Origin of the sequence: Pseudomonas sp. Eqa60 (genome assembly GCF_018326405.1) — a bacterium.
GTDB lineage: Bacteria > Pseudomonadota > Gammaproteobacteria > Pseudomonadales > Pseudomonadaceae > Aquipseudomonas > Aquipseudomonas protegens.
This window is the reverse complement of record NZ_AP024342.1, coordinates 3813275-3870070: the sequence shown is the minus strand read 5'-3', so window position 1 is coordinate 3870070 and position 56796 is coordinate 3813275. Positions and strand designations below refer to the sequence as shown.

The window sequence follows — 56796 nt, the reverse complement described above, 5'->3', positions numbered from 1 at the left end:
GTGCCGTGCCGGTACTCGCCGGCGCCTTGCAGGAAATCACCTGATAAAACCTCAATCTTTGCCATGTTGAATCATCCTTATCCAAGCATAACCAGACAGGCCATTGAGCTCTCCGCCAGGGGGAGCGTCAACGGGGTTGCGATGAAGGGTGCTACCGCCAGTCAGCAGCCCTCGTTCATTCAGCCTCGGCCAGGTCACCCCGGGCCATGCTGATCCAGATCAGGGCTGTGAAGGGTTGTAGCAGCCCACGGGGCACCGGCCGTCGGCTTCCGACCAGTGGCTGGCCGGGGCCGGGCGCTCAAGGTGATGTTAAAAAATGTTAGATTGAAAAACTTCTTCACATAATCCGTTCATTGGTGGATGATCGTTCACAGCCAAAGCTCAACCTGATAACAACAGCAACAGGATGGCCATGATGATCGATTCGCTCCTGCCTCTCTCGGCACCTGCCCACGGTGCCATGCACCTTCCGGGCTTGCCGTCTGGCGCTGCGCCTGTTGCTGCCTGTGTTGCATTTGCCGGACCTGCAATCCGGATTTCCCTGTCCTGCCCGGTTCTTGCCCGGCGCCTGTCTGGCGCGGCACAGTCCTGGTCTATTTCTGGAGTCCCCCATGAATAACAACAATGTCGGTGTCATCGGTCTTGGCGCCATGGGCCTGGGCATCGCCCGGTCGTTGCTGCGCAGCGGTTTCAAGGTGCATGCCTGTGACGTCCGTGCTGCGGTCACCGAGCAGTTCGCCAGCGAAGGCGGCGTGGCTTGCGCCTCGGCGGCGCAACTGGCCGGCGAATGCGATGTGATTGTCACCGTGGTGGTCAATGCCGAGCAGACCGAAAGTGTGCTGTTCGGTGAGGGCGGGGCGGCAGCGGCACTGCGTCCCGGCAGCCTGGTGATCGGCTGCGCCACCGTGGCCCCGACCTACGCCGTGGACCTGGGCCAGCGCCTGGAGGCCCTGGGCCTGCTCTACCTGGATGCACCGATCTCCGGGGGCGCGGCCAAGGCTGCCGCCGGCGAGATGACCATGATGACCTCCGGCCCGGCCACCGCTTACGCCAGGGCCGAGGCGATTCTGGGGGGCATGGCCGGCAAGGTCTATCGCCTGGGGGATGCCCATGGCCTGGGCTCCAAGGTCAAGATCATCAACCAGTTGCTGGCCGGGGTGCACATTGCCGCCTCTGCCGAAGCCATGGCCCTGGGACTGCGCGAAGGGGTGGACGCCGATGCCCTGTATGAGGTGATCACCCACAGCGCGGGCAACTCCTGGATGTTCGAGAACCGCGTTCCGCATATCCTCAAGGCCGACTACACACCGCTGTCCGCGGTGGACATTTTCGTCAAGGACCTGGGGCTGGTGCTGGATACCGCCCGGGCCAGCAAATTCCCGCTGCCGCTGTCGGCCACCGCGCACCAGATGTTCATGCAGGCCTCCAGCGCCGGTTTTGGCCGCGAGGACGACTCGGCGGTGATCAAGATCTTCCCGGGCATCGACCTGCCCGTGGCCAAGCCCGATGCCGAGTGAGGAGCCCGTGATGACGATTTCCAATCCACGCCCGTTGCTGGGCTGCATCGCCGACGATTTCACCGGGGCCACGGACCTGGCCAACATGCTGGTTCGCGGTGGCATGCGCACTGTGCAGAGCATCGGCATTCCCAGCGCTGAAGTGGCTGCCGGGCTGGACGCCGACGCCGTGGTGATCGCGCTGAAGTCGCGCACCACTGCGGCCAGCGAAGCAGTGGCCGAATCCCTGGCCGCCCTGCAATGGCTGCGGGACCAGGGCTGCGAGCAGATCTTCTTCAAATACTGCTCGACCTTCGATTCCACCGCGGCGGGCAACATCGGTCAGGTCAGCGAGGCCTTGCTCGAGGCCCTGGGCAGCGATTTCACCCTGGCCTGCCCGGCGTTCCCGGAGAACGGCCGGACCATTTTCCGTGGCCACCTGTTCGTCCAGGACCAGTTGCTCAGCGAATCGGGCATGCAGCATCACCCGCTGACGCCGATGACCGATGCCAACCTGGTGCGGGTCCTGCAATCCCAGACCCGGCTGCCGGTGGGCCTGCTGCGCTACGACAGCATCGCCCAGGGCGTGGAGGCGGTGCGCAGCAGGATCGCCGAACTGCGCGGGCAGGGTGTTGCCCTGGCGATTGCCGACGCGCTGTCCGATGCCGACCTCTATACCCTCGGCGCCGCCTGCGCCGACCTGCCGCTGCTCACTGGCGGTTCCGGGCTGGCCCTGGGCCTGCCGGAAAACTTCCGTCGCGCCGGCAAGCTGCGCGACCTCGACGCTGCAAGCCTGCCCAAGGTAGCCGGTGGCGAAGTGGTGCTGGCCGGCAGTGCCTCCCTGGCCACCAATGCTCAGGTCGATGCCTGGCTGGAAGCCGAGCGCCCGGCCTGGCGCATCGACCCGCTGGCCCTGGCGGCCGGCGAGGCGGTGGTGGAACAGGCCCTGGCCTTTGCCCGGGAGCAGCAGGGCACGGTGCTGATCTACGCCACCAGCACGCCGGAAGAGGTCAAGGCGGTGCAGCGTCAGCTCGGTGCCGAACGTGCCGGAGCGCTGGTGGAGAATGCCCTGGGCGAGATCGCCCGGGGCCTGCGCGACAGCGGCGTGCGGCGCTTTGTGGTGGCTGGCGGGGAAACCTCCGGCGCCGTGGTCAAGGCCCTGGACGTGCGCCTGCTGCAGATCGGCGCGCAGATCGATCCCGGGGTCCCGGCCACCGTCAGCAGTGGCGGCGAGCCCCTGGCCCTGGCGCTGAAGTCCGGCAACTTCGGTGGTCGCGACTTTTTCAGCAAGGCCCTGGGTCAACTGGCGGGAGGTCAGGCATGAGCCGGGAAAACGCTCTGCGCGAAGAAATCTGTGATGTCGGCCGCAGCCTCTATCAGCGCGGCTACACCGTGGGCAGCGCCGGCAACATCAGTGCGCGGCTCGATGATGGCTGGCTGATCACCCCCACCGACATCTGCCTGGGCCGGCTCGACCCTGCAGCCATCGCCAAGGTCAACCTGGCGGGGGAGTGGGTCAGCGGCGACAAACCGTCCAAGACCCTGGCCCTGCATCGCCAGGTGTATGACCGCAATCCCGGGGTGGGCGGGGTGGTGCATACCCATTCCACCCACCTGGTGGCCTTGACCCTGGCCGGGGTCTGGCGCGAGGACGACATCCTGCCGCCGCTGACCCCGTACCAGGTGATGAAGGTCGGGCACATCCCGCTGATCGGCTACCAGCGCCCGGGTTCGCCCAAGGTCGCCGAGCAGGTGGCGCAACTGGCCAACCAGGTGCGTGGGGTGATGCTCGAACGCCTGGGCCCGGTGGTCTGGGAAAGCAGTGTGTCCAAGGCCAGCTACGCCCTGGAAGAGCTGGAGGAAACCGCGCGCCTGTGGCTGATGAGCCAGCCGCGCCCGGCACCTCTGGATCAGGCCGCCCTGGATGAGCTGCGGGACGCTTTCGGCGCCACCTGGTAAGCCCGCGACACTGCCAGCGTTTCATGCACGCCAGTCCACGGAAGCCTTCATGAGGCTTTCGCGGGGAGCGGCTTGCCGTTGAAAAACAATAACAACAGGATTTCCCGAGATGAATGACTGCATTTGCTTTACGGGTTCCCGCACCACCAGCACCCCTGCCAGCCACTGGGTGGAGGGCTTGTGCAATGAGCCCGCTGATTCTGATGATCACCGCCGGGGCCGGTATCGCCCTGTTGCTGTTCCTGGTGCTCAAGTACAAGTTCCAGCCCTTTGTCGCGCTGATGCTGGTAAGCATCCTGGTGGCGCTGGTGGCCGGAGTGAAACCGGCGGAGCTGGTGGCCACCATCGAGGGCGGCATGGGCAAGACCCTCGGCCACATCGCCATCATCATCGCCCTGGGCGCGATGATCGGCCGCATCATCGAGCTTTCCGGCGGCGCCGAGGCGCTGGCCAAGACCCTGATCGAGCGCTTCGGCAACCGGCGCACGCCCCTGGCGCTGACCATGGCCGGATTCATCATCGGCGTGCCGGTGTTCTTCGAGGTCGGGGTGATCATCCTCATGCCCCTGGCCTATGGCTTGGCCCGCAGTGCGCGCAAGCCGCTGCTGGTGTTCGCCTTGCCGATGTGCGCCGCGCTGCTCACCGTGCACGCCTTCCTGCCGCCGCACCCTGGAGCGGTGGCCGCGGCCAGCCAGCTGGGCGCGGACCTGGGCCGGGTGCTGATGTTCGGCCTGCCGCTGACCGCGCTGCTGTGCTACGTGGGCTACCGCGTGGCAGGGCGCATGACCCGGCGCAACTACCCGATGACCGATGACATCCGCGCCGAAGTCTACGGCCCGCACGTCACCAATGAAGACCTCGCCGCCTGGAACAACGGTTCCGAGCAGCCTGCCAGCCCCCAGGCGGTGGCCGCTGTGGCGCACATGGGCCTGGAAGAATCCACCGGCAGCCTGGCGGCGAAACTGCCGCCGGCGCCGCCACCGGGGTTCGGCCTGATCGTCAGCCTGATCCTGCTGCCCATCGTGCTGATCCTGCTGGGCACCCTGGCTACTTCCTTGCTGCCCCTGGAGTCCACCCTGCGCGGGGTGCTGACCGTACTTGGCGCGCCGCTGGTGGCGCTGCTGCTGGACACCTTGCTGTGTGCCTGGCTGCTGGGCTCGCGCCGCGGCTGGAGCCGCAGCCAGGTGTCCGACGTGATCGGCTCGGCGCTGCCCGGGGTGGCCATGGTGATCCTGATCGCCGGGGCCGGGGGGGTGTTCGGCAAGGTGCTGGTGGATACCGGGATCGGCGCGGTGGTCTCCGACCTGCTGCGCACCACCGGCCTGCCGGTGCTGGCCCTGGGTTTTCTGCTGACCATGCTGCTGCGTGCGGTGCAGGGCTCCACTACCGTGGCCCTGGTGACCACCGCCGGGATCATCGCGCCGCTGATCGCCACCCTCAACCTGAGCCCCAACCACATGGCCCTGCTGTGCCTGGCCATGGGCGGTGGCGGGCTGGCCATGTCCCATATCAATGACGCCGGGTACTGGATCTTCACCAAGCTGGCCGGCCTCAACGTCGCGGACGGCCTGCGTACCTGGACCGTGATCACCACCTTGCTCGGCACCTTGGGGTTCTGTATTACCCTGCTGATCTGGCCATTTGTCTGACCCTTTGTCCCAGGAGTTCCCATGCCTCGTTTTGCTGCCAACCTCAGCATGCTCTACCCGGAACATGACTTTCTCGAACGTTTCGCCGCCGCGGCGGCCGACGGCTTCACGGCCGTGGAATATCTGTTTCCCTACGACTACAGCCCCCAGGAGCTGAAACAGCGCCTGGACGACCACGGCCTGCAACAGGCCTTGTTCAACGCTCCGCCCGGCGACTGGGCGGCGGGGGAGCGGGGCATCGTTTCCCTGCCCGGGCGCGAGCAGGAATTCCGCCAGGGTTTCGACAAGGCCCTGGAATACGCCGCGGTGCTGGGCAACTCGCGGGTCCACGTGATGGCCGGCCTGCTGCCGTCCGAGAACGATCGCCCGCGGCACCACGGCGTCTACCTGGAGAACCTGGCCCACGCCACGGCCCAGGCGGCCAAGGTCGGGGTCACGGTGCTGCTGGAGCCGATCAACACCCGGGACATGCCGGGGTTCTTCCTCAACCGCCAGGACCAGGCCCAGGCCATCTGCAAGGAAGTCGGCGCGGCCAACCTCAAGGTGCAGTTCGACTGCTATCACTGCCAGATCGTCGAAGGCGACCTGGCGGTGAAACTGCGCCGCGACCTGGCCGGGATCGGCCACATCCAGATCGCCGGGGTGCCGGATCGTCACGAGCCGGACCTGGGGGAACTGAACTATCCCTACCTGTTCCAGCTGATGGACGACCTTGGCTACGACGGCTGGGTCGGTTGTGAATACCGCCCGCGCGGCAACACCTCCGCCGGCCTGCAGTGGCTGCGGGACTGGCAGGCGCGCTAAGGCTCGGCGGTGTAGCCGCCACTGCAGGTTGCGAAGCAAAAGGTATCTGGGGAGCGTCGCGCAGGCCCTGGGGGGGGCTTCGCGCATCGCTTTATGTAGCCGCTGCCGCAGGCTGCGAACGAGCCGCAGGCTCGCAGCGACTCCCCGGCCGTCGAGGCCCCTGCGGTGCCTTGCGCAGCCTGCGGCAGCGGCCACAGATGATGCGAAGGCCGCGAACGGCTCGCGATGATACGTAGCGATAAACACAGGAGTTTTCCCATGCAGCGTTTTGCCTGCCGGGCCGCGCTCGGCCTGATTTTGTCCCTGGGCGGTATGTCCCTGGCCGCGGCCGCGAGCTTGCCGCCGGCCACCGAGGGGGATTGGGTGGCCCCGCAATTCACCTTCCACAACGGTGAGCAGCTGGCCAACCTGAAGCTGCACTACATCACCCTGGGGGACCCCAAGCACCCGGCGATCCTCTATCTGCATGGCACCTATCGGCCGGCCAGCGACCTGTTGAGCAAGGATTTTGGCGGTGAACTGTTCGGCCCCGGGCAACCCCTGGATGCCAGCAAGTACTACATCATCGCCACCGACGGCATCGGCGTCGGCCAGTCGAGCAAGCCTTCGGACGGCCTGCGGGCGCGGTTCCCCCAGTACAACTACGAGGACATGGTCCAGGCCCAGTACCGGCTGCTGACCGAAGGGCTGGGGGTCAAGCACCTGCGGCTGATCATCGGCAATTCCATGGGCGGCATGCAGGCCTGGATCTGGGGCCAGAAGTGGCCGCAGATGATGGACGCCCTGGTGCCCATGGCCTCCCAGCCGGGGGAAATGTCTTCGCGCAACTGGATGATGCGCCGCCTGCTGGTGGAGTCGATCAAGCAGGACCCGGCCTGGGAGCAGGGCAACTACCGGCAACAGCCGCCGTCGCTGCGCCTGGCCAACGCGCTGTTCGCCACCGGCACCAGCGGCGGCACCCTGGCCTATCAGGCCCTGGCGCCGACCCGGGCCCAGGCTGACCAGCTGGTGCAGGAGCGCCTCAAGGCCAGCCAGGGCGCCGATGCCAATGATTTCATCTACCAGTGGCAGTCCTCGGCGGACTACAACGCCATGCCGGGGCTGGGCAGGATCCAGGCGCCGGTGCTGGTGATCAACGCCGCGGACGATGAGCGCAACCCGCCGGAAACCGGCACCCTGCAAGCGGCGCTCAAACAGGTGAAAAATGCCCGTCTGCTGCTGATTCCCGCCAGTGCCGAAACCCGTGGCCACGGCACCACCGGCATGGCCCGGTTCTACGCCCGCGAACTGGGGCAGTTCATGGCCGAGACTGAAAAAAACCGCTAGCGGCTACTGCGGTGTCTTCGTGGCCCGGGAGCAAGTCCTGCGCCACGGGCTGCTGTGGACGGGGGCTACCGCTGGCTCAGGATTGTGCCGGCAGCAGCAGTTCCACACCGTGCTTGCGGATCCCGTCCGCCGCCGCAGGGGCCAGTGCGGCGTCGCTGATGATGATGTCGAACTGTTCCAGCCCGGCGATCTTGTACATGCTGAAGGTGCCGTACTTGGAGCTGCTGGCCACCAGCACCACCTGGGTCGCCGACTGCATCGCCACCTGCTTGACCTCGACCTTCAGCGCCGATGGCGTGGTGATGCCCCGGCGCAGGTCCCAGGAACTGGTGGAGATAAAGGCCACGTCGGTCACCACCTGGCGCAGGGTGGCCACCGCCAGCCCGCCGACACAGGAGTGGTTGGAGTGGTCCAATTGCCCGCCGGTATGGATCACCGTGACCTGGGGCGCGTCCATCAGGGCCTGGGCCACGCCGAAATCGTTGGTCACCACGGTCATCCCCGACAGCGCCTTGATGTAGGGCACGATTTCCAGGGTGCTGGTGCCGGCGTCCAGGTACACGGTCATGTCCGCGTGCAGCAGGCTCGCCGCCAGCTTGGCCATGGCCTGCTTCTGCGGCAGCTCCACCACGGCCTTGGACTGATGGCTGGGCTCGCTGTGCAACTGGCTGGCGATGCGCACCCCGCCGGTTACCGAGTGGGCGCGGCCTTCCTGCTCCAGCAGGGCGATATCCCGGCGCACGGTCATGTGCGAGCAGTCGAACATCTCCATCAACTGATGCACGCTGAGCACCTGGTGCTTGCGCAACTGGCGCAGGATCTGCTCACGGCGCTGTTCGGGAATCATCGGTGCGCCGCTGTCACTGGCAAGGTCCTTGGGGGTGGGCATCGTGGCTCCGAAGGGGATGGTTAAAGGCCGGCGGCGCACATGATAATCAAAACTCAAGCTCATCGCTTCAGTGATAGCCTCTGTTCGAGTCATCTGCTGGTGACCGTCGAGCCTGTCAGGCGCCTTAGGCGCCAGAGTGGATCAGTTGGTTGTAGCACCCTTCAAGATCAACCTTGAAACTAGTCAGCACCTGTACCGCCTGCACTTGCTCTGTTGAGGAAATGTCTTCGGTTGCCTGGCTGCTCATAAAGGCTTTGCCATTGGGGGTCGGGGCGAATGAGAGTTTCTGTTGATCGTCCATTGCGGTCGCTTTGCGGCTGGCCCACCCGAGTATCTGTTCCTGGGTCAAAGGCACTGAGGCAATGCTGCCCAACGTTGCAATGAGGTGCTGCCGGCTGAGTTCTATGTAGTGAATGGCGTCGGTGGCTGCAGTTGCTGCACTGGCCTTCTGCTTGGCTGGCGCTTCGACGATGGCCCAGTTCTGCTGTTTATCCGACAAGCTGTTGAGGACGTTTTTGATGCAGGCAAAAGACTTCACGGCCTCGGCATAGGCGGCTTCCTGTCGGGAGAATTGATAGCGGGTCGATGAGCCCAGCCCGAGTACGGCTAGGCCCGCGCCATAATTGGTCATGGCCGTTTTGCCCGCCAGGCCGCCTGCTCCAGCCAGCAGGGCTCCGGCACTGGTCATGTCGCCGCTACTCCAGTCACGCTTGTCAGCATTTGTTCCTTCTTTTACCGCACTATCGATGAGCTTGGTCAGTTCCGAGTTCACGCTGGATATTTCGGCAAGCTTGGTCGGTACTGGTGTAAAGGGAAGGGCTAGCTTATTGGGCGGGGTTGGCCATTGAGCCTGCATAGGACCGTAGGCGCAGCCGCTAAGCAAAATGATCGGCAGACATAGATATTTCATACGCTCTCTCTAAGTCGCGTTTTGCCATTAGGGTTGAGGCGTGAGCGTAGTTCAGGTCTGCGTTAGTACAAGATGGCAAACGGCTGCTGATCAACTGTAAAAATGGCTTTGCCCGCCAATCAACCAATGAAAGATGTCTAGACTTGAGCGGGAAGCAGAATTGAACCTACGCAGTCTTTCCAATCTCGATCAGCAAGGAAGTTGCCATGTCTGTCACTCGCCAGGACATCGTCAATGCCGCCTATGAAGAATGGGCAACTTGGGGATATTCACGTTTCAATCGTATTACCGGTGAACGACAAATTGCCCATGTCGATGATGAAGACCTGTGGGCAGATTATGTGATTGAGCAGTACTGCGCCGAAATGGGAAAGGAGGCTCCCTCTCGCAGGAACATTGCCGAGGATAAGTGGGCCTGGTCCGCAGTGGGCATCACCGCGCTCATGCGCAAGGCCGGATTCAACCACCAGCAATGGCCTTTTATCGTGGCTCACCACACTTACCTGAGGCGTTTCATTCGGGCCGGGAAACAACAACAGCCGGACCTGTTCTGGGGCGTGCCGGTGGATGCCCCGGGGGGACAGCCGAAAGCGGGGGATTTGATCGCCTACGCGCGTTTTGATGAAGGGGATCTGTCTTCCGTCGAGCAAAAATGGAAAACGGCCAGAAGCCGTTTCGATCTGAATGATAGATATAACAGTCATGCCGACATAGTGGTGGCGGTCAGACCTGGCGAGGTTGATGTAATCGGAGCAAATGTGGAAGACAGCGTAACGCTCAAGACACTGGAGTTATCGCCGGATGGCTACCTGAGCGATCGGCATTACTACTGGTTCGTGACGTTGAAGTTCAGAGACTGAAGTCTGCCTGGCAAGCCTCAGTCTCTGTGAGCGAGCTGGGCGTTAGAGCAAGGTCAGAAACTCTGCAACAGCCTCTCGGCTTAAAAACCGATTGATCTTGTTATCGCGGACGGGGCCATGGTGTTCAGTGGTGAATCTCAATAGCCGTGCGCAATATTCAATGGCAAAGCTGTGGTTTGTCTTACTGGTGGTGATGAAGGTTCGGCAACTATCGTCACCTGCGACTGACAGCAGAAGGTCTCTTAGACTCGGATCGAAGTGCATCGAGTTTCCTGAACACTGAAGTATTCCTGCTTCTTCTGTACAAGGCGTAGCGGACTCTTCATTGGTCGTGTCGATCCCTTCATTCCAGTTCCAGGAACTCTCAAACCCAGCCAGTACCCTCAAGACTTCCAGCATTACCGCCTTGCGATGCAAGGGGCTTGTCCAGGGGCCTAGCGCCGCGTAACTCTTCGAGTAGATATCGTTTCGCTCGTTGGGCGCAAAAATGGCTGGGTCGGCATTTTTGCCCCATACAACCAATTGGTCCAAAAAGCTGTCCGGTGGCGCACCGCGGTCTTTGACTTCCTGTTTGGTCGCAACGTATTGGCTCATGTTGTTTCCCCGGATGAGGTGAGGCTTGGATTTGCCCGCTTGCCCTATCGAGGGATCAGGCAAAAGCCTGCTTCATGATAGCCGTCAATGAGATGGGCAAGATGGAGCGGGTAGGGGTAAGGCTCGGCAGGGGGCCTTGAGGTCGGCGAGGTAAAGCCTGAGGCGGCTCAGGCCGGCGGTTCATGCAGCTGGGCGTAGGCTTCGGCCTTCAGTTCGCCGCTGCCGGTGAGGGCCTGGCCGGCTTCGTTGTACAGGACGAAATCATGCTGCAGGCCGCCAACTCTGGCCGCGCCGTCCAGGCCCAGCAGCAAGGTGTAGAACTGGTCACTGAGGTCGCAGTCGAGCAGCGCAAGAACTTCGGCCTGTTGCTCGGCGGGTAGCGCCAGGTTGCGCAGGCGCCTGGTGGCGTTGGAACCCGGGGTGGTCTGCAGGCTGTCCAGGTCGTGCTGTTTTTCGGTGATCCAGCTGGCCTCCAGGGTCTTGGCATCCTTGGCGATTCAATCCTTTGTCGAGCGGTATCGGGCCTGGTCGATATGCCAGCGTTGCTTGAGCTGCTGCAGGCTGCCATCGCGCTTCATGCCGTCCAGGGCCTGCTGCCAGCGGGCCACCTGGGCCGCATCGACCTTGGGCGAAAAGGCGATGTAGGCGTCCTGGTGCATCAGTGCCATCTGGTAGCGCAACTGGTCGAGGGCCAGGCCCTCTTCGGCGGCGAAGGTGCCGACGCTCATGGTGTCGGCCACCACGTATTGCACGCGGCCGACCTGCAGCAGGCGCATCATGATTTCCGGGCTGTCGACGCCCCACAGGTTGTCCAGCCCCTGCTGCTTGAGGTAGCTGTAGACCAGCCATTTGCGCGGCACGGCAATCTGGCCCCGGGTCTGGTGCAGGTCGGTGACCGGCGTGCTGTCGCCATTGCGGGTATAGAGGGCGGTTTCGGTGCGCATCAGCGGGCCTACCCACTGGTAGCGCGACTCGCGCTCGGCGGTGCGCAGTATGGTGAACACCGCCGTGTCGTCATCGCTTCCGGCATCGCGCAGGGCCCGCAGCATCGGCCGCAGTTGCACGTTCACCGTGTCGCCGCTGCGCTGCGCCAGGGCCTGTACCACATCGACACCAAACCCCACCATCCGCTCGCCCTGCTGGAAGTGCAGCGGCGGGTGGTTGTCGGTCAGCATGCGCAACTCGCCAGCGTGGGCCGCAAGGCTCAATAGCGGCAACAGTGCCTGCAGCATCCATTTCATGCAGTGCCCTTGGAGTTTGAAAACGCAGAGCTTAGTACGACTGGTTGCCGCCTGTCGCGATAAAAGCTGCCGGCTCCGTGCCAGGCTTCAGAGGGGGTTGCCCGGGGGCTTTTTTCGTCGGGATGTCGCTGAAAACACTCCACTGCAGTTATTCTTGCGCCGCCTTTTCAGAATGGAATCGACCCATGTTCGCTCCCCTTGTTCGTCCCTTGCGAGCCACTGGCTTGCTGTTCGCGGTCCTGGCCTGTTCCCAGGGCGTGCAGGCCAGCAGTTTCGACTGCGCCAAGGCCGCCAGCAGCAGTGAAAAGGCCCTGTGTGCCGACCCCTATACCGCCTCGCTGGACAGCCAGCTGGGCAAGGCCTGGAAGGCGACCCTGGCCAAGGCCAAGGACCCCAAGGCGCTGCGCCTGGACCAGCGTGAATGGCTCAAGGAGCGGGATCAGTGCGCAGCCGACCTGGGTTGCCTGCGCAGCAAATACCTGAGCCGCCTGGTCGCGTTGCGTTATGTGAATGTGCCGTTCGAGTGGCAGGGAACCTGGCAGCGGGTCTCGGTCAGCCCGTTCTACACCGGTGATCTGGTGATCCGGCGCACTGGCGAGAATCGCCTGAGCTTCGATCTGTCGGCCATGGGCGGCGCCAACTCCGGTTCGCTCGCGGGCAAGGCGCAGATCAAGGGCGGTGAGGCCAGCTACAGCGTCGAGGGCTGCAACCTGCGCTTCACGCAGCGCAACGGCCTGTTGCAGGTGAGCCAGGAGGGCGACTCCTTTGCCTGCGGCGCCGGTTCAGGGGTGTATTACGACGGGCTCTATGTGGCTTCCAAGCAAGCCCTGGAGAGCCATTACGACCTGCTGTCCACGGCGCTGGTGCGCACCGAGGAAGAAGACCGGCGCGCCCGGAAACTGCTGAAGAAGGACTATCAGACCCTGCTCGACAGTGGCTCGTCGTTCTCCGCGGATACCTCGGCCGAACTCAAGGGCGCCGAGGTCACCGATATGTGGCTGCCGGGCCTGGCCACCACCAATGCGGCGATTTTCGTGCGCGGTACCCAGGGCCAGTTGTGGGTCGCGCTGTTGGTGGTGGCAGGGCCCAAGGATGAAGTGCGGGTGCGTTACTACACCACCGAGCCTGAGTGGAAGCACAGCCTGCCGGATGTGGTGCAGAGCTGGTATGAAGCGCGCAGCAAGGACAAGCAGCTGCCGCTGGACATGATGCCCTGAGCCGGCGCGGCGAGCGGCCAGGGGCAGGGCGCGCAAGAGATTTCGCCGGACGGACAGGCAACAGCGTCGGCGCACCTGCTAGAGTCTCGCCCCGGGCTGTGCGCAATCGCGCTTGGCGGGCGCGCAACACCACCGCCGTGCCCCCTGGAACCGGGGCCTGACGGGCAAATTCCTCAGGTTGGTGACGCGAAGCGAATATGAGCGTCTACGACTAGTGCAAGTGACACTGCCGCCGCCGTCATCGGCGCCTGGCACTTTGAAATTGGGAGAGTATGTATGGTCATCAAACCCCGCGTTCGCGGCTTTATCTGTGTGACGACCCACCCGGTCGGCTGTGAAGCCAACGTCAAGCAACAGATCGATTACGTCACCCAGCAGGGCGCCATCGACGCAGGGCCGAAGAACGTACTGGTACTCGGCGCTTCCACCGGCTACGGCCTGGCAGCGCGGATCACCGCAGCGTTCGGCTGTGGCGCCAACACCCTCGGGGTGTTCTTCGAGCGCGGCAGCGTTGACGGCAAGCTGGGCACCGCCGGCTGGTACAACACCGCGGCGTTCCACAAGTTCGCCGAAGAAAAGGGCCTGTACGCCAAGAGCATCAACGGCGATGCCTTCTCCGATGCGGTCAAGGCCGAGACCATCGAGACCATCAAGCGCGACCTGGGCAAGATCGACCTGGTGGTCTACAGCCTGGCCGCACCGCGCCGCACCCACCCCAAGACCGGTGAAGTGCTGAGCTCGACCCTCAAGCCACTGGGCAAGTCCGTGACCCTGCGCGGTGTCGACACCGACAAGGAAATCGTCAAGGAAACCACCCTGCAGCCGGCGACCCAGGAAGAGATCGACGGCACCGTGGCGGTGATGGGCGGCGAAGACTGGCAGATGTGGATCGACGCGCTGCACGAAGCCGGTGTCCTGGCCGAAGGCGCCAAGACCACCGCCTTCACCTACCTGGGCGAGAAGCTGACCCACGACATCTACTGGAACGGTTCCATTGGCGAAGCCAAGAAGGACCTGGACCAGAAAGTCATCGGCATGCGCCAGCAACTGGCCGGCCTGGGCGGCGACGCCCGGGTGTCGGTGCTCAAGGCCGTAGTGACCCAGGCCAGCTCGGCGATCCCGATCATGCCGCTGTACCTGTCGCTGCTGTTCAAGGTGATGAAGGAGCAGGGCAGCCACGAAGGTTGCATCGAACAGGTCTACGGCCTGTACAAGGACAGCCTGTACAACAGCGAGCCGGTGATCGACCAGGAAGGCCGCCTGCGTGCCGACTACAAGGAACTGCAACCGGCGGTCCAGGACCGGGTCAAGCAGCTGTGGGACCAGGTGACCAGCGAGAACCTCTACGAGATGACCGATTTCGTCGGTTACAAGCAAGAGTTCCTGCGCCTGTTCGGTTTCGAGATCGAAGGTGTCGACTACGAAGCCGACGTCGATCCGGACGTGAAGATCAGCAACCTGATCCAGCTGTAATCCGCTCGTAGCATCAGCCAGCGCCCCTCCCTCGTGAGGGGCGCTGTCGTTTGCATCCCCCTATTTCCCGTAGGAGCCAGCTTGCTGGCGAAGAGGCCCGCAGGTCTTGTGCTGGTCTTGGAGACGCCTTCGCTGGCAAGCCAGCTCCTACGAGGGCGGGGCAATTGCGCAAGATCGTTCAAGCCAGGGGCGCCGGCAGATGGCACAGTCAGCGTCCGTTACTTGTGTGCAGGGTTTTATGTCCAGCGTTCTCCTACCCCGTGCCGCGTTCATCCGTGGCGCCATCGCCATCATGCCGCTGTCCCTGGCCACCGCGCCCTGGGGGCTGCTGGCCGGTTCCATGGCCATCGAGGCCAATCTCACGCCGCTGCAGGGCCAGGGCCTGTCGAGCATCGTTTTCGCCGGTGCCGCGCAATTGGTGGCCATCGGCATGCTCAAGGGCGGGGCGGGGATCTTCTCGATCCTGCTCACCACCTTGCTCCTGACCTCCCAGCATTTGCTCTACGGCATGAGCATGCGCTCGGTGATTTCACCCTTGCCCGGCCGCTGGCGGGTGGGCCTGGGCTTTCTGCTCACCGACGAGCTGTTCGCCTTGACCAGCGCCCACGACAAGCAGCAGTTCGACCGCTGGTACGCCCTGGGCGTCGGGCTGACTTTCTATGTGGTCTGGAACCTCTTCACCCTGCTGGGCATCGTGCTGGGCAAGAGCATTCCTGGCCTTGAGCACCTGGGCCTGGACTTCTCCATCGCCGCCACCTTCATCGCCCTGATCACGCCACTGGTGCGCAATGTGCCGACGGTGGTCTGCGTTGCCGTATCGCTGTTCTGCTCAGTGCTGTTCAGCTACTGGCACTGGGGATCGGCGCTGGTGCTGTCGGGGCTGGCGGGCATGACCGCAGGTTTTGTCTGCAACAAACTCTATTGGGGGCAAGCATGATGGTCTGGGCAGTCATCTTCGGCATGGGCCTGTTGGTCTTTCTCAATCGCTACGTGTTTCTTGAACCGCGCCTGCCGTTGCGCTTGAGCAGCAATGCCCGGCAGTTCCTCGGCTTTGCGGTGCCGGGCATGCTCACGGCGATCTGCGGCCCCATCGTGTTCATGCCCGACCACGAGCTGAACCTGCACTGGAGCAACCCCTACCTGCTCAGCTCCCTGGTGGCCATTGCGCTGGTGATCTACACCCGCAACACCCTGCTCAGCATGCTGTTGAGCATGGGGTTCTTTTTCCTCCTGCGCTGGTGGTTCTGAGGGCCGTTTGCGGTAGCCTGTGCAGCTTTCGGCACCGGCCGACCTTCAACCGCAACGGATGCATCGGATGAGCGAATTTCCCCACGATATCGACCTGGACGCGTTCTGGGACCGGGCCACCAGCAGCAAGATCAACCAGCCCCCCGCCAGCCCTGGCGTCATAGCCCAGTTGCAGGCGCAACTGGGCTATCGCCTGCCGCTGTCCTACGTGGCCTTCATGAACCGCTACAACGGCGGGCGCCCGCACCTCAGCTGTTTCCCCACCGAGCAGGGCACCTCCTGGGCCGAGGACCACTGCGCGATCGACAGCTTTCTGAGCATCGGCTGCGATGGCGACTATTCCCTGGGCGGTGGCCTGGGCAGCCGTTTCATGATCGAGGAGTGGGGCTACCCGGACCTGGGGGTGTACATCTGCGATTGCCCCTCCGCCGGCCATGACATGGTTGCCCTGGACTACAGCGAGTGCGGGCCCGAGGGCGAGCCGCGGGTGGTGCATGTGGACCAGGAGGCCGACTACGCGGTGACAGTGCTGGCAGCGGATTTCGAGGCCTTTGTCCGCGGGCTGGTGTCGCCCGAGGTCTACGACACCTCGGAACAGGATTACCTGGATGATCTGGACAAGGTCGCCCACGCGCCGTTCTCGCCCCTGCTGGAGGAACTGCTCGGCCATTTCAGCGCAGTCCCCGACCTGGGGCCGCTGATCCGCCAGATCGCCTTGCGCATCGTCCATGAGAAGCGCTACTTCGCCCTGCATGCCGATCCACTGTCGCAACTGCTCTATGACCTGCAGTTCTGGCTGTACCAGAATCGCTACCCGGTCCCCGACAAAGAGGCGTACCTGCAGGTCTATCAGGACATGATCGCCTTCGCCAGGGGCTTCGGCACCGGCGGCTACGCCCCGGACTTCATCCGCGACTGGTTCCGTAACCGCCTGGCAGGCGGCCAGCTGCGGCAGGCGGCGGGCGGGTTCGCCCTGGCCCCGGCCTACCAGGCGCAATTGCTGGAACAACTGGCCGGGTTTCGCCCCGCACCCCTTCACGCCCAGGAGCAGCCATGAGCGAGGAAACCATCCGCATCACCGCCGAACAGACCCTCTCCGACAACTGGTACGTGCTGAAGAAGTACAGCTTCGAGCTGCGCCGCCGCGACGGCAGCTGGCAGGCCCAGGACCGCGAGGTCTACGACCGGGGCAATGGCGCAACCATCCTGCTGTACAACCTGCAACGGCGCACGGTGCTGCTGACCCGGCAGTTCCGCATGCCGGCCTTCGTCAACGGCCACAGCGGCTACCTGATCGAGACCGCTGCCGGGCTCCTGGACAACGCCAGCCCCGAGGTGCGCATCCGCCAGGAAGCCCAGGAGGAAACCGGCTACCGGGTCGGCGAGGTGCAGAAGGTCTTCGATGCCTTCATGAGCCCGGGTTCGGTGACCGAGCGGGTGCATTTCTTCATTGGCCATTACCAGGCCGAAGACCGGATCGACGCAGGCGGCGGGCTGGAGCACGAGGGCGAGGACATCGAGGTCCTGGAACTGGATATCGACCAGGCCCTGGGCATGATCAAGAGCGGGGAGATCGCCGATGGCAAGACCATCATGCTCCTGCAATACCTGCAACTGCATGTGCTCAAGCCCCGCAGCCTGATGGTGCTGGTGGCCGGCCCTTATCGCTCTGGTACCGACGATGACCCGGCGCTGCTGGCGCGCAATGTCGAGGCCATGGAGCACTGCGCGGCGCAGGTCCTGGCGGCGGGGCACTTTCCGGTACTGGGGGAATGGGTGGCGTTGCCCATGACCCGGCTGGCGGGTTCCCGGGCGGTGGGCGACGAGATCTACAACCAGCGCTTTCATGCCTATGCCGAGCGCCTGCTGGAACGCTGCGATGCGGTGCTGCGCATCGGCGGGCCGTCGGCGGGCTGCGATGCCATGGTCGAGATCGGCCAGCGCCTGGGCCTGGCCCTCTATCACCGGGTGGAGCAACTGCCGGTGGTGCCCGGCGGTACTGGCTGACGCGCCGCTCCAGGATGCCCCGGCGCCGGCAATCGGCGCCGGGGGAATACCCGCACAGGCCCCGCCAGGGGCTTTTCTTCAGGCCCTGCGGGGAAAAACTGTCTATCGTCAATAGGCAAGCGGGAGCTTCGTCGAAGGCCGCGTGAGGCAGGGTCGCACCGGTCGGTTTGTCGTTATGGCGCCTGGAGCACTATGGAAAACTTCGGTCTTGATCCGTCTCAAGGGCGCAGCACCTCCAATCAGGCGCTGACCCGCGCCACCTTGCTGGGTTGCTCGGGGCTGCTGCTGGCGCTGTTTCTCTTCACCGGTGTGTTGCTGGTATACATCGCCCTCGACCAGAACCTCGAGGCCGAGCAGCACAACCGCCTGGACATCGACAAGGCCCTGCAATCCTTTGCCGGCAATGCCCGCACCACCCTCAAGGACTACGCCCTCTGGGGCGATGCCTACCAGCACCTGCACCTTAAGGTCGACCTGGACTGGGCCTTCAACCGGCAGAATTTCGGCCCCACGCTGTACCGCGACCTGGGCTTTGACGGGGTGTTCGTGATCAACCCGGCCGGCCACACCGTGTACTCCCTGGTGGCCGGCGACCTCAGCGAGATGGATGCCCGCGACTGGCTGGGCGAGGCGTTGCCGCCCCTGGTCAGCGCAGCGCGCGAGGCCGGCGGCAAGGTGGTGGACCGTTACCAGTCGATTGCCGGCACCCCGGCGCTGGTGCTCGCCGCTGTCATAGGCCCGGGCAACGACCCGCAAGTGCGCCCTGATGCCGGGCCGCAGTCGGTGCTGATCTTCGTCGCCCGTTTCGACCCGCCGCGGTTACTGGCCCTGGGCCAAGGCCTGGACATCGAGCATCTGCAGGTGGCCCGTGCCGCCACGGACCAGAGCTTGCCGACCCTGGACTTGCCCGACGGCGCCGGAACCCTGCAATGGCGGCCGGCGCGCCCCGGGCACCAGTTGCTGGTGCTGGTGATGCCGCTGTTGCTGCTGGCCGGCCTGCTGGTGGGCCTGATGGCGGTGTTCCTGTTGCGCCGCGCCGATGCTGCAGCGCAGGTCATGGACCGGCAGGTCCAGGCGCTGCGCGCCAACCGCTGGGCCCTGGCCGCGAGCGAGGAGCGCTTTCGCGATGTGGCTGAAGCTGCGTCCGACTGGATCTGGGAAGTCGACGGGCAGCTGTGCTTTACCTACCTGTCCGAACGTTTCGAGGCGGTCACCGGGTTGACCCGGGAGTCGACCCTGGGGCGGCCGATGACCGAGCTGCTGAGCTGCGAACAGGGTTCGCTGGGCCAGTGGCTGGCGGCCCCGGAGCGGCGTTCCCAGGCGATCCAGCAGTGCCTGTACCGGGATGGCCAGGGGCAGTCGCGAGTCTGTCGCCTGTCGGTGCGGGCCATGGCCGCCGGGGGCTTTCGCGGCACCGCCAGTGATATCACCGAGGAGGTCGCGGCTCGAAGGCGGGTCGAGTACCTGTCCCAGCACGATGCCTTGACCGGCCTTGCCAACCGCACCCGCATGCAGGAGTTTCTCGAAGGCCGGCTGCAGGCCCCGCCGACCCTGCAGGAACCGCTGCTGATGCTCAGCGTCGACCTGGACCGTTTCAAACCGGTGAACGACCTGCTGGGGCACGCCGCTGGCGACCAGGTGCTGCACGAGGTGTCCCAGCGCCTGGCCCAATGCCTGCGCAGCGAGGACCTGGTGGCCCGGGTCGGCGGCGACGAGTTTGTCCTGGTGGTCACCGGCCAGGTGGCTGGCCACGAGATCGAAGGCTTGTGCCGGCGGCTGATCGAGCGGATCGAGGAACCGTTCTATATCGCCGGGCACGAGGTCTTCATCAGCGCCAGCATCGGCATTGCCCGGCCCCGGGCGACGCCTCCCAGGCCGAAGAACTGCTGCGCTTTGCCGACATCGCCCTGTACGAGGCGAAAGCGGCGGGGCGCAGCACCTGGCGTTTCTATGCGCCCTACATGAATGTGCGGATCATCGAACGGCGGCGCCTGGAGCGTGACCTGCGCCATGCCATCGAGCAGGACCAGCTGCTCCTGCATTTCCAGCCGCGCTACCGCGTGCTCGATGGCCAGTTGATGGGCGCCGAGGCCCTGGTGCGCTGGCAGCATCCCCAGCATGGCTTGCTGGGGCCGGACGTGTTCGTGCCGATTGCCGAGGACACCGGGTTGATCCTGCCGCTGAGCAACTGGGTACTGCACGCAGCCTGTCGTGCGGCGCGAGCCTGGCCGGAAGGCCGACTGCTGGCGGTCAAGCTGTCGCCGGCGGAATTCCTGCGCGGCCAGCTGGTGGCGCGGATCGCGGCGGTGCTCAAGCAGAGCGGCCTGGAGCCGTCACGCCTGGAGCTGGAAATGACCGACAAGGTGCTGCTGGACGACAGCCGCCACGTGCTCACCATCATGCAGGGGCTCAAGGCGCTGGGGGTGCAGTTGCTGATCGACGATTTCGGCACCGGCTACTCGGCGCTGCAGTACCTGCAGACCTTCCCCCTGGATGGCCTGAAGATCGACAGCAGCTTCATCGCCCGGCTCAACCACAACGATGCCGGGCGCTCCATTGTCGAGGCGATTGTCGACCTGGGGCATGCATTGTCCTTGCGGGTGGTCGCCGAGGGGGTGCAGGCCGCAGAGCAGTTCGGGGTCTTGCGCGACATTCAGTGCGATGAGGTGCAGGGCCCGCACCTGAGCCCGCCGCTGGACCAGGAGGCCCTGCTGAAGCTCTATGGCGAAGCCGCCCGGGCCTCGCGCCCGATCACCTGAGCCTGTGTTTCAGGGCAGGTGGTCGGCGGCGAAGTCGGCCTCCGAGCGCGCTTGCAGGCGGCCTTTGCGGCAGGCCTGCTGGAAACGCTCGAAATCCCGTTCGTTCTGCGTGGCATAGGCCTGGGCGTAGTGCCACAGGGCTTCGGCCAGGGTTTCGCTCTTGCCGATGTAGCCGCTGATCCGCGCGGCCTGGCCCGAAGCCTTGGCGTGGGCCCGGGCCAAGGCCCGGCCGCAGATCCTGGCATAGGCGGCGAAGGTGTCCTCGTCGAAGGTCTCAAGTTCCGCCGAGACCTTCATGTCGCGCAGTTGGCGCACATAGAAATGACGGCCGTTGGGGCCGGTGGTCCAGCCCAGGAACAGATCGCTGGCGGACTGCATCAGGCGCTGGCCTTCCACCACCCGCTGGCCGTTGTGCCTTGGCTTTGAACGTTCGCGCACATAGTCGGCGAGCACCGAGCGCCGGGCTTCCTTGAATTGCAGGAACAGTGGCCGCTGCTGGGCGTCGGTGAGCAGCGCCACCAGGCAGCGGGTGCCGACGCTGCCAACCCCCACCACCTTGAAGGCCAGGTCGCTGGGCTGGAACCGTGCCAGCAGGTCGCGGCGGTCGGCCTGCAGGGTGCCGCGGTAGTCGCGCATGAAGGTGTCGTACAGCGGCCGCCAGTCTTCCAGGCGCATCCAGTCATCGTCGGGGTCCAGCAGGCTGGTGGTGTTGTGCAGGTGGAAGATTTCCGGCAGGTCGTCGCGAATCAGCAGGCGGCCCCGGGCGTCGCGTTCGCTGATCTTGGGCAGGAGCTCGGCATGGGTGCGCCGGGCGGCCTTGTCGATGGCCCGTTGCACATGCTCCAGGGTGTCGCTGTTGGAGCGCGCCTGGTGCAGCAGGTCTTCGTAGGTCAGGGCGTCGTACCAGATCTCCAGTGCGCTTTGCCCGGCGCAGGTGGCCATGCTGCGCTGATAGGCGCCCACCAGTTCGCGGCACAGGGCCTCTTCGACCCCCGGGCCGTGGCGCAGGTGCCGGGCGGCAATCAGGAAGCTCGCCACCAGGCGCTTGAGGTCCCACTCCCAGGGGCCGGGATGGACCTCGTCGAAGTCGTTGACGCTGAACAGCAGGTTGCGCTCGGGGGTGGCAAAGCCGCCGAAGTTCATCAGGTGGCAGTCGCCACAGATGGTCGAGCGCAGGCCCATGTCCGGGGTGCTGGCCAGGTCGTGGGCCTGGAGCAGGGCGTTGCCACGGTAGAAGGTGAAGGGCGACACCAGCATGCGCCCGTAGCGCAGTGCCACCAGGGACTGGACCCGGCCCTGGCTGGAGGCCTCGATCAACGGCAAGGGGTCGCGCTTGATCTGCCCGGGATCGGAATGGGAGCTGCGGGGGCAGTCCTTGCGGGCTTGCTTGCCGAGCTTGATCGAATCGTCGGGGCGGTTCATGGACAGCTCCTGTGCCAGGCCTTAGCGGTAGGGGGGCGGTTTGGCTAGGGTTGTGCGGGCAACTCCTGACGCGCCTGCCGGATCGGCAGTTCCACGCGAAAGGTGCTGCCGACGCCGGGCTGGCTCTGCACGCTGATCTGCCCGCCGTGCTTCTTGACGATGCCGTAGGACAGCGACAGGCCCAGGCCGGTCCCCTGGCCCACCGGCTTGGTGGTGAAGAAGGGGTCGAAGATCTTGGCCAGGTGCTCCTGGTCGATGCCGCAGCCGCTGTCGCTGACCTCCAGCCAGACCCGCTCGCCGTCCACGCCGTTGCGCAGGGTAATGGTGCCGCGCTCGGGGCCTATGGCCTGCGCCGCGTTGACCACCAGGTTCATCACCACTTGATTGAGTTGGGAGGGCAGGCATTCGATTTCCGGCAACGGCTGGTAGTCGGTGACCAGGTCGGCCTTGTACTTGAGTTCGTTGGCAACAATGTTCAGGGTCGAGTCGATGCCCTGTTGCAGGCTCGCCAGCTGCCATTGCTGGTCGCTGTCGACCCGGGAGAAGTTCTTCAGGTCCTTGACGATCTGCGCCACCCGGCCGATGCCTTCCTTGGACTCCCTGATCAGTACCGGAATGTCCTGCTGGAGGAAGTCCAGGTCGATGCTCTCGCGCAGGCTCTGCAGGTGCTTGCGCAGTTCCGGCGCGGCGATGGCTTCTTCGGCCTGGCGATAGGCGCTGAGCATCTGGTCGAGCTGCTGCAGGTAGCCTGCCAGGCTGCCGAGGTTGGAGGACACGAAACCGATGGGGTTGTTGATTTCGTGGGCGACCCCGGCGGCCAGTTGCCCGAGGGAGGCCAGTTTTTCCGATTGCACCAGCTGGTTTTCCAACTGCTTGCGTTCGTCGATCTCCAGTTGCAGCGCCGCCCCGGCCTGCCTCAGGTCTTCGGTGCGCTGCTGCACCAGGTGCTCCAGGTGATGCATTTGCAAAAGCGCGCGGGCGGTCATTTCCCACTTGCTGGTCAGGGTGTTGGCCATCTGCTGGACTTCGATGTTGTCAAAGGGCTTCTTCAGGATCAGCAGGCGGTGATGACCCTGCAGGCGCTCCAGCAGCTCTTCCCAGGAATAGTCGGAGTAGGCGGTGCACACCACCACCTGTAGCCGCGGGTCCTGTTGCCAGAGGCGTTCGATGGTCTGCGCGCCGTCCCAGCCCTGGGGCATGCGCATGTCGACAAACGCCAGGGCATAGGGACGCTGCCGCTCCTGGGCCTGGCAGACCATGGCCAGGCCTTCCTCGCCGCCGTAGGCCGAATCCAGTTCAAAAGGCTGTTGCCGGGGCTTGGTCGTGGCGCCGAACAGCTGTGCCTCCAGGTCATCCAGGCCGTTGTCGTCTGCCTCGGGCGGGGTGAGGATCTTGCGAAAGTCCTCGTGGATCGACGGGGTATCGTCGATCAGCAGGATCCGGCGATTGTTCAACTGGTCCATCATGGGTCCTCTGCGCTGATCAGCGGGATGTCCAGAGTGAAGGTGGCGCCCAGGCCGGGGCCATCACTGTGCACATTCAATTGTCCACCCATCTCCATGGCCGCCAGGGCGCAGCTATGCAAGCCGAAGCCGTGGCCGTCCTTGCGGGTGGTGAAGCCGTGGGAAAAAATCCGCGTCAGGTTCTCCGCGGGGATGCCTTCGCCTTCATCCTTGACGCTGATGCTCAGGGTCTGGCCGTCCAGCACGCTGGCGCTCAGGGTCAGGGTCCGCGAATGATCATCGAGGTTGGACATGGCGTACTTGGCGTTGCTGATCAGGTTGATCAGGATCAGCAGCATGCGGTGCTTGTCGCCCATCACCGGAGGCAACGGGCCATAGTCCTTGACCACCGTGACCTGATGCCGGGCCAGGGCGCCGGAGTTCATGCGCAGGGCGTCTTCGATCAGCTCGGCGACCCGCAGGGGTTCTATCAGTCGTGAGGCTCCGGCATAGGATTGCTGGGTGGCGACGATTTCCTTGATGTGGTCGACGCTGCGGGCCAACTGAGCCAGTTCTTCGCCCATGCCCTGCTGTTCGGTGGCTATGGCTTCGACCAATTGATTGAGGTAGCCGGGGAGCAGCTTGCCTTTGTCGTCTTCGGTGAAAAAACGCCCCAGGTCATCCTGGTGCTGGTTGATCAACTGCATGGCCTTGCCCAGCCCTTGTGCCCTGCTGGAGCGCAGGGTGCGGCTGAGCATTTCGCTGCAGATATTCACGCTGTTGAGCACGTTGCCGACGTTGTGCAGGACGTTGGTCGCAATTTCCGCCATGCCCGCCTGGCGGGCGCTGTCCATGAGTTCGCTCTGGGCTTCCTTGAGCTCCCGGGTGCGTTCCTCGACCCGGTGTTCCAGATGCTCGTTGGCGCTCTGCAGGGCCGTGTTCACCCGGCGGATGACCGCGTAGCTGCGTACCAGCCTGACGGCCAGGTAGAGAATCAGTATCACCAGCAAGGCGGCAAAGAGCAGCAGGTACTGGTGGGCCTTCTGGTCCTGCAGATCGGCCTGCAACTGATCGGCGTTGAGCAGATGGGTGATGTCGTCCAGGCGCTGGGCGATGGGGATCGAGGTGATGCGCTCCAGCAGGTCGTTGACCACCGGCTGCTCCCGCAGAATCACCGAGACGTGGTTGCTGAGGATCTCCACCGGCTCATGCATGGGTTCGGGCAGGCGCTCCTTGTTGACCGCCAGTTTGTTCAGCCCCACCAGGATGTCTGCGGCCCGGTCGTCGCTGGAAACCTGGGCGAACTCCAGGCTGCTGAGCAGCAGGTCATAGGTATCGATGGCAATGGTCTGCTCTGACAGCCGCGCCTGGTCGTCAAGGCCGGCCAGGCGGCGCTGGATATCGTCTTCGGCAGTGGGCAGGAACGCCAGGGAGTTGCGCAGCACCGCGTTGTGGGTCTTGAAACGCTCCACCAGGCCGGCCTTTTCCTGGAAGGCCTCGATGAACGCCTGGTGGCCGGCCGTCCAGGCGGCCGGGTCATTGTGGTTCTGTTGTGAAAGCTGATCGAAGCGGTTCCACAGCTGGTTGATCTCTTGCACCGGCATGACCAGTGGATCGTAGTCGTGGGTAATGGCGATCCGAGCCTTGAGCACCTCGGTTTCCCATTGGGCATTCAACTGCTTGATATGGCTGATCAGGTCCCGCGCCAGTACGTAGTTCGAGGGCTGGCCGATCACCGTCTTGAAGTAGAGAAAGGCCAGCCCCAGCACCAGGCTCAGGGTCAGTAGCGACAGCAGCATGATCGGCACGCGTCGGGACAGCTTCATAAGGGCTTGCCCTGCCATTCGCCGGTCAGGGTCTTGAGAAACTTGACGATCAGGCTGATGTCCTGGGTATTGGGCGGGCGCCCCAGCTGATACTTGAACATGACTTCCACTGCCTGCTCCAGGGTCGGCGCCGAACCGTCATGGAAGTAGGGCGCAGTCACTGCGACATTGCGCAGGCTGGGCACCTTGAACACGTTGCGGTCCTGTTCGTCGCCGGTGACCAGGAAGCGCCCCAGGTCGGCGTCGGTGGGGTTGCCCCGGGCAGCGAAGTAGTCGCCCATCACGCCGAACTTCTGAAACATGTTGCCGCCAATATTGACCCCCTGGTGGCAGGCGATGCAGCCGTAATCCTTGAAGCGCTGGTAACCGTATTTTTCTTCCAGGCTGAGGATGTCGGTATTGCCTTGCAGGTACTGGTCGAACCGCGAGTTGGCGCTGAGCAAGGTCTTTTCATAGGTGGCCAGGGCATTTTGCACGTTGGCTGCGGTGATGCCGTCCGGGTACAGGGCACCGAAGGACTTCTGGTAGGCGCTGTCATCGCTCAAGGTGCGGATCAGCGCCGGCCAGGTGTTGCCCATCTCGCTGGGGCTTTGCACGACGCTGTCGATCTGCGCTTCCAGGGATTCGACGCGCCCGTCCCAGAACTGCCGGAAATTCAGCGCGGCATTGAACACGCTGGGGGTGTTGACCCGGGTGGGTTGCCCCTTGAAACCCGGCGATTTTGCCTGGGAGTCGGCCCCGCCCTGGTCCAGCCGGTGGCAGCTGGCACAGGACAGGCTGTGGTCCTGGGACAGGCGCGGTTCGTTGAACAGCTGGCGCCCGAGCTCGACCCGCTGCGGGTCGAGTGCCGGCGGTGCGGGCAACGGCTTGAGCGGTTCGTCCAGGGGCGCGGCGAAAGCGCTCGGGCTGGTGGCGCCCAGCCCTGCCCAGAGCAGCAGGAGCAGTACCCGTGCGCGGCGGCGCGGCGGCTGGCGCGGTTGGTCAGTGGTCATGGTCCGTCACCTGGAACTGCGGCCTGTGCTTGCCCAGCAGGCGAGCGAAGTCTTCGGCGGGCAGCGCCTTGCTGAAGTAGTAGCCCTGGGCTTCCTCGCAGCCTTGCTGCTGGAGAAAGGTCAGTTGCTGGTGCGTCTCCACCCCTTCGGCGATGACCTTCAGGTTCAGGCTGCGCCCCAGGTTGATGATGGCGCTGACCAGTACGGCGTCCTTGTGTTCGTGGCTCAGGCCGTGGATGAAGGATTGGTCGATCTTGAGCACATCCACGGGAAACTTGCGCAGGTAGCTCAGGCTCGAATAGCCGGTACCGAAATCATCGACGGCCAGGCGCACGCCCAGGGCCTTGATCGCCAGCAGGGTAGCCAGCGTGACCTCGACGTTCTGCAGCAGTACGCCTTCGGTGATTTCCAGTTCCAGCCAGGCCGGGTCCAGGGCGTTGTCGCTGAGCGCGTCGCGCAGTTGCTGGAGCAGTTGCGGCTGCCTGAAGTCAGCCGCCGACAGGTTGATGGACAACGGCACAGGGGGCAGGCCGGCGTTCTGCCAGGCCCGGCACTGGCGAGTGGCTTCCCCCAGGACCCATTGGCTGATGCGGGTGATCAAGCCGCTGTCTTCGGCCACTGGAATGAACAGCTCGGGGCTGATCCAGCCCTGTTGCGGGCGTTGCCAGCGAATCAGCGCTTCAGCGCCTACCACATTGCCCGAGGCCAGGTGTATTTTCGGCTGGTAATGCAGGTGGAACTCCCGGCGTTCCAGGGCCTGGAGAATCCCCGACTCCAGGTATTGCTGCTCCCGGGCCCGGTGCGTCATGTCATCGGTGAAGAAACAGTAGCTGCCCGGTGCCTGCTCCTTGCTGGTGCGCATGGCCATCTCGGCTTTCTTGATCAGCGCCAGGGCATCCTGGCCATCCTCGGGGTACAGGCTGATGCCCAGGCTGGCCGTCACCTGCAGGTCGTGCCCGGCGATGTCATCGAACTGGCTCACGGTGGCCAGCAGCTTTTGCGCAAGCGCGCGTATCTGCGCCGGATGCTGCTGGTCATGGAGCACCACCACGAACTCGTCGGAGCCGTAGCGAAACAGCGAGTCCGACTCGCGCATGCCTTGTTCCAGGCGCCGGGCGATTCTCTTGAGCAACTCGTCCCCGGCCGGGTATCCCAGGGCATGGTTGATCCGCTTGAACCGGTCCAGGCCGAAGAACATCACCGCCAGCCGCTGCTCATAACGGCGGGCCCGCGCCATGGCCTGGCCCAGGCGGTCTCCCAGCAAGGTGCTGGAGGGCAGGCCGGTGAGCACGTCGTAGTGCAGCAGGTGGGAGACCTTGAGCAGTTCGGCCACCCGTCTTTCGATGGTCTGTTGCAGGTCGTCGAGTTTCTGCCGGGCGTCCTGTGCCATCTGCCACTTCCAGGTCAGCGCGCTGGCCATCTGGCGGATTTCCAGGCTGTCGAAGGGCTTTTTCAGGATCAGCAACTGGTCGCCGAATGCCAGGCGTTGCGCCATGGCTTCCCAGGAATAGTCGGAATAGGCGGTGCACAGGGCGATCTGCAGGTCCGGGTCGGCGTTCCACAAGCGCTCGATGGTTTCCAGGCCATCCCAGCCGGGGGGCATGCGCATGTCGATGAACGCCATGGCATAGGGCAGGCCCAGGGCCAGGGACGCTTCGACCCGGGCCAGGGCCTCTTGGCCCTGGAACGCCGAGTCGAGGCAGAAGGGCGCTTGCTGCGCTGGCATCGTGGCGTGGCCGAACAACTGTTGCTCGGCCAGGCTCAGGTCCGGGGCCTGGCGCGGCGCCAGGATCTTGTGGAAATCCTCATGGATTGCCGGGCTGTCATCGACAATCAGGATCCGTCGGTTGGCCCGCCCTGGGGGCTGGTCCGAGGCGTCTTGTGCCTTTGTCTGTGCGTCACTGCCAGCGTCCATAGACCTTCCCTAGTACCCTGAGCCCGCCTTGCAACGTTGTCAGCATAGTCATTGCGCAGTGCCGCGGTTGACGAATTTATTTCGCGGGGGGCAATGGCGTGAAAATAAAAAACTCATCTAGGATTGTCTGGGAAAAACCGCCGCTGCCGATCCGTCCGTGAGCACGGAGCGGGGCAGCCTATGCCGCACAGGGAGAGCCCCATGGAAGATCCGCAGCCGGTTGAGCCAGGTAGGCGTCCACGTGTGTTGCTGGTGGACGACGAGGAGTCGATTCTCAACAGTCTCAAGCGCCTGCTGCGTCCCGAGCCCTATGACGTGCTGCTGGCCAACAGCGGCGCCAGAGCGCTGGAGATCCTCGCCGAAGGCCCCGTCGACCTGGTGATGAGCGACGCGCGCATGCCCGGCATGGACGGCGCGGCCCTGCTGGCCCGGGTGCGGGAGAAGTACCCGGCGGTGCGGCGAATCCTGCTCACCGGTTATGCCGATCTGAACACCATCATCAAGGCCGTCAACGACGGGCAGATCCACCAGTACCTGAGCAAGCCCTGGAATGACGAAGAGCTGCTGCTGATTCTGCGCCAGACCCTGGAGCACCAGCTCGCCGAGCGTGAGCTCAAGCGTTTGCAGCAGTTGGTCCTGGAGCAGAACCAGCAACTCAAGGCCAGCAACGCCAGCCTGGAACGGCATGTGGCTTCGCGGACCGCGGAGCTGCAGCAGACTGCCGACATGCTCGACCTGGCCTACGAAGAACTCAAGCACAGCTATGTGACCGCCACCGAGGTGTTTTCGCTGCTGGCCAACCTGCGGCTGCCCGCGGACAAGCAAACCAACCGCAAGATCATCGAACTGGTGCGTGCCTGCTGCAAAAGGCACGGCCTGGACGAGGCCAGCAGCCGCGACCTGACCATGGCGGCGGCCCTGTACAACATCGGCAAGTTGAGCTGGAGCGATGCCATGCTGCTGGCGCCGGCGGACTTGTTGCGCCATACCGATCAGGCGCGCTACCGCGCCTACCCCGAGCAGAGCGAATCGGTGCTGATGGCACTGGAACCGATGCAGGATGCCGCGCGGCTGATCCTTCATCACCAGGAGCGCTGGGACGGCAGCGGCTTTCCCCAGCGCCTCAAGGGCGAGGCGATTCCCTGGGGCTCCCGGCTGTTGAAGCTGGCGGTGGATTTCATCGAATTGCAGTGCGGGCTGATTCTGGAGCGGCACATGAACAGCGATGAAGCCCTGCTGTTCATTCGCAAGTACGCGGGCCGCCTGTACGACCCGAATCTGGTGGAAGACTTTGTCCAGGTCTGTGCCGCCTACCAGAGCGATGTCACCGTCGATGATCCGACGGTCAAGGTCCTGGGAACCCGGGAGCTGCAGGCCGGGATGGTCCTGCGGCGCAACCTGAATGCCGACAACGGCATGTTGCTGCTCAATGCCGGCAAGGTGCTCAGCGAACCGCTGGTGCAGAAACTGATCGCCTTCGAAGCCATGGAAGGGGCCCGCTACAGCATCTTCGTCAGCGTTCCCGACGCCTGAGTGGCGTGTGCGGTCCGTCGTGCTTGCCCGGTGCCGCAGTGATCCGTCATATTTTGCCCCCCGCGTAGTGGGCGCCCTGAGGTGCTCCGGGCGATTTCGGATCGCGGCGGATGACCCTGGAGCGAACCCATGGATATACCAACCCTGCTGCTGTACATCGTCACCGTCAGCGCGGTGATGATTACCCCCGGCCCCTCGATGTTGCTGGCCTTGAACAATGGCGCGGTGCATGGCATGCGGGTGGCTGGCTGGGGCATCGCCGGCGCGGCGTTGTCCGACCTGCTGCTGATCGGCGCGGTGGGCTGCGGCCTGGGGGCGTTGCTGCAGGCCTCGCAAGAGCTGTTCGTGGTGGTCAAGAGCTGCGGCGCGGCCTATCTGCTGTATCTGGCCTGGGGCTTGTGGCGAGCGCCTACCCGTGCCCTGGCCTGTACGGTGGGCGGGGCCTCGGCCAGCGGCTGGTCGGCGTTTCGCCGGGCGTTGCTGGTGGGGCTGTCAAACCCCAAGGGCCTGCTGTTTTTCTCCGCCTTCGTGCCGCAGTTCGTGCGCCCGGAGCAGCCGGTGGCCGAGCAGTACCTGATCCTGGCCGTGGTCAGCGCCCTGGTGGACTGCCTGATGATGAGCCTCTATGCCGTGGGTGGCCGGCGGGCCATGGCGCGCTTTTCCGCCCGGGTCATGGGCTGGATCAACCGCAGTTGTGCCGGCCTGCTGGCGGTGCTGGCGCTGGGTGTCGGCCTGTATCGGCGCAGTGAGGGCGCTGCCGCCTAGGGCATTGGCGGGTATTCTCCGGGCCGCTGCCTGACCGGCTTCTGCGGGACACCGGGCAATTGCTGTCATGTTCCGGCAACGCCGGCCTGCCAGAAAGATCAGGTTGTTTTCAATCCGTTCCACCCCGATGGCGGGGCCAGGACGATGCGCTTTCCCAAGGAGAAGGTCACGATGAGAAAGTTTTTTACCCTGATGGCAGCCCTGGTGCTGACCCTGGGGATGGTGGGCATCAGCGACGCACGTCAGCCCAAGCAGCAGCGCGATTCGGTGGCGGGTACCTTCGACTACTACCTGCTGACCCTGTCCTGGTCGCCGACCTTCTGCCTGATGCACCCGGAAAACGAGCAGTGCACCGGCAAGGGCTACGGTTTTGTCCTGCACGGCCTGTGGCCGCAATACGCCAAGGGTGGCTGGCCCGAGTCCTGCCCACCCCTGACCCAGCTCAATGCCCAGGAGCGGGCCAAGGGCCTGACCCTGTTTCCCACCGCCAAGCTGATGAACCATGAATGGAGCAAGCACGGCACCTGCAGCGGCCTGGGGGCCATGGGGTACCTGGATGCCGCGGACAAGGCCCTGGCCAGGGTACAGATTCCCGAGGCGCTGCAGCCTTCGACCACGGTGCGCTATTTCGAGGCCAGCCAGATTGCCCAGCAGTTTCGCCAGAGCAACCCGGGGATCGCCGAGAACGGCATCGCCATTCTGTGCAGCGGCCCCGAGCTGTCCGAGGTTCGTGTTTGCCTGACCAAGGACCTGGAGTTCGGCGCCTGCGGCAAAGGCGTGAAGAACCAGTGCCGTGCCGGGCAGATCCGCATTCCGCCCATCCGCTGAAGGCACCTGCAAGAACCCCACCGATGTCGCATCGCTGTAGGAGCTGGCTTGCCCGCGAAAGCCTACCTGGGGCGGGTGCAAGCCGTGGCGGCCTCTTCGCCGGCAAGCCCGCTCCTACAGGGTGCGGAGCAGGGTTTGCAGGGCGGCGCTGCAATCGTGCATCGGTGCTCGCAACTGCGTTCCGATCAACCCCTGGTGGGCCAGCAGTGCCTTGACCGGCGCCGGGTTGGGTTCGGCGAACAGCGCCTTGATCAGCGGCACCAGTTGCATGAAGGTGCTCCGGGCCGCGTCCAGTTGCTGTGCCCGGACCTGTTGCAGCAAGGCGACGAACCGTTGCGGGTGGATATGCGCCGAGGCCGCAATGGCACCATGGGCGCCCAGGCACAAGGCGTTGAACAGTTGCAGGTCCTCGCCGCACAGCACTTCGATCTGCCCGCAGGCCAGTAGCGCCAGGGTCTTTTCCAGGTTGCCGCCACAGTCCTTGACCGCCGCGATCCGTGGATGGGCCACGATGTTCAGCAAAGTAGCGGTGTCCAGGCTCACCCCGGTGCGGTAGGGAATGTCGTAGACAATCAGCGGCACGCTGGAGGCGTCGGCCACGGTGGCGAAGAAGCTCTCCAGGGCTGCTTGCGACGGCCGGATGTAGTAGGGCGCGGGCACCAGCAAGGCGGCCACCGCACGCTCGAGGATCTGTTCCTGCAGGCTCAGCAGCGACTTCAGGTTATTGCCCGCCAGCCCCATGATCACCTTCCCGGCGGGGGCTCGCTCCAGCACCGCATCGAGCACCGCCAACTGCTCGTCCTTGTCCAGGGCCGCGGCCTCGCCGGTAGTGCCGCAAACCACCAGCCCGGCTACGCCGCTTTCCAGCAGGTGAGTGGTCAAGCGCCCCAGGGCGGCGAAATCGACGGCGCCGTCGATGAAAGGGGTGACGATAGGGACCCAGATACCTTGAAACGATGACATGCGTGTTCTCCTGATGGTTGACCGTCGGGTCGTCGTCAGAAGAGTAGAAGGGCGGTAAGCAGGGGGAGGGTGTCCGTAGCGCTTGAGGTCCTGTCAGCTCATCTGACGGGACACAGCGCCCCGGTCACATGAGCGACTGTTTCTTCGATTTAGAGCTGCAGGCCACGCGCGCCTCGACCTTGGCCGACAGGCCAATGGTGCGAAGGATGAAGGGCGTGGCTGGGGACATGGTCGCTGCAGGCTCAAGAATCAGGCGCCCAGTTTTAAAAGCCGGCGACCGCTTTGTCAATCCTCGAATCCGTTGAGTCCGCCGCGCAGGCTGCCAGGGTGCCTGCCCTGAGGGTCAGCCCGGGCCTGGGTTGTCCGGCGCGCTGATGCGGTACAGCAGGCTCGGCGCCTGGCCGGGAAAATCATCCAGTTCGCCGTCCAGGCTCAGCCCCAGGCGCTCCAGGGCGCGCCGCGAGGGCAGGTTGTCGGGGCGCACCAGGCCGGTGACCCGCGGTGCATGCAGTTCGCTGAAGGCCAGGTGCAGGGCGGCCCGGGCCATTTCCGCGGCATAGCCCTGGCCCCAGGCCTCGGGGCGCAAGCGAAAGTACAGGTTCAGCCCCGGCTCGTGGCCGAAGAAGCCCTGCATGATCCCGCCGAAGCCGATCAGCCGTTGCGGGTCGCTGCGCAGGGCGATGGCCCAGTAGCCGAAACCGTGCTGCTGCCAGTGTTCGATCCAGCCGTGCAGCTTGTCGGCGCAGGCGGCAGCGTTGATCGGGCCGTTGGGGTTGAAGCGGTTGGTCTGCGGGTCGCCATGGATGGCACAGGCCTGGGGCAGGTCGTCCAGGGTCGGGGCGCGCAGTAGCAGGCGGGTAGTTTCTTGGCAGGAGGCAGGCATTGGCGCGGCTCTATGGCTTAGGGGCCTGGAGAAGGTAGGTGATGGGCCATCGGTTCTCAACCAGGGGCGGCCGGGGCATTGCTTGCCAGGCTAAGTATTGATCCAGGTCAAGAGTGTTGAATCTAGTTCCGTTGCCAGGGAAGTTATTTCCCTGGAGGCAATAGCGCGATTAAAAGTGCTATCTAAACTCGATTCGGTCGGGCGCTGGGCAGTTGTTGTAGTGGATTGCTCATCAGGCTCGGGAAAGTTCTGCAGGTACGCAGAAGAAGTCTTCGGGTAATCGCAGGATGCGCCAGTTGCTGTTTGATCATGACGAGCAATTACCAGACTTCCTGCGAGGTTTTTCAAATGAAAAACAATCTCCCGGTGACTCAGCGTGAGCGGGTGTTTCCTGCCGAACAACGGCTTATTTCCGCCACCGATACCCATGGCAAGATCACTTACTGCAATGACGAGTTCGTTGCGGTCAGCGGTTTCAGCCGCGAACAGCTGATTGGCAGCCCGCACAACATCGTGCGCCATCCGGACATGCCCGAAGCGGTGTTCGGCCATATGTGGTCCTACCTCAAGGACGGCAAGAGCTGGATGGGTATCGTCAAGAACCGTTGCCAGAACGGTGATCATTACTGGGTCAACGCCTATGTCACACCGATATTCAGCCAGGGCGTGATTGCCGGCTACGAATCGGTGCGGGTCAAGCCCGAGCGCCAGCAGGTGGAGCGCGCCGCCGCCCTGTACTCGCACCTGCGCAGCACCCGCCTGGCCACGCCCTGGCGCCATCGGCTGCTGGGCGCCGGGGTGTTTGTGCTGCCGCCGCTGCTGGCGGTACTGGCCAGCGCCATGGCCGGCTGGCTGGCCGGGCCCTGGGCCGGGCTGGGAGTGGCGCTGCTCGGGCTCTTTGCCGTGCAGGCCCACGGCGCCTACCGCACCGGGCAGTTGCTGGGGCGCATCAGCGCGGTGTCCCTGGGCAGTTTCGACAGCGAGCTGATTGCCCGCACCTATACCGATGAGCGAGGCCCGGTGGCACGCCTGCAGATGATCCTGATCAGCGAGGCGGCGAAGATCCGTACCGCCCTCAGCCGCCTGGGGGACTACGCCAACCAGGCGGCGTCACTGGCTTCCACCAGCCAGAACCTGTCGCGCCAGGCCGAGTCGGCCCTGGGCAAGCAGCGCGACGAAGCCGACATGGCGGCCACGGCGATGAACCAGATGGCTTCGTCGATCGCCGAGGTTTCAGTGCACATCCATGACACCGCCGCCGCGGCCGACCAGGTCAACGAGCTGACCCAGGTGGGCTCCCAGGAGGCGCGCCGTTCCCGGGTGGTGATCGAGAAACTGGCGGATACGGTGGATGCGATTAGCCAGTCGGTGGAAGGCCTGGCGCAGGAAACCCAGTCGATCCAGGTGGCGGCGAACATGATCCATTCGATCGCTGAGCAGACCAACCTGCTGGCCTTGAACGCAGCCATCGAGGCGGCGAGGGCCGGCGAGCAGGGCCGGGGGTTCGCCGTGGTCGCCGATGAGGTGCGGGCCCTGGCGTCGAAGACCCGGGAATCGACCCAGAGCATCCAGCGCATCATCCAGAGCCTGCAGCAGGTGGCGGGCCAGGCCGTGGAAGTGGCGCGCCAGGGCAGCGTGGAGGCGCGCTCCGGGGTGACCCAGGTAGTCAGCACCCAGCAGGCGCTGGACGGCATCAACTCGGCGGTGGAGCGCATTCACCAGATGAGCCAGCAGATGGCCGCGGCGTCGGAGCAGCAGGCCCATGTGGCCGAGGAAATCTCCGAGCAGATCAGCAATATCGCCCGGGTCTCGGACCAGAATGCCGATATTGCCGTGCACTCCTGCAGCATTGGTGGCGACCTTGAGTCCACCGCCCATGAACTCAATGCACTGGTGACCCGATTCAATAGTTGATTGCCGGGCGCGATCCACAAGTTCGTCGCGGCCTGCGCGGTGTCACGACAGCCCGTCACCGGCAGGGTAGTTTTGTTCAATACCGCCTCACCCCGGCCTCGTAGTCTGTGCGGCTCCAACCCACAGAGACAAAGAGGCAAGTGATGAGCGTAGTGTTTTCCATGGCGGCCTTTGCCCTGGCGGCCTCCATTACCCCGGGGCCGGTGAACATCGTCGCCCTGGGCAGCGGTGCGCGGTTCGGCTTCCGGGCCAGCCTGCGCCATGTGGCCGGGGCCACCCTGGGGTTTGTCCTGTTGCTGGTGCTGGTCGGCCTGGGGCTGCACGAACTGCTGCGCCAGTGGCCGGCCCTGACCCAGGGCATCCGCCTGTCCGGCGTGGCCTTCCTGCTGTACATGGCCTGGAAGCTGGCCCGGGACGATGGCCGGCTGGATACCGAGGGCCAGCCTCGGGCGCCGTCGGCCTGGTATGGCGCCCTGATGCAGTGGCTCAACCCCAAGGCCTGGCTGGCTTGCGTGGCCGGCATGGGGGCCTTCGCCGCCGATGGCGAGGCGCGGCTGGTGTGGCTGTTCGCGGCGGTGTACCTAGTCATCTGCTACCTGTCGGTGGCCTGTTGGGCCTATGCCGGCAGTTTTTTGCGCCATTACCTGGGCAACCCGGCGGGCATGCGCCTGTTCAACCGGGCCATGGCCGCCTTGCTGGCAATCAGCGCGGCCTGCCTGCTGCTTTGAATGCAACTGGGCGTCAGTGGGCCTGGGGTTCGCCGCGCCTGGCCCGTCGCGGCCCCTGGTACTGGCCCGGGGTGGCCCCCAGATGCTGCTTGAACGCGCGCTGCAAGTGCGCCTGATCGGCGAAGCCCGCGGCCTGCGCCACCTCGGCGATCGGCACGCCCTGGCGTAGGCGGGCCTGGGCGAACTGCACCCGCCGGTTGACCAGGTAGGCATGGGGCGCCATGCCGTACTGCTGCTTGAAGGCGCGGATCAGGTAGGAGGCCGAAAGCTGCGCAGCCTGGCAGATCTGTTCCAGGTCCAGGGGCTCGGTACAGTGCTGGCGGATGAACTGCGCGGCCCGCTCAAGCTTGTGGTTGTTCTCCCGGGGCGGGGTCTTGGCCGGGTTCAGGCGCTGTTGCAGCTCGCTGAAGAACGCCACCACGCAGCTGTGCTTGTGCAGCGTCTCGGCCTGTGGGTCCACGAGGGCGTGGTACAGCTGCTCGAGGTCGGCGAAGAGTTGCGGGTCGTCGCTGCTGGTTTCCTCGAAGGGCTGGAACTGCAACTCGGGGCTCACGCCCAGTTCACGTTGCAGGCGGGTCAGCCAGGGCGTGTCGACGTACAGCATGCGGTACGACCAGGGCTGGTCGTCGATGGGGTTGCAGGCGTGGACCACCCCGGGGTTCATCAGCACCACGGTGCCGGCGCCCACCTGCCTTTGCGTCTGCTCGCTGACGTAGGTACTGACACCTGCGGTGATGCAGCCGATGGAGAACTGCTCATGGGCATGAGCGCAATAGCAGACCTTGCGCCCGTCGGCGATGGAGCGGGCCTCGATGAAGGGCAGGGCCGCATCGCGCCAGAAGAGGGGGGCGTCTGCAGAGGGCGGGGCGGTTTTCGTCAAGGCCATATCCATCGCTCAAGGACCGGCCACGAGTGTATTAGCTTCGCGCGTCGAAGGCGCGTTGCAGCGTCGCGATATCGAGTTTTTTCATCCCCAGCAGGGCCTGCATCACTCGCTCGGAACGGGCCGGGTCGGGGTCGCACATCATCTGCGCGAGCGTCTGCGGCACGATCTGCCAGGACAGCCCGAAGCGGTCCTTGAGCCAGCCGCATTGCTGGGCCTGTTTCGGGCCGCCAAACCCCAGGGCATTCCAGTAGTGGTCGAGTTCGGCCTGGGTGCGGCAGTGCACTTGCAGCGACACCGCTTCGTTGAAGGTGAACGCCGGGCCGCCGTTGAGGGCACTGAAGCCCTGGCCGTCAAGCTCGAACGCCACGTTCATCACCGAGCCTTCGGCGCGGCCATGGAACTCGAAGCCGGCCTTGCCGTAGTGGCTGACGTGGGTGATGCGCGAGTGCTCGAAGATCGAGCAGTAGAACTGTGCGGCCTCGTGGGCCTGATGGTCGAACCACAGGCACGGGGTGATGGTCTGGATGCGTTGCATGGGGGCGCTCCTCTGCGGGTTGAGCACGCTCGCACAAGCGTAGTCAACCCGCAGCCGGAGCGGGCTACCGTGGATCGGCGCGGGGCTAGAAGTCCCAGCGGGTGGCCAGTTGCAGGCTGCGCGGCTCGCCGTAGAAGCCGGTGCTGAAGTTGCCGATACCGGTGTAGTACTTCTTGTCGAAGAGGTTCTTCACGTTCAGGGTCGAGCTCAGGTGCTGGCTGAACTGGTAGCGGGCCATGGCATCCACCAGGAAGTAGCCGTCCTGGGTGATGCGCGAGTCATGCCCGCCATTGACCGTATCGCTCGGGTCGGGCTGGTACACCTTGCCGAAGAACTGGCTCTGCCAGTTGACCCCGCCGCCCACCGTCAGGCGGTCCCATGCGCCGGGCAGGTGGTAGGTGCTGAACAGCCGCGCCACCTGCTGCGGTTCGGTGCTCTGCAGCACCGAGCCGTAGACGTAGTCGTGATTGGCGTCGCGGGTGTGGTTGTAGCTGTAGCCGGCCGACAGGTTCCAGCCTTCGCTAAGCTCGCCAGCCACCTCGACCTCGAAACCCTTGGTGGTCGCGCCTTTGGTCGGGCGGTAGATGGCGTCGATGCCCCAGCCGTCCACCAGTTGCGCGACGTTGTCCTGCTCGGTGTGGAACACCGCGAAGCTGGCGTTGACCCGGCCATCCAGGTACTCGGCCTTGATCCCGGCTTCGTAGCTGTCGCCCTGCACCGGGTCGAGGATCTTGCCGTCGACGTCCTTGCTCATCTGCGGCTGGTAGATGCTGGTGTAGCTGGTGTACAGCGAGTAGCTGTCGTTGAGGTCGTAGACCAGCCCGGCATAGGGGGTGACCACGCCGGTCTGCTGGTAGCGCTGGCGTGCGTCGGGGCTGTTGGGGTCGAGGTAGCGGGTGTTGTCGATGCCCTTGAAGTCGCTGACCCGGGTGCCGAGGATCACCGCCAGGTCGTCGGTGGGCTTGAGGCGGGTGGCCAGGTAGGCGCCGGTCTGGCGCTGGAGGATGTCGTTGTCGCCGATCTTCGGGATGTCCGGCTTGGCGAACTCGCCGCGCCAGTCGTAGATGCTGCCGCCCACTGGCGGGTACACCGAACCGTGGACCGGGATGTCCTGTCTGGCGTTCATCAGCATGAAGCCGGCGATCAGCTCGTGCTCGCGGCCGAACAGGCTGAAGGGGCCGTGCAGGTTGATGTCGAGGTTGTCCTGGCGCTGGTCGCCCTTGAACTTGCCCATGTACATGAACATGCCGTCGCCGCTGGCCTGGTCCGGGTTGCCGCCGCTGGCCGAGCCCAGCAGGGTGTCGTGCTGGCGGCGCAGGTGGTCGTAGCTGACCTTCAGGGTCCAGTCATTGGCCAGTTGCTGTTCCAGGGAGGTGAACAGGGTCTGGTTCTTGAAGTCGCGGCGGCTCCAGTCGGTGGCCGGGTTGAACGAGCGGGAGAAGCGGGTGCGCGAGCCGTCGCTGAAGTACATCGGGAAGCCGGTCCAGGTGGCGCCTCGGGAACGGGTGTTCTGCTGGTCCAGGCCGAAGGTCAGCAGGGTGTCCGGGGTCAGGTCGGCTTCGAGAATGCCGTAGGCGATGTCCTTGGTGTTCTGGTAGTGATCCAGGTACGAGCTGCGATCCTGATAGACCCCGACAAAGCGTCCGCGCAGGTTGCCGCTTTCGGTCAGGGGCCCAGAGATATCGCCTTCGCTGCGGTAGTTGTCCCAGGAACCGACGGTGCCGGTGACCGAGGCCTTGAACTCTTTGGTCGGCCGCTTGCGGATCAGGTTGACGGTGGCCGACGGGTCACCGGAGCCGGTCATCAGGCCGGTGGCGCCCTTGATGATTTCCACCCGGTCGAAGGTCGCCATGTCGGTGCTGGTGGTGCCGTAGTCGTAGACCCCGTCGTAGGTGGCGTTGACCCCGTCGTACTGGAAATTGGTGATGGGCAAGCCGCGGCTGGAGAACTCCCAGCGCTCGCTGTCGTAGTTCTGCACGCTGACCCCGGGGGCCCGGCGCAGGGTGTCGGCGATGCTGGTGGCGCCCTGGTCGTCCATCTGTTGGCGGGTGATCACCGTCACCGTTTGCGGGGTTTCGCGCAGCGACAGGTTGAGGCCGGTGGCCGAGGCGCTGGCCCCGGTGGTGTAGCTCTGGCTGCCTTCGGTGACGCTGCCCAGGCCCTGGGCGGAAATCTGCGTGGTGCCCAGTTGCAGCGGGCCGCTGGTGGCGGGAAGTGCCTTGAGCACATAGCCGCCGCTGACCGCCTGGGCTTGCAGCCCGGAGTTCGCCAGCAGCAGTTGCAGGGCCTCTGCGACGCTGTAGCGGCCGTTCAGGCCGGGGCTCTGCTTGCCGACGGCCAGGTCGTTGTGCCCGGCAATGAACACCGCGCTCTGCTCGGCGAAGCGGTTGAGCACCGTGACCAGCGGCCCGGGGCCGATGCTGTAGCTGCGCCGTTCAGCCTGGGGCTGGTTCTGGCCCGCATCGGCAGCGGCGTGGGCCCAGGGCGCGGCGCCGCACAGCAGTGCGGTGCACAGGGGCAGGGTATGAAAGGGCAGGCGCGAACGACGGGGTGATGGCATGGGGTTCCCTTGTGGGTCGGCAATGTGAGGACTGTTACCGGGTTAACCGAAGGGCGTCGGAAAAAGGGAACCTGCCAGGTGAAAAAAGTTTTCCGGCTTCAGGTACGTGGCTCCAGGGTCACCCACCAGGACGCCAGGCGCTTGACCCGCACCGGCAACGCCGCTTCCAGCAGGGCCAGGGCCTGGTCGGAGTCGTGCAAGGGGAAAGAGCCCATCACCGGCAGTTGGGCGATGGCCGGGTCGCAACCCAGGTGGCCGTTGCGATAGCGCCCCAGTTCCTCCAGCAGTTGCTCCAGGGGCAGGTTGTCGGCCAGCAGCAGGCCGTGGCTCCAGGCTTCGCGGGCGGCACTGGCGGCGTGCAGCGGCCCCAGGGTGCGGCCATCGAAGCGCAGCTGCTGGCCGGCATTCACCACCTGCACCTGCAAGCCACTGGCGCTGCGTACCTCCACCGCGCCGGCGTAGACGTTGAGCAGGCTGTCGCTGGCGCCGCAGCGCACGCTGAAGCGCGTGCCCAGGGCGCGCAGGCGGCCGTGTTCGGTCTGCACCAGGAATGGCCGCTGCGGGTCCTTGGCGGTATCGATGAGGATTTCCCCCAGGTGCAACGCCAGCAGCCGCTGCTCGGTGCTGTAGCGCACATCCACCGCGCTCAGGGCATTGAGCCACAGGCGCGTACCGTCGCTGAGCAGCGTGTCGCGGACTTCCCCGGTGCCGGTGGCGTAGTCGGCACGCCAGCGGCTCAGGGCCTGGGGCAGCGGGCTGTTGCGCCAGGTGCCCCAGCCCAGGCCAGCCAGCAGCAGTGCACCGAGCACCTGGCGCCGTGCCAGGGCCGGACGTCGGGCGGCGCTCAGGGCGCGGCTGGCGGATGGGCGGGTGTTGGCCTCCTGCAATGGCAGCAGGCGCTGGCTGACCCGCTCGACATAGCTCCAGGCCTGGCGGTGTTCCGCGCTCTGCTCGAACCAGTCCCGCCACTGGCGACGCTGTTCGTCGCTGCTGCCCTGGTCCTGCAGTTGCACGTACCAGTGCGCGGCCTGTTGCAGGCAGGCGTGGCTGAGCCGGCCGCCGGGTCGAGGGTCCATGGTTCAGTCCACCAGCAGGCCGTCGAGTTCGGCCTCCAGCAGTGCGCAATGCAGCAGGGCCTGGGCCAGGTACTTCTTCACCATGCGCTCCGATACCCCCAGCTCATCGGCGATGGCCTGGTAGGGCCGGCCGTGCAGTTGAGCGAGGATGAAGGCCGAGCGCACCTTGGCCGGCAGGCGGCTGAGCATGGCGTCCACTTCGTACAGGGTCTCGACAATGATTGCCTGCTGCTCCGCCGAGGGTTGCACCGCCTGCGGGCGTGCAGCCAGCGCCTGCAGCCAGGCCTGCTCCAGTTGCCGGCGCCGCCAGTGGTCGATGCACAGGCCCCGGGCCACGGTGGCCAGGTAGGAACGCTGGTGGACCTCGTCACGCAGCACCGGCGGGCGCTTGAGCACCCGGACAAAGATGTCGTGGGCCAGGTCGGCAGCGTCCCAGGCGTGATTCAGGCGCCGGCGCAACAACTCGTAGAGCCAGCGGTGATGGGCATCGTAGAGGCTGTGGACCGAGTCCGGGCTGGCGAGAGGCGTGGAGGGCAAGGAGGCGTGTCCGCTGGCGATCTGGTTGTAAATGGGAATTGATCGCGATTAAAACAAAAGCCATCGACCCCTGCAAACGATATCGCCGAGCCCTGGCGCAATCGACCGTGCTTGAGCGGGTGGCCGCGCGGGCAGTCAAGCCTGGCGCGAACAGGACGATAAAAGACTGGGATCGGGGCCATTCAGTGCTTGCTGAATGGGGTTTCTTCAGTGGTATCTTCGCCGGTATTCGCTTGTCATGGCCTGGCGCTGCATTGCGTATCCATGGGGCGGGCGGCAACGTCCGGGGGGTATCGGACGCGCAGCGGCAAAGGGGCGGGGCTTATGCGAAACGTGGGGTTCAAGCTGTTTTTCACCCATCGTCTGGCACTCCTGGCGGGTGCCGAGTCATTACGCTCGATCCGCGAAGGCCTGTTGTGGCTGCTGCCGTGCCTGCTGGTCTCGGCGCTGCTGCTGATCCTCGGCCAGTGCGCCCAGGCGTTGGGTGCGCCGCCAGCATTGGTGGAGCTGCTGACCGGCCTGCACAACCGCATCAGTTCGATCATTCCCCTGCTGGTGGCGGCGTCCATCGGCTACATGCTGGCGATCAAATACCGCCTGCCCCAACTGCCGGTGGCCTTCCTCTGCCTGTCCCATGTGGTGATCGCCATCTACCTGCTGCGCGACTATCCGCGGGCGGCGGCGACCTTCGTGCTGTTCATCGCCATTGCCTCGCCCCTGGTCAATGTGCCGCTGATGGCCCGGCTGCACCGCCAGCGCTGGACCCGGCTGGTGGACGAGGGGCTGGTGGGGCACAACCTCAAGGGCACCATCAACATGGTGCTGCCGGGGATGGTGACCTCTTTGGTGCTGGTCTGCGTGTTGCAACTGCTGCTGCAGTTCCATGATTTTGCCTACGTCGAGCGGCCGATCGATATCGACGACCTGGACAACCCCTACCTCAACGCGATCTTCCTGACCTCGACCAATTCGCTGCTGTGGTTCTTCGGCATTCATGGCGCCCATGCCATGCAGCCGCTGATGGATGTGATGGACCAGGCCGTGACGCTCAACGCCGCGGATCAGGCCGCTGGCCGGCCATTGCGCTATGCCTTGAACAGCGGCCTGCTGGGCTGCTTTGCCTTCATTGGCGGCTCTGGCGGTTCCCTGGCGCTGGTGCTGGCGATCCTCGGTTTCTCGCGCAACCGCTCCATGCGTCTGCTGGCCTTGGCGAGCCTGGCGCTGTCGCTGTTCAACGTCAACGAACTGCTGCTGTTCGGTGTGCCGATCATCCTCAACCCGCGCCTGCTGGTACCGTTCATGCTGGTGCCGATGGTCAATGCCTGCCTGGCGCTGCTGGTGGTGCAACTGGGGTGGGTGAGCCCGGCGCTGGTGAGCCTGCCCTTTACCTCGCCGGTGCTGCTCAATGCCTACCTCAGCACCCAGGGCGACTGGGGCGCGGTGCTGCTGCAAGGGCTGCTGCTGGGGGTCGGCATCCTGATCTACATGCCCTATGTGCGCAGTATCCAGCGCCAGGGCGAGCAAAGTGCCCAGGTCTACCTGAAAACCTTCGACACCACCTTCCATGGCCTGGAGGAGCGGGGCCGGCTGTTCGAGCTGGACCCGATGGTGGCGTCCTATCAGCAGGCCGCCCAGCAGTCCTTGCAACTGGCCCGTATCCAGCAGTTGAGCGACTACGACTTCCACCTGGAGTATCAGCCCCAGGTGATCAAGGACAGCGGCTTGTGCAGCGGTTGCGAAGCGCTGATCCGCGCCCGTGACCGCGAGGGCAAGGTGCAGTCGCCCTGGGAACTGCTGCAGTGGCTGGGCCAGGCCAAGCTGATGCCCGAGGTGGATTTCTGGGTGGCGTCCCAGGCGGTGCGCCAGCACCTGGCGTGGCGCAAGGTCGGCTTCGAGCTGCCCATCACCATCAACATCTCCAGCGCCACCCTGGCCTCCCGGGAACATGGCCAGCGCCTGCTGGAGATTCTGGCCCGGGCCCAGGGCCAGGTGTCGGTGGAGATTACCGAGGATGCCCTGGTGGGCGATGCGCTGCTGACCCAGCAATGGATCGGCAAGCTCCATGCGCTGGGCGCCCGGGTCTATATCGATGACTTCGGCACCGGCTTTTCCGCCCTGAGCTACCTGCACCAGTTCCCGGTGGACGGGATCAAGATCGACCGCAGCTTTGTCCTCGCCCAGCGTGAACCCAAGGGCGCCCAGGTGTTGAACGGCCTGCTGCGTTTTTGCGAAACCCTCAAGCTCAAAGTGGTGGTGGAAGGGGTGGAAACCCGCGAGCAGCTGGATTTCCTGCAATCGAGTGCCGAACTGACCATCCAGGGCTGGTACTACAGCAAATCCCTGCCCGGGGAGCAGATCCCCGGTTTCGTCAGCCAGCGCGCGCGGGACGCCCAGGCACTGAAGGCCGATTGACCCCGGGGCTCAAGCCTCGGCGCGGAAGGCCGGGTGCGCCGGGCGGCGCAGCGCCTGCCACGCCCGGGCCTGGGGCCAGTCGGCGGCGCTCAGCCACAGCCCCTGGTGTTCACGCAAGGGTTCGGCAGGCAGGCGCAACAGGTCTTCCAGTGCCCACTCCAGGCTGCGGCCCGGATCGGGATCGTCCGCCGCCTGCCAATCCCGCTCGAACAGCTGCAGCGCCAGGCCCCGGGCATCGAAGTGCTGGAACAGCGGGCGGTGGCGCAGCCAGTCGGGGGCGATGCGCAGGCTGCGTTCCTGCACATCGAGCAGCAGCAACTGCCAGGCGCGGTAGCCCTGCTGCGGGTCGCCGGCGCCGAGCCGGAGCCGGGTCAAGGCCAGGTAGCGGGCGTCGGTGGACCAGATCAGCGACGGGGCCAGATCGCCTACTGCACAGCCGGAGGCGGTGAGCAGGTGGCCGCCGAGCCGCGGGCTGGTTTCCCGCAGCCAGCTGTCGGCGTACTCGGTTTCGCTGCCAAACAGCCACGCGGCGTCGCGGCCATCGGGGGCAGGCTGGATAAAGTCACCCTCGGCGACCGCGGCCTGAGGCCGATCCACCAGGCGCCAGGGCGCCACGGGCTGCAATTGGTCATCGATCACCAGCCAGTCCTGGCGCTCATAGCAGGGTTGCGAGGCCGGGCCTTCGGTGCAGAATGCCGCGGCGTGTTCAGGTGCGGGCGCCGGCCGGTTGAAGCGTTGCAGCGGGCTGCTGGCGTGGTCCGGGTCGAGGCGCCCGACCAGCACGGCCAGGCTCAGGCGGCCCTGGCGAAAGTCCAGCAGGCGCGCCGCCAGCAGTGCCGGGCTGTAGATCAGGCGCTGCTGTTGCAGGTCCGCCACCACCACCTGGGGGGCCAGCTCCAGGGTCTCGCTCCAGGGCAGCAGGGCCAGGTAGCGCTGGCAATCGGAAACCCGATGGTCCAGCAACCAGCACCCGGGCAGTTGCCAGGTGCCGATCTGGCATCGGTAGGCACCCAGGCCCCGGGGGTCGTCCGTCAGCCAGCTGAACAGCGCGCGCTGCTCGCCCAGCAGGGGCTGGGACTGGATCCGGCTTTCGCCCCGGGCCCCGCTGCCGTCCAGGGGCTGCAGCAACTGGGTGCGGGTCAGCGGCAGCTGCGCCACTTGCAGGCAGCCTTGCCGGTCATGGCCGACGCCGGTTTCGCTGTCGCTGTGGGTACTGTGCAAGCGATAGCCGTAGCGCCCGTGGTCCGCCTCGGCCAGGTCCAGGTATGCGCTGTAGCCCAGCCAGTGGCGATCCAGGCTGAGCAGCGGGCCAGGGTAGAAGGATGGTTCTGCATGGCTGGCGACCCAGGGCGCGGGCAATGCCCGCCAGCCCTTGTCGGCCTGCCACAGCCAGCAGCACGCGGCCTCAGGCTGCGCCTGCTCGTGGGCGATGCAGGCCAGGGCCCGGCCGTCGTCGCGCCAGATGCGGGGTGCGTCCGCCCGCAGCAGCAAGCCGCTGGGCTGGCCGTCGATACTTATGCGATAGGGCGGCGTGCGCAGGGGTTCCAGGGGTTGCTCCAGGGCCCTGAGGCTGGCCGGCAGCGCCAGGCTGGCGTGCAGCCGGTGTCTGCCGTGGGGTGCGCTTTCTTCGAAATCCTGGCAAGCCAGGGCCTCCAGCCACTGGCCCGGCTCCAGCCAGAGATCGGCTACCGCTACCAGTTCGACGCATTCGGCCTCCTGCAGCAGGCTGTTCAGGCTGGCCTGGTGCTGGCCGTTGTCCACCAGCGGGCTGTGGCGGCCGCTGAGGGTGTCGGCGCTGAAGGCATCCAGCTCCCAGAAGTGTTCCCGGTTGCAGCGGTACAGGCGGCGCTGTTCACGGTCGAGGATGGCCAGCCCCCAGTGTTGCCTGGAAGGCAGCGGCGCGGCGAAGTAGCGCCCGTCACTGGAAAACCGCGCCGAGGACCCCAGCCCTTGCAGCAGCACCCCATCGGGGAACAGGTAGTCGCAACAGGTGGGCCCGCCCATGGCGATCTCGCCGTGGTTGAACACCCGGATCGGCTTGCCCTCCGGGGTCTGTTGCGGTTCGTTGCCGCCCCAGGCGCTGATCGGTGTGGGGCTCGGCTGCACCAGCCCCAGGCGGCGTTCCAGGTGGCTGACCGCTGCCAGCCCGGCAAAGATGCTGGTGAAGGCGGCGGCGATATCCCAGTAGGCCGGCAGGGCCCGGCCCAGGCTGAAGCCCAGGCCGAACGCGGCGCTGATCATCAGCCGCGCCAGGCCGCGGGCGGTTTTAGGCCAGCCCAGGCGCGCCGCCAGGGTCATCGCCGCTGCGCAGCCGAGCAACACCCCCAGGGCCGCCGGGGGCGGCAGCAGGGTGACGAAGAAGATCGGGATGAGCAGGGCGGCCAACTGCCAGAGCAACTCCAGCAACAGGCGTGACAGGCTCTTTTCGGATGCGGGGGAGGAAGCTTCGGGCATCGGCGACATCCTTGTATGGGAGCGAGCGAGCTCGCGATGGGCGTCAACGATAACGCGGGTCTACAGGAAGTGCGCGGCGTTTTCCGATGCATCGCGAGCAAGCTCGCTCCTGCAGAGGGGGGATTGGCTCAAGAGGGGCAGTCTGCCCTTGCCGGCGAAAAAGGGCAGCGGGGAAAAATGCAGTCATATTGACTGCGTTGGCGGTCTTTATGACTTCTTCTTTATCTGGTCATAAAGACTCTTGAGGTGGCAGGGCCCGGTTTTACAGGCTCTGCGCGCTGGCATGAAACGTGAAGGGCCAGTCATGCCATTGTGTGTTCGAGGAGTTGTCGACATGAGCCGTTACTTCGATTCGCCGCTGCATGTATTGCACCTGTCCAATGCGCTGCTGTGGTCGGGCAGCCTGTTGCTGGGCCTGGGGGTGTACGCCGCCTATGTCCATTCCGGCCATTTGCCTATCGCCACCCTGGTGCTGATGCACAGCCTGGTGATTATCGGGCCGACCCTGTTGAAGATCGGTTATGTCATGCGCCTGCTGGCCCAGCGGCGCATGGCCCAGTGCCAGGGGAGGGCTGCCTGTGTCTTTGCCTGAAGCCTGGCACCGCTGGACCGGCCAGCCCCTCTGGAGCCTGGGGTTCCGCCCGTTCTTCCTCGCCGGCGCCGGCTTCGCCTGCCTTGCCCTGGTGGGGTGGGGCCTGTGGCTGCATGGAGCGCTGGCGGGCCTGCAACCGGTAGCCGGGATGCTGGCCTGGCACCGTCACGAAATGCTCTTCGGCTTTGCCGTGGCGATCGTTGCCGGCTTCCTGCTGACGGCGGTGGCCAACTGGACCGGCCGCCCGGGCCTGAGCCGTACGCCGTTGCTGTTGCTGTGGCTGCTGTGGCTGGCGGGGCGCCTGGCCTGGTGGCTGCCGCTGCCGGGCCCGCTGTTCGTTGTGGTGCAACTGGCGTTCATGCCGTTGCTGGCGGCGGTGATCGGGCGCGAGCTGTGGTGCGCCGGCAAGCGCGAGAACTACCCCATGGTCCTGGTCCTGGGGCTGCTGGCGCTGTTTCAGGGGCTGACCCTGTGGGGCCTGTTGGAACACCAGGACAGCTGGCAGCGGCGCGGCGAACTGGGCGCCTTGTGGCTGGTGGCGACCCTGATGACGGTGATCGGCGGCCGGGTGATTCCCTTCTTCATCCAGCGCGGGCTGCAACTGCCCCCCAGGCGCCGACATCGCCCTGGCCGACCCGGGTGTTGCTGGTGGGCAGCCTGCTGGCCGCGTTGTCCATGGCCCTGGGCGGCGGTGACGCTCCCCGCGGGTGGCTGGCGCCGCTGTTCGCCCTGCTGGCGGGGCTGCAAGGCTGGCGCTTGTGGCGCTGGCACCGGCCGGGGGTGTGGCGGGTGCCGCTGCTCTGGTCGCTGTACCTGGCCTACGGGTGGCTGGCCCTGGCAACCCTGGGCATGGCCCTCTGGCACCTGGGCTGGTCGATACCCCAGAGCCTGGTGACCCATGCCCTGGCGGTGGGTGGCCTGGGCGGGCTGGTGCTGGGCATGGTGGCGCGGGTCAGCCTCGGCCACAGTGGCCGGCCCCTGCAGGCTTCGCGGGCCATGGCCGGTGGCTTTGCGCTGCTGTTTCTGGCGGCCCTGTGCCGGGTCCTGCTGGTGCCGTTCAGCAGCCTGGGGCTGGGTCTTTCAGCGCTGCTGGCGGGCCTGGCGTTTGCCGTGTTCGTGGCTGGCTACGGGAGGATTCTGTTGGCCCCCCGGTTGTGAGGGCCACCTGCCCACTGGCTCCTGCCGCGCCGCTTTAGATGATAAGCCGTCGTTATTCTGGACTACGCTTGGAATCTTAGCCGCGAATGGAGTCAGCGATGTTGTATCCCAGCAAACCCAACAATGAGGCCTTGAGAATCCAGACCCTGCGGGAGCTGAATGTGCTCGACACCTCCCCGGAGGAGCGTTTCGACCGCCTGACCCGGCTGGCCAAGCGTCTGTTCAACGTGCCCATTGCCCTGGTCAGCCTGGTGGATGCCGACCGGCAATGGTTCAAGTCCTGCGTGGGGCTCGACGTCAGCGAAACCTCGCGGGACATTTCCTTCTGTGGCCACGCGATCCTCGGTGACCAGATCCTCACCGTGCCCGACGCCGGCCTGGACGAACGCTTCCACGACAACCCGCTGGTGGTGGGCGCGCCGGGCATCCGCTTCTATGCCGGTTGCCCGCTGACGGTGACCAATGGCAGCAAGCTCGGCACTCTGTGCCTGATCGACATCAAGCCCCGCGACCTGGACGACGAGGATCGGGCACTGCTACGGGACCTGGCGCGCATGGCCGAGCAGGAACTGGCGGCGGTGCAGATGGCCAGCATGGACGAGCTGACCCTGCTGTCCAATCGCCGCGGCTTCGAGGCCCTGGCCCGGCATGCCCTGGGGGTGTGCAAGCGCCTGGAAAAACCGGCGACCCTGCTGTTCTTCGACCTCAACGACTTCAAGCAGATCAATGACACCTACGGCCATGCCGAAGGCGACGGCGCCCTGAAGACCTTCGCCGACGTGCTGCGCATCGCCTTTCGCGAGAGCGATGTGATCGGCCGCCTGGGGGGCGATGAGTTCGTGGCCCTGCTGACCGCTGCCGACCATATCGAGACTTCGGCGATCATGGCGCGCCTGCGGGAGATTCTCGACGAGCGCAATGCCACCTTGAAGCGGGGTTATGACATCCGCTTCAGCGTCGGCCAGATCGAATACGACGCCGAACGCCATCCCGACATCGAGGCGTTGCTGGCGGACGCCGACAAGGCCATGTACCTGCACAAGCAGGCGAGCAAGCGGGCTCGCTGAGGGTTGCTGCCGCCAAGCCCTGCCCGGTGACGCGGGGCAGGGAAGGGCGTCAGTGGCAGGGCGCTATTGGCCGCGCTCCATCAGCGGTGGGCTATAGCTTTCCTCGATGTCGACCCCGGCCGCCCTGGCTCGGCTTTCAACTTCTGAGCGACGTTGCAGCCGTTCTTTCAAATGCGCAGGGAACAGGGTTCTCCATTGGGCTCTTTGTGCCTCTGCAAAGTCGCGGGTCCAGAACGTGTCCAGGGACATCAGGTTCAGGCTTATCAAGTAGACAGCGCTTTGCAGGGGGGCGCTTTTCGAGTCGTAGCGCAGGGCTCGGACATGCGCAATGTAGTTGCCGTGATAGAGATACCAGTCATAGAACATGTTGTTGCCCAGCCACTGCTCAAGGCTCATCTCATGGTTGGCATCGAACAGCGGGTGGCTGAGTGGCTGGGTACCCAGGAGGCTTTCCTTCCAGTCCAGCTTGTGCAACTCGCCAGCGGCTATTCGGGGGTCGGAAGGGAAGTAGTATTTTTGCCATCCAGCGTTCTTCAACGTCCTGAGAAGGTTATAGACAAGCGCCTTGTTGGCCTTGTGAGTGCTGTTGTCCGGCAGCCCGCGAAGGTCGATGTTCAATGCCTGGATGGTGTTTGAGGTATTGCCATCAACGGCAATCAGCAGCCCGGCCACCTGATCCAGTTCAAGCGTGCCCTCGGGCTGGGCCAGGCTCAGGTCAAGGAGTGCTCCCTGACGATCCGCCTCATACCAACATAGGTTGACCGCATCCAGGCAGTCGGCGGTAAAGCTCACCGGGCTCTTTTCTAGGAACTCGGCAACCGGTGTGCCCAAGGGGATGTGCAGGCGTGCGACGCTGCTCCGGGTTTTATTCGAGGCGGTATCTTGGGTGTTGTCGCAGCCGGCTAGAAACAGCACGAGCAACAGATAGCACAGCTTCATGTTTGGCCTTTCCAATGAGCGGGAGGGGGCAGGGTGGCGAGGGCGCAAGCCCCCTCGCCACCGCCGCAGATCACTCGTCGAGGTTGCCCATGGCGGTGGTGTTGAAACCCCCGTCCACGTACATGATCTCGCCGCTGATGCCCGAGGCCAGGTCCGAGCAGAGGAAGGCGCCGGCGTTGCCGACTTCTTCGATGGTGACGTTGCGCCGCAGCGGGGTTTGCGCCTCGTTGGCCGCCAGCATCTTGCGGAAGTTCTTGATCCCCGAGGCGGCCAGGGTGCGGATCGGGCCGGCGGAAACGGCGTTGACCCGGGTGCCCTCCGGGCCCAGGGAGCCGGCCAGGTAGCGCACGCCGGCTTCCAGGGAGGCCTTGGCCATGCCCATCACGTTGTAGTTGGGCATGGTGCGTTCGGCGCCCAGGTAGGACAGGGTCAGCAGGCTGCCGTTGCGGCCCTTCATCATTTCCCGACCGGCCTTGGCCAGGGCCACGAAGCTGTAGGCGCTGATGTCGTGGGCAATGCGAAAGCCCTCGCGGGTGGTGGCATCGGTGAAGTCGCCTTCGAGCTGGTCGCCAGGTGCGAAGCCCACGGAGTGGACGATGCAGTCCAGGCCGTCCCATTTTTTACCCAGCGCGGTGAAGACCTGGGCGATCTGCTCGTCACTGGCCACATCGCAAGGGAAACACAGCTCGGCGCTGGAGCCCCAGCCTGCGGCGAACTCCTCGACCCGGCCCTTGAGTTTTTCGTTCTGATAAGTGAAGGCCAGCTCGGCGCCTTCACGATGCATGGCGGCAGCGATGCCGGAGGCGATCGACAGCTTGCTGGCGACACCAACGATCAGGACACGCTTCCCAGCGAGAAAACCCATATGTTGCTACTCCTGTTTCAGGTTATTCGGCGCTTGCCGGAGCCAGGAAGGCGGCTTCCAGCAATTGCCGTGTGTAAGGGTGTTGCGGGGCGTCGAAGATGCCCCCGGCGTCCCCCTGTTCCACCACCTGGCCGTGCTTGATCACCATCAACTGGTGGCTCAGGGCCTTGACCACCGCCAGGTCGTGGCTGATGAACAAGTAGGTCAGGTTGTACTTGCTTTGCAGTGTGCGCAGCAGTTCCACCACCTGGCGCTGCACCGTGCGGTCCAGGGCCGAAGTCGGTTCGTCCAGCAGGATCAGCCGCGGCTTGAGCACCAGGGCCCGGGCGATGGCGATGCGCTGGCGCTGCCCGCCGGAGAACTCATGGGGGTAGCGGTGCCGCGTGTCCGGGTCCAGGCCGACCTCCTTGAGGGCTTCGATGATGGCCTGCTCCTGCTCCTGTTCACTGCCTATCTTGTGGATGCGCAGGCCCTCGCCGACGATCTGGCTCACGCTCATGCGCGGGCTGAGGCTGCCGAAAGGGTCCTGGAACACCACCTGCATTTCCCGCCGCAGCGGCCGAACCTGTTGCTGGGTCAGGCTGTCCAGTTGCTGGCCCTCGAAGCGAATGCCGCCCTGGCTGGCAATCAGGCGCAGGATCGCCAGGCCCAGGGTCGACTTGCCCGAGCCGCTTTCCCCAACGATGCCCAGGGTCTGGCCCTGGGGCAGGCTGAAGTGGATGCCGTCCACTGCCTTGACGTGATCCACGGTGCTGCGCAGCAGGCCTTTCTTGATCGGGAACCAGACCTTGAGGTTGTTAACCTCCAGCAGCGGCGGGCCAATCTCGTTGGCCGCCGGCAGGCCGCTGGGTTCTGCGGCCAGCAGTTCCCGGGTGTAGGGATGCTGCGGCGCGCGAAACAGATCTTCGCAGGATGCCTGTTCGACGATGCAGCCCTTCTGCATGACACAGACCCGGTGGGCAATGCGCCGCACCAGGTTCAGGTCGTGGCTGATCAGCAGCAGCGCCATGCCCAGGCGCGCCTGCAGTTCCTTGAGCAGCTCGAGGATCTTCAGCTGCACGGTGACATCCAGGGCTGTGGTGGGCTCGTCGGCGATCAGCAGTTCCGGCTCGTTGGCCAGGGCCATGGCGATCATCACCCGTTGCCGCTGGCCGCCAGACAGCTCGTGGGGCAGGGCCTTGAGACGCTTGTGCGGTTCGGGGATGCCCACCAGCTCCAGCAGTTCCAGGGTGCGCCGGGTGGCGACCTTGCCGGTCAGGCCCTTGTGGATGCCCAGCACTTCGTTGATCTGCTTCTCGATGCTGTGCAGCGGGTTCAGCGAGGTCATGGGCTCCTGGAAGATCATCGCGATGCGGTTGCCGCGGATATGGCGGATGGTCTTCTCTTTCAGGGTCAGCAGGTCGTGCCCGGCATACTGGATGGTGCCGCTGGGGTGGTGCGCCAGAGGGTAGGGCAGCAGCCGCAGGATGGAGTGGGCGGTGACCGATTTGCCCGAGCCGCTTTCGCCCACCAGGGCCAGGGTCTCGCCGCGCTTGATGTCGAAGCTGACGCCTTGCACCACCCGCTGGCGGTGCTCGCCGGTGACGAACTCCACCGCCAGGTCGCGGACTTCGATCAGGTTGTCCTGGGTCATGTCATTTCCTCGGGTCGAAGGCATCGCGGGCGGATTCGCCGATGAACACCAGCAGGCTGAGCATGATCGCCAGCACGGCGAAGGCGCTCATGCCCAGCCAGGGCGCCTGCAGGTTGGACTTGCCCTGGGCCACCAGCTCGCCGAGGGATGGCGCCCCCGGCGGCAGGCCGAAACCGAGGAAGTCCAGGGCGGTGAGGGTGCCGATGGCGCCGGTGAGGATAAAGGGCATGAAGGTCATGGTGGAGACCATGGCGTTGGGCAGGATGTGGCGGAACATGATGGCGCCGTTCTGCATGCCCAGGGCCCGGGCCGCGCGCACGTACTCCAGGTTGCGCCCGCGCAGGAACTCGGCCCGCACCACGTCCACCAGGCTCATCCAGGAGAACAGCAGCATGATCCCCAGCAGCCACCAGAAGTTGGGTTGCACGAAGCTGGCGAGGATGATCAGCAGGTAGAGCACCGGCAGGCCGGACCAGATCTCCAGGAAGCGCTGGCCCACCAGGTCCACCCAGCCGCCGTAGAAGCCCTGCAGGGCGCCGGCGATGACGCCGATGATGGAGCTGAGAATGGTCAGGGTCAGGGCGAACAGCACCGACACCCGGAACCCGTAGATGACCCGGGCCAGTACGTCGCGGCCCTGGTCGTCGGTGCCCAGCAGGTTGTCCGCCGAGGGCGGCGCCGGGGCCGGCACCCGCAGGTCGTAGTTGATGCTCTGGTAGCTGAAGGGGATCGGTGCCCAGAGTACCCAGGCATCCTTCTGCGCCAGCAGTTCGCGGATGTAGGGGCTCTTGTAGTTGGCTTCCAGGGGGAATTCGCCGCCGAAGGTGGTTTCCGGGTAGCGCTTGAGGGCCGGGAAGTACCAGCCGCCTTCGTAGTGCACCACCAGCGGCTTGTCGTTGGCGATCAGCTCGGCGCCCAGGCTGAGGACGAACAGCACCAGGAACAGCCACAGCGACCACCAGCCGCGCTTGTTGGCCTTGAAGCGCTCGAAGCGCCGGCGATTGAGGGGGGACAGGTTCATCTCAATGCTCCCGGCTGTCGAAGTCGATGCGAGGGTCGACCAGGGTGTAGGTCAGGTCGCCGATCAGTTTCACCACCAGCCCCAGCAGGGTGAAGATGAACAGGGTGCCGAACACCACCGGGTAGTCGCGGTTGATCGCTGCCTCGAAGCTCATCAGGCCCAGGCCGTCGAGGGAGAAGATCACTTCCACCAGCAGGGAGCCGGTGAAGAAGATGCCGATGAAGGCCGAGGGGAAGCCGGCGATCACCAGCAGCATGGCGTTGCGGAACACATGGCCGTAGAGCACCCGGCGCTGGGTCAGGCCCTTGGCCTTGGCGGTGACCACGTACTGCTTGTTGATCTCGTCGAGGAAGCTGTTCTTGGTCAGCAGGGTCATGGTGGCGAAGTGGCCGATCACCAGGGCGGTGACCGGCAGCGCCAGGTGCCAGAAGTAGTCGAGGATCTTGCCGCCCCAGCTCAGCTGGTCGAAGTCGTTGGAGGTCAGGCCGCGCAGGGGGAACCAGTTGAAATAGCTGCCGCCGGCGAACACCACGATCAGCAGGATGGCGAACAGGAAGGCCGGGATCGCGTAGCCGACGATGATCGCCGAACTGGTCCAGACATCGAAGTGGCTGCCGTGGCGGGTGGCCTTGGCGATCCCCAGGGGGATCGACACCAGGTACATGATCAGGGTGCTCCACAACCCGAGGGAGATGGACACCGGCATCTTCTCCTTGATCAGGTCCACCACCTTGGCGTCACGGAAGAAGCTGTTGCCGAAATCCAGGGTGGCGTAGTTCTTGATCATGATCCACAGGCGTTCCGGCGCCGACTTGTCGAAGCCGTACATGTGCTCGATTTCCTTGATCAGCGCCGGGTCCAGGCCCTGGGCGCCGCGGTAGCTGGAACCGGCCACCGAGACTTCGGCGCCGCCGCCGGCGATGCGGCTGGTGGCGCCGTCGAAGCCTTCGAGCTTGGCGATCATCTGCTCCACCGGGCCGCCGGGTGCGGCCTGGATGATCACGAAGTTGATCAGCAGGATGCCCAGCAGCGTGGGGATGATCAGCAGCAGGCGGCGAAAGATATAGGCCAGCATGGTCAGTACACCGCTTCGGCCGGGGCCGCCTGGTTGTCCGGGGTCGGTTCAACGGCCGGCTTGGCACCGGGCTTGATCCACCAGGTGTTGACGCCGATGTCGTACTTGGGCGCGACCTTGGGGTGGCCGATATGGTCCCAGTAGGCCACGCGCCAGGTCTTGATGTGCCAGTTGGGAATCACGTAGTAGCCCCATTGCAGGACCCGGTCCAGGGCCTTGGCGTGGGCCACCAGGCTGGCGCGGGAATCGGCGTTGATCAGGTTTTCCACCAGGCTGTCGATGGCCGGGTCCTTGAGGCCGATGTAGTTGCGGCTGCCGGGCTTGTCGGCACTGGAGGACATCCAGAACTCGCGCTGCTCGTTACCCGGGGAGTTGGACTGGGGGAAGCTGCCGACGATCATGTCGAAGTCCCGCGAGCGCACCCGGGTGATGTACTGGGACACGTCGACCCGGCGGATCACCAGGTCGATGCCCAGGTCGGCCAGGTTGCGCTTGAACGGCAGCAGTACGCGCTCGAACTCGGTCTGGGCCAGCAGGAACTCGATCACCACCGGCTTGCCCTGGGCGTCGACCATCTTGTCGTCGACGATGCGCCAGCCGGCTTCCTGCAACAGCTGGTAGGCCTGGCGCTGCTGGGCGCGGATCATCCCGCTGCCGTCGCACACCGAAGGGGAGAAGGCCTGGTCGAATACCTGCGGGGGGATCTTGCCCCGCAGCGGTTCGAGGATGGCCAGTTCCTCGGGCCCCGGCAGGCCGGTGGCGGCCATTTCCGAGTTCTCGAAGTAGCTGCGGGTGCGGGTGTAGGCACCGTTGAACAGCTGCTTGTTGCTCCACTCGAAGTCCAGCAGCAGGCTCAGCGCGTGACGCACTCGCACGTCCTGGAACATCGGCCTGCGGGTGTTGAAGACAAAACCCTGCATGCCGGTGGGGTTGCCGTTGGCGATCTGCTCCTTGATCAGGCGGCCCTGGGCCACGGCCGGAATGTTGTAGGCGTTGGCCCAGTTCTTCGCGCTCATTTCCAGCCAGTAGTCGAACTGGCCGGCCTTGAGCGCTTCCAGGGCCACGGTGTTGTCGCGGTAGTAGTCGCTGGTGATCACGTCGAAATTGTAGAAGCCGCGGTTGACCGGCAGGTCCTTGGCCCAATAGTCCTTGACCCGCTCGTAGCGGATCGAGCGCCCGGCCTTGACCTCGGTGACCTTGTAAGGGCCGCTGCCCAGGGGAATCTCCAGGTTGCTCTTGGCAAAGTCGCGGCTTTGCCACCAGTGCTTGGGCAGGATCGTCAGCTGGCCGAGGATCAGCGGCAGCTCGCGGTTGTTGGTGTGCTTGAACTTGAACAGCACCCGCTGCGGGTCTTCGGCGATCACCTGGTCGACGTCAGCGTAGTAGCCGCGGTACAGCGGCGAGCCGGCGCTCATCAGGGTCTGGAAGCTGAACACCACGTCTTCGGCGTGGATCGGCTGGCCGTCGTTGAAGCGCGCCTCGGGGCGCAGATAGAAGCGCACCCAGCTGTTGTCCGGGGCCTTCTCGATCTTGCTGGCCACCAGGCCGTACTCGGTGAACGGCTCATCCAGGCTCTGGGCCATCAGGGTGTCGTAGACCAGGCCGATGTTCAGCTCCGGCACGCCCTTGCTGATGAACGGGTTGAGGCTGTCGAAGCTGCCGAAGCCGGCCATGCGGAAGGTGCCGCCCTTGGGCGCGTCGGGATTGACGAAGTCGAAGTGCTGGAAGTTCGCCGGGTATTTCGGCGCTTCGTTGTACAGGGTCACGGCGTGTTGCGGCGCAGCCTGGGCATAGCAGGCGATGGCGCTGAACAACAGGCCGCTGGTGCGCAGAAGCAGGGCACGCAGGGGCATCATTGGGCGTTCTCCATGGACTTCAGCCACCAGGCGCCAAGGCCCAGGGTATAGGGCGGCGTGGTGACGAAGGCGAACCGGTTACGGTAGGCCAGGCGGTGATAGTTGAGGTACCAGTTGGGAATCATGTAGTGCTGCCACAGCAGCACCCGGTCCAGGGCCCTGCCCGCGGCCAGTTGGTCGTCGCGGGTCTGGGCGGCCAGCAGCTGTTCCAGCAGGTGGTCGACCACCGGATTGTTGATGCCTGCGTAGTTCTTGCTGCCCTTGACCGAGACCTGGCTGGAGTGGAAGTACTGCCATTGCTCCAGGCCTGGGCTCAGGGTCTGGTTGAGGGTCATGAGGATCATGTCGTAGTCGAACTGGTCAAGACGCTGCTTGTATTGCGCCCGGTCCACGGTGCGCAGGCGGGCGTCGATGCCGATGCTCGCCAGATTCTCCACGTAGGGCTGGAGAATCCGTTCCAGGTTGGGGTTGACCAGCATCAGTTCGA

The 56796-nt window shown here is 65.0% G+C and carries 47 protein-coding genes and 2 pseudogenes (2 of these 49 only partly in view); 24 read left to right on the top strand and 25 right to left on the bottom strand.

The annotated features are described in order from the left end of the window. Nucleotides 1–65, bottom strand: partial view of a hypothetical protein gene (locus KI242_RS17495; protein WP_011061629.1) — the 5' end (the start) only. 286 nt of this gene lie to the left of the window's left edge; the window shows 65 of its 351 coding nt (coding positions 1–65); its start codon is at nt 63–65; the stop codon falls past the left edge of the window. Nucleotides 66–611: 546 nt separating this feature from the next. On the opposite strand from KI242_RS17495, the gene ltnD reads away from it, so the two are divergent. The 6 genes from ltnD (at nt 612) to KI242_RS17465 (ending at nt 7234) form a co-directional block, all read left to right on the top strand. Next, complete coding sequence (gene ltnD, locus KI242_RS17490) at nt 612–1517, top strand: L-threonate dehydrogenase (protein ID WP_011061628.1); 906 nt, start codon at nt 612–614, stop codon at nt 1515–1517. 10 nt (nt 1518–1527) lie between these two features. Next, complete coding sequence (otnK, locus tag KI242_RS17485) at nt 1528–2820, top strand: 3-oxo-tetronate kinase (RefSeq protein ID WP_011061627.1); 1293 nt, start codon at nt 1528–1530, stop codon at nt 2818–2820. Next, nucleotides 2817–3455: an aldolase gene (locus KI242_RS17480; protein WP_011061626.1), complete on the top strand. Its 639-nt coding sequence runs from the start codon at nt 2817–2819 to the stop codon at nt 3453–3455. The genes otnK and KI242_RS17480 overlap by 4 nt, the downstream gene beginning before the upstream one ends. A 185-nt stretch (nt 3456–3640) precedes the next feature. Further along, the gene (locus KI242_RS17475; RefSeq protein ID WP_212805387.1) at nt 3641–5104 is read left to right on the top strand and encodes an SLC13 family permease; all 1464 of its coding nucleotides are present in this window, start codon (nt 3641–3643) and stop codon (nt 5102–5104) included. Between the two features lie 21 nt (nt 5105–5125). Beyond that, entirely contained in the window at nt 5126–5908 is a 783-nt protein-coding gene (gene otnI / locus KI242_RS17470; RefSeq protein WP_011061624.1) for a 2-oxo-tetronate isomerase, read from the top strand. Nucleotides 5909–6166: 258 nt separating this feature from the next. Beyond that, nucleotides 6167–7234: an alpha/beta fold hydrolase gene (locus KI242_RS17465; RefSeq protein WP_053158897.1), complete on the top strand. Its 1068-nt coding sequence runs from the start codon at nt 6167–6169 to the stop codon at nt 7232–7234. A gap of 76 nt (nt 7235–7310) precedes the next feature. On the opposite strand, the gene KI242_RS17460 is transcribed toward KI242_RS17465, so the two are convergent. Together KI242_RS17460 and KI242_RS17455 are read right to left on the bottom strand one after the other, a co-directional pair. Further along, nucleotides 7311–8123: a DeoR/GlpR family DNA-binding transcription regulator gene (locus KI242_RS17460; protein WP_015635853.1), complete on the bottom strand. Its 813-nt coding sequence runs from the start codon at nt 8121–8123 to the stop codon at nt 7311–7313. A gap of 124 nt (nt 8124–8247) precedes the next feature. Continuing rightward, nucleotides 8248–9033, bottom strand: coding sequence for a hypothetical protein (locus KI242_RS17455; protein ID WP_015635852.1), 786 nt, complete (start codon nt 9031–9033; stop codon nt 8248–8250). A 206-nt stretch (nt 9034–9239) separates the two neighbouring features. On the opposite strand from KI242_RS17455, the gene KI242_RS17450 reads away from it, so the two are divergent. Further along, nucleotides 9240–9893, top strand: coding sequence for a DUF2272 domain-containing protein (locus KI242_RS17450; protein WP_015635851.1), 654 nt, complete (start codon nt 9240–9242; stop codon nt 9891–9893). A gap of 42 nt (nt 9894–9935) precedes the next feature. Here KI242_RS17450 and KI242_RS17445 read toward each other — a convergent pair whose 3' ends face one another. Continuing rightward, on the bottom strand, nt 9936–10487 hold the full coding sequence (locus KI242_RS17445; protein ID WP_041752758.1) for a hypothetical protein: 552 nt from the start codon (nt 10485–10487) through the stop codon (nt 9936–9938). A gap of 182 nt (nt 10488–10669) precedes the next feature. On the opposite strand from KI242_RS17445, the gene KI242_RS17440 reads away from it, so the two are divergent. Beyond that, nucleotides 10670–10867 carry a hypothetical protein gene (locus KI242_RS17440; RefSeq protein ID WP_041752294.1) on the top strand — a complete coding sequence of 66 codons (198 nt, stop codon included), beginning with the start codon at nt 10670–10672 and terminating at the stop codon, nt 10865–10867. A 117-nt stretch (nt 10868–10984) separates the two neighbouring features. Here the strand turns inward: KI242_RS17440 and KI242_RS17435 are convergent, their stop codons facing one another. Then, nucleotides 10985–11728 carry a transporter substrate-binding domain-containing protein gene (locus KI242_RS17435; RefSeq protein WP_212805386.1) on the bottom strand — a complete coding sequence of 248 codons (744 nt, stop codon included), beginning with the start codon at nt 11726–11728 and terminating at the stop codon, nt 10985–10987. A 185-nt stretch (nt 11729–11913) separates the two neighbouring features. Here KI242_RS17435 and KI242_RS17430 point away from each other — a divergent pair, with 185 nt between their 5' ends. The 7 genes and pseudogenes from KI242_RS17430 to KI242_RS17400 all read left to right on the top strand — a co-directional run bounded on the left by KI242_RS17430 (nt 11914) and on the right by KI242_RS17400 (nt 20432). After that, complete coding sequence (locus KI242_RS17430) at nt 11914–12945, top strand: lysozyme inhibitor LprI family protein (RefSeq protein ID WP_041752293.1); 1032 nt, start codon at nt 11914–11916, stop codon at nt 12943–12945. A 276-nt stretch (nt 12946–13221) separates the two neighbouring features. Further along, on the top strand, nt 13222–14418 hold the full coding sequence (gene fabV / locus KI242_RS17425) for an enoyl-ACP reductase FabV (protein ID WP_011061617.1): 1197 nt from the start codon (nt 13222–13224) through the stop codon (nt 14416–14418). A 238-nt stretch (nt 14419–14656) separates the two neighbouring features. Beyond that, the gene (locus tag KI242_RS17420) at nt 14657–15355 is read left to right on the top strand and encodes an AzlC family ABC transporter permease (protein WP_212805385.1); all 699 of its coding nucleotides are present in this window, start codon (nt 14657–14659) and stop codon (nt 15353–15355) included. Further along, nucleotides 15355–15666 (top strand): AzlD domain-containing protein, encoded by a 312-nt coding sequence (locus KI242_RS17415; RefSeq protein WP_011061615.1) that lies wholly within the window; start codon nt 15355–15357, stop codon nt 15664–15666. The genes KI242_RS17420 and KI242_RS17415 overlap by 1 nt, the downstream gene beginning before the upstream one ends. A 67-nt stretch (nt 15667–15733) precedes the next feature. Next, a complete protein-coding gene (locus tag KI242_RS17410; RefSeq protein ID WP_077934229.1) occupies nt 15734–16723 on the top strand; it encodes an SMI1/KNR4 family protein in 990 nt (329 codons plus the stop codon). After that, complete coding sequence (nudK, locus tag KI242_RS17405; RefSeq protein ID WP_011061613.1) at nt 16720–17673, top strand: GDP-mannose pyrophosphatase NudK; 954 nt, start codon at nt 16720–16722, stop codon at nt 17671–17673. Before KI242_RS17410 ends, nudK begins: the two co-directional genes overlap by 4 nt. A 192-nt stretch (nt 17674–17865) precedes the next feature. Next, nucleotides 17866–20432, top strand: a pseudogene (locus KI242_RS17400) (EAL domain-containing protein). Nucleotides 20433–20441: 9 nt separating this feature from the next. Here the strand turns inward: KI242_RS17400 and KI242_RS17395 are convergent. From KI242_RS17395 to KI242_RS17375, 5 genes are read right to left on the bottom strand one after another with little or no spacing between them, the layout of a single operon-like run. Continuing rightward, a complete protein-coding gene (locus tag KI242_RS17395) occupies nt 20442–21854 on the bottom strand; it encodes a DUF2252 domain-containing protein (RefSeq protein ID WP_011061611.1) in 1413 nt (470 codons plus the stop codon). Nucleotides 21855–21898: 44 nt separating this feature from the next. After that, nucleotides 21899–23317 (bottom strand): ATP-binding protein, encoded by a 1419-nt coding sequence (locus KI242_RS17390; RefSeq protein ID WP_015635842.1) that lies wholly within the window; start codon nt 23315–23317, stop codon nt 21899–21901. Beyond that, nucleotides 23317–25122 (bottom strand): DAHL domain-containing protein, encoded by a 1806-nt coding sequence (locus tag KI242_RS17385; RefSeq protein WP_212805384.1) that lies wholly within the window; start codon nt 25120–25122, stop codon nt 23317–23319. Before KI242_RS17385 ends, KI242_RS17390 begins: the two co-directional genes overlap by 1 nt. Continuing rightward, complete coding sequence (locus KI242_RS17380) at nt 25119–26114, bottom strand: cytochrome c peroxidase (protein WP_011061608.1); 996 nt, start codon at nt 26112–26114, stop codon at nt 25119–25121. Before KI242_RS17380 ends, KI242_RS17385 begins: the two co-directional genes overlap by 4 nt. Then, nucleotides 26104–28029: a GGDEF and EAL domain-containing protein gene (locus tag KI242_RS17375; protein ID WP_212805383.1), complete on the bottom strand. Its 1926-nt coding sequence runs from the start codon at nt 28027–28029 to the stop codon at nt 26104–26106. Before KI242_RS17375 ends, KI242_RS17380 begins: the two co-directional genes overlap by 11 nt. Nucleotides 28030–28230: 201 nt before the next feature. Between KI242_RS17375 and KI242_RS17370 the strand changes: the two genes are divergently transcribed. From KI242_RS17370 to KI242_RS17360, 3 genes are all read left to right on the top strand, one after another. After that, on the top strand, nt 28231–29562 hold the full coding sequence (locus tag KI242_RS17370; RefSeq protein ID WP_053158880.1) for an HD domain-containing phosphohydrolase: 1332 nt from the start codon (nt 28231–28233) through the stop codon (nt 29560–29562). Nucleotides 29563–29691: 129 nt separating this feature from the next. Continuing rightward, complete coding sequence (locus KI242_RS17365; protein WP_011061605.1) at nt 29692–30327, top strand: LysE family translocator; 636 nt, start codon at nt 29692–29694, stop codon at nt 30325–30327. Between the two features lie 171 nt (nt 30328–30498). Beyond that, on the top strand, nt 30499–31155 hold the full coding sequence (locus KI242_RS17360; RefSeq protein ID WP_011061604.1) for a ribonuclease T2: 657 nt from the start codon (nt 30499–30501) through the stop codon (nt 31153–31155). Nucleotides 31156–31269: 114 nt separating this feature from the next. Here the strand turns inward: KI242_RS17360 and dapA are convergent, their stop codons facing one another. After that, nucleotides 31270–32118 carry a 4-hydroxy-tetrahydrodipicolinate synthase gene (dapA, locus tag KI242_RS17355; protein ID WP_011061603.1) on the bottom strand — a complete coding sequence of 283 codons (849 nt, stop codon included), beginning with the start codon at nt 32116–32118 and terminating at the stop codon, nt 31270–31272. Between the two features lie 343 nt (nt 32119–32461). Next, nucleotides 32462–33001 carry a GNAT family N-acetyltransferase gene (locus KI242_RS17350; protein WP_015635836.1) on the bottom strand — a complete coding sequence of 180 codons (540 nt, stop codon included), beginning with the start codon at nt 32999–33001 and terminating at the stop codon, nt 32462–32464. A 348-nt stretch (nt 33002–33349) separates the two neighbouring features. On the opposite strand from KI242_RS17350, the gene KI242_RS17345 reads away from it, so the two are divergent. Both KI242_RS17345 and KI242_RS17340 read left to right on the top strand, forming a co-directional pair. Next, the gene (locus KI242_RS17345) at nt 33350–34915 is read left to right on the top strand and encodes a methyl-accepting chemotaxis protein (RefSeq protein ID WP_015635835.1); all 1566 of its coding nucleotides are present in this window, start codon (nt 33350–33352) and stop codon (nt 34913–34915) included. A 143-nt stretch (nt 34916–35058) separates the two neighbouring features. Further along, nucleotides 35059–35643, top strand: a complete 585-nt coding sequence (locus KI242_RS17340) for a LysE family translocator (RefSeq protein WP_015635834.1) — start codon at nt 35059–35061, stop codon at nt 35641–35643. Between the two features lie 13 nt (nt 35644–35656). On the opposite strand, the gene KI242_RS17335 is transcribed toward KI242_RS17340, so the two are convergent. The 5 genes from KI242_RS17335 to KI242_RS17315 form a co-directional block, all read right to left on the bottom strand. Next, the gene (locus KI242_RS17335; protein ID WP_015635833.1) at nt 35657–36535 is read right to left on the bottom strand and encodes an AraC family transcriptional regulator; all 879 of its coding nucleotides are present in this window, start codon (nt 36533–36535) and stop codon (nt 35657–35659) included. A 25-nt stretch (nt 36536–36560) separates the two neighbouring features. Beyond that, complete coding sequence (locus KI242_RS17330; RefSeq protein WP_015635832.1) at nt 36561–37064, bottom strand: VOC family protein; 504 nt, start codon at nt 37062–37064, stop codon at nt 36561–36563. A gap of 85 nt (nt 37065–37149) precedes the next feature. Beyond that, a complete protein-coding gene (locus tag KI242_RS17325; protein WP_212805382.1) occupies nt 37150–39624 on the bottom strand; it encodes a TonB-dependent siderophore receptor in 2475 nt (824 codons plus the stop codon). 98 nt (nt 39625–39722) lie between these two features. After that, nucleotides 39723–40700 carry a FecR domain-containing protein gene (locus KI242_RS17320; RefSeq protein WP_183000350.1) on the bottom strand — a complete coding sequence of 326 codons (978 nt, stop codon included), beginning with the start codon at nt 40698–40700 and terminating at the stop codon, nt 39723–39725. Between the two features lie 3 nt (nt 40701–40703). After that, nucleotides 40704–41237, bottom strand: coding sequence for a sigma-70 family RNA polymerase sigma factor (locus KI242_RS17315; RefSeq protein ID WP_011061595.1), 534 nt, complete (start codon nt 41235–41237; stop codon nt 40704–40706). Nucleotides 41238–41561: 324 nt separating this feature from the next. Between KI242_RS17315 and KI242_RS17310 the strand changes: the two genes are divergently transcribed. After that, nucleotides 41562–43649 carry an EAL domain-containing protein gene (locus KI242_RS17310; RefSeq protein ID WP_011061594.1) on the top strand — a complete coding sequence of 696 codons (2088 nt, stop codon included), beginning with the start codon at nt 41562–41564 and terminating at the stop codon, nt 43647–43649. A gap of 9 nt (nt 43650–43658) precedes the next feature. Here KI242_RS17310 and KI242_RS17305 read toward each other — a convergent pair whose 3' ends face one another. After that, entirely contained in the window at nt 43659–46103 is a 2445-nt protein-coding gene (locus tag KI242_RS17305; RefSeq protein WP_212805381.1) for a hypothetical protein, read from the bottom strand. Between the two features lie 334 nt (nt 46104–46437). Here KI242_RS17305 and KI242_RS17300 point away from each other — a divergent pair, with 334 nt between their 5' ends. From KI242_RS17300 to KI242_RS17290, 3 genes and pseudogenes are all read left to right on the top strand, one after another. Continuing rightward, nucleotides 46438–46695 carry a hypothetical protein gene (locus tag KI242_RS17300; RefSeq protein WP_041118491.1) on the top strand — a complete coding sequence of 86 codons (258 nt, stop codon included), beginning with the start codon at nt 46438–46440 and terminating at the stop codon, nt 46693–46695. After that, a pseudogene (locus tag KI242_RS17295) lies at nt 46682–47853 on the top strand (NnrS family protein). The gene KI242_RS17300 and the pseudogene KI242_RS17295 overlap by 14 nt, the downstream one beginning before the upstream one ends. Nucleotides 47854–47951: 98 nt before the next feature. After that, nucleotides 47952–48920 carry a sensor domain-containing diguanylate cyclase gene (locus KI242_RS17290; protein ID WP_019095501.1) on the top strand — a complete coding sequence of 323 codons (969 nt, stop codon included), beginning with the start codon at nt 47952–47954 and terminating at the stop codon, nt 48918–48920. A 63-nt stretch (nt 48921–48983) separates the two neighbouring features. Here the strand turns inward: KI242_RS17290 and KI242_RS17285 are convergent, their stop codons facing one another. The 7 genes from KI242_RS17285 to KI242_RS17255 all read right to left on the bottom strand — a co-directional run. Further along, nucleotides 48984–49859, bottom strand: a complete 876-nt coding sequence (locus tag KI242_RS17285; RefSeq protein ID WP_212805380.1) for a hypothetical protein — start codon at nt 49857–49859, stop codon at nt 48984–48986. Between the two features lie 70 nt (nt 49860–49929). Beyond that, nucleotides 49930–50724, bottom strand: a complete 795-nt coding sequence (gene fabI / locus KI242_RS17280) for an enoyl-ACP reductase FabI (protein WP_015635823.1) — start codon at nt 50722–50724, stop codon at nt 49930–49932. 22 nt (nt 50725–50746) lie between these two features. Further along, nucleotides 50747–52357: an ABC transporter ATP-binding protein gene (locus KI242_RS17275; RefSeq protein ID WP_011061587.1), complete on the bottom strand. Its 1611-nt coding sequence runs from the start codon at nt 52355–52357 to the stop codon at nt 50747–50749. Nucleotide 52358: 1 nt separating this feature from the next. After that, nucleotides 52359–53378, bottom strand: a complete 1020-nt coding sequence (locus KI242_RS17270) for an ABC transporter permease (RefSeq protein ID WP_011061586.1) — start codon at nt 53376–53378, stop codon at nt 52359–52361. A gap of 1 nt (nt 53379) precedes the next feature. Continuing rightward, nucleotides 53380–54453, bottom strand: coding sequence for a microcin C ABC transporter permease YejB (locus tag KI242_RS17265; protein WP_011061585.1), 1074 nt, complete (start codon nt 54451–54453; stop codon nt 53380–53382). 2 nt (nt 54454–54455) lie between these two features. Continuing rightward, nucleotides 54456–56309, bottom strand: a complete 1854-nt coding sequence (locus KI242_RS17260) for an extracellular solute-binding protein (protein ID WP_011061584.1) — start codon at nt 56307–56309, stop codon at nt 54456–54458. Next, a protein-coding gene (locus KI242_RS17255) for an extracellular solute-binding protein (protein WP_015635821.1) crosses the window boundary here: on the bottom strand, nt 56306–56796 show its 3' end. 1339 nt of this gene lie beyond the right edge of the window; 491 of the gene's 1830 nt are visible here — the last part of the coding sequence; its start codon lies beyond the right edge, outside the window; it ends in the stop codon at nt 56306–56308. Before KI242_RS17255 ends, KI242_RS17260 begins: the two co-directional genes overlap by 4 nt.

Bases quoted from the DNA above. Each gene is read 5' to 3' on its own strand.
- KI242_RS17345 (WP_015635835.1), top strand. From the start codon at position 33,350: ATGAAAAACAATCTCCCGGTGACTCAGCGTGAGCGGGTGTTTCCTGCC.
- KI242_RS17420 (WP_212805385.1), top strand. From the start codon at position 14,657: ATGTCCAGCGTTCTCCTACCCCGTGCCGCGTTCATCCGTGGCGCCATC.
- KI242_RS17310 (WP_011061594.1), top strand. From the start codon at position 41,562: ATGCGAAACGTGGGGTTCAAGCTGTTTTTCACCCATCGTCTGGCACTC.
- KI242_RS17330 (WP_015635832.1), bottom strand. From the start codon at position 37,064: ATGCAACGCATCCAGACCATCACCCCGTGCCTGTGGTTCGACCATCAG.
- KI242_RS17390 (WP_015635842.1), bottom strand. From the start codon at position 23,317: ATGGACCAGTTGAACAATCGCCGGATCCTGCTGATCGACGATACCCCG.
- KI242_RS17375 (WP_212805383.1), bottom strand. From the start codon at position 28,029: ATGGACGCTGGCAGTGACGCACAGACAAAGGCACAAGACGCCTCGGAC.
- KI242_RS17320 (WP_183000350.1), bottom strand. From the start codon at position 40,700: ATGGACCCTCGACCCGGCGGCCGGCTCAGCCACGCCTGCCTGCAACAG.
- KI242_RS17340 (WP_015635834.1), top strand. From the start codon at position 35,059: ATGAGCGTAGTGTTTTCCATGGCGGCCTTTGCCCTGGCGGCCTCCATT.
- otnK (WP_011061627.1), top strand. From the start codon at position 1,528: ATGACGATTTCCAATCCACGCCCGTTGCTGGGCTGCATCGCCGACGAT.
- dapA (WP_011061603.1), bottom strand. From the start codon at position 32,118: ATGTCATCGTTTCAAGGTATCTGGGTCCCTATCGTCACCCCTTTCATC.
- ltnD (WP_011061628.1), top strand. From the start codon at position 612: ATGAATAACAACAATGTCGGTGTCATCGGTCTTGGCGCCATGGGCCTG.
- KI242_RS17275 (WP_011061587.1), bottom strand. From the start codon at position 52,357: ATGACCCAGGACAACCTGATCGAAGTCCGCGACCTGGCGGTGGAGTTC.
- fabI (WP_015635823.1), bottom strand. From the start codon at position 50,724: ATGGGTTTTCTCGCTGGGAAGCGTGTCCTGATCGTTGGTGTCGCCAGC.
- KI242_RS17475 (WP_212805387.1), top strand. From the start codon at position 3,641: ATGAGCCCGCTGATTCTGATGATCACCGCCGGGGCCGGTATCGCCCTG.
- KI242_RS17350 (WP_015635836.1), bottom strand. From the start codon at position 33,001: ATGCCTGCCTCCTGCCAAGAAACTACCCGCCTGCTACTGCGCGCCCCG.
- KI242_RS17445 (WP_041752758.1), bottom strand. From the start codon at position 10,487: ATGAGCCAATACGTTGCGACCAAACAGGAAGTCAAAGACCGCGGTGCG.
- otnI (WP_011061624.1), top strand. From the start codon at position 5,126: ATGCCTCGTTTTGCTGCCAACCTCAGCATGCTCTACCCGGAACATGAC.
- KI242_RS17285 (WP_212805380.1), bottom strand. From the start codon at position 49,859: ATGAAGCTGTGCTATCTGTTGCTCGTGCTGTTTCTAGCCGGCTGCGAC.
- KI242_RS17300 (WP_041118491.1), top strand. From the start codon at position 46,438: ATGAGCCGTTACTTCGATTCGCCGCTGCATGTATTGCACCTGTCCAAT.
- KI242_RS17335 (WP_015635833.1), bottom strand. From the start codon at position 36,535: ATGGATATGGCCTTGACGAAAACCGCCCCGCCCTCTGCAGACGCCCCC.
- KI242_RS17460 (WP_015635853.1), bottom strand. From the start codon at position 8,123: ATGCCCACCCCCAAGGACCTTGCCAGTGACAGCGGCGCACCGATGATT.
- KI242_RS17465 (WP_053158897.1), top strand. From the start codon at position 6,167: ATGCAGCGTTTTGCCTGCCGGGCCGCGCTCGGCCTGATTTTGTCCCTG.
- KI242_RS17325 (WP_212805382.1), bottom strand. From the start codon at position 39,624: ATGCCATCACCCCGTCGTTCGCGCCTGCCCTTTCATACCCTGCCCCTG.
- KI242_RS17480 (WP_011061626.1), top strand. From the start codon at position 2,817: ATGAGCCGGGAAAACGCTCTGCGCGAAGAAATCTGTGATGTCGGCCGC.
- KI242_RS17380 (WP_011061608.1), bottom strand. From the start codon at position 26,114: ATGACCACTGACCAACCGCGCCAGCCGCCGCGCCGCCGCGCACGGGTA.
- KI242_RS17265 (WP_011061585.1), bottom strand. From the start codon at position 54,453: ATGCTGGCCTATATCTTTCGCCGCCTGCTGCTGATCATCCCCACGCTG.
- KI242_RS17290 (WP_019095501.1), top strand. From the start codon at position 47,952: ATGTTGTATCCCAGCAAACCCAACAATGAGGCCTTGAGAATCCAGACC.
- KI242_RS17440 (WP_041752294.1), top strand. From the start codon at position 10,670: ATGCAGCTGGGCGTAGGCTTCGGCCTTCAGTTCGCCGCTGCCGGTGAG.
- KI242_RS17260 (WP_011061584.1), bottom strand. From the start codon at position 56,309: ATGATGCCCCTGCGTGCCCTGCTTCTGCGCACCAGCGGCCTGTTGTTC.
- fabV (WP_011061617.1), top strand. From the start codon at position 13,222: ATGGTCATCAAACCCCGCGTTCGCGGCTTTATCTGTGTGACGACCCAC.
- KI242_RS17455 (WP_015635852.1), bottom strand. From the start codon at position 9,033: ATGAAATATCTATGTCTGCCGATCATTTTGCTTAGCGGCTGCGCCTAC.
- KI242_RS17365 (WP_011061605.1), top strand. From the start codon at position 29,692: ATGGATATACCAACCCTGCTGCTGTACATCGTCACCGTCAGCGCGGTG.
- KI242_RS17360 (WP_011061604.1), top strand. From the start codon at position 30,499: ATGAGAAAGTTTTTTACCCTGATGGCAGCCCTGGTGCTGACCCTGGGG.
- KI242_RS17415 (WP_011061615.1), top strand. From the start codon at position 15,355: ATGGTCTGGGCAGTCATCTTCGGCATGGGCCTGTTGGTCTTTCTCAAT.
- KI242_RS17430 (WP_041752293.1), top strand. From the start codon at position 11,914: ATGTTCGCTCCCCTTGTTCGTCCCTTGCGAGCCACTGGCTTGCTGTTC.
- nudK (WP_011061613.1), top strand. From the start codon at position 16,720: ATGAGCGAGGAAACCATCCGCATCACCGCCGAACAGACCCTCTCCGAC.
- KI242_RS17370 (WP_053158880.1), top strand. From the start codon at position 28,231: ATGGAAGATCCGCAGCCGGTTGAGCCAGGTAGGCGTCCACGTGTGTTG.
- KI242_RS17410 (WP_077934229.1), top strand. From the start codon at position 15,734: ATGAGCGAATTTCCCCACGATATCGACCTGGACGCGTTCTGGGACCGG.
- KI242_RS17385 (WP_212805384.1), bottom strand. From the start codon at position 25,122: ATGAAGCTGTCCCGACGCGTGCCGATCATGCTGCTGTCGCTACTGACC.
- KI242_RS17395 (WP_011061611.1), bottom strand. From the start codon at position 21,854: ATGAACCGCCCCGACGATTCGATCAAGCTCGGCAAGCAAGCCCGCAAG.
- KI242_RS17435 (WP_212805386.1), bottom strand. From the start codon at position 11,728: ATGAAATGGATGCTGCAGGCACTGTTGCCGCTATTGAGCCTTGCGGCC.
- KI242_RS17450 (WP_015635851.1), top strand. From the start codon at position 9,240: ATGTCTGTCACTCGCCAGGACATCGTCAATGCCGCCTATGAAGAATGG.
- KI242_RS17270 (WP_011061586.1), bottom strand. From the start codon at position 53,378: ATGAACCTGTCCCCCCTCAATCGCCGGCGCTTCGAGCGCTTCAAGGCC.
- KI242_RS17305 (WP_212805381.1), bottom strand. From the start codon at position 46,103: ATGCCCGAAGCTTCCTCCCCCGCATCCGAAAAGAGCCTGTCACGCCTG.